General features: G+C 72.7%; 8 protein-coding genes (2 of these 8 running past the window's edge). 5 read left to right on the plus strand and 3 right to left on the minus strand.

What is annotated here, in order from left to right; all coding sequences use genetic code 11:
• The 3 genes from AB0P41_RS29120 to AB0P41_RS29130 all read right to left on the minus strand — a co-directional run.
• Window positions 1-496: the 5' portion of a 4'-phosphopantetheinyl transferase superfamily protein gene (locus AB0P41_RS29120; protein ID WP_365935024.1), read on the minus strand. Its footprint begins 176 nt before the window's first position; only the first 496 of its 672 coding nucleotides appear in the window; its start codon is at window positions 494-496; its stop codon lies beyond the left edge, outside the window.
• A 31-nt stretch (window positions 497-527) separates the two neighbouring features.
• Complete coding sequence (locus AB0P41_RS29125; RefSeq protein ID WP_356714728.1) at window positions 528-1,220, minus strand: SUMF1/EgtB/PvdO family nonheme iron enzyme; 693 nt, start codon at window positions 1,218-1,220, stop codon at window positions 528-530.
• A 247-nt stretch (window positions 1,221-1,467) separates the two neighbouring features.
• On the minus strand, window positions 1,468-2,697 hold the full coding sequence (locus AB0P41_RS29130) for a cytochrome P450 (RefSeq protein ID WP_356714727.1): 1,230 nt from the start codon (window positions 2,695-2,697) through the stop codon (window positions 1,468-1,470).
• Between the two features lie 587 nt (window positions 2,698-3,284).
• Here AB0P41_RS29130 and AB0P41_RS29135 point away from each other — a divergent pair.
• The 5 genes from AB0P41_RS29135 to AB0P41_RS29155 all read left to right on the plus strand — a co-directional run.
• Window positions 3,285-3,692 carry a DUF4180 domain-containing protein gene (locus AB0P41_RS29135; protein WP_356714726.1) on the plus strand — a complete coding sequence of 136 codons (408 nt, stop codon included), beginning with the start codon at window positions 3,285-3,287 and terminating at the stop codon, window positions 3,690-3,692.
• Between the two features lie 287 nt (window positions 3,693-3,979).
• Window positions 3,980-27,409 carry an SDR family NAD(P)-dependent oxidoreductase gene (locus tag AB0P41_RS29140; RefSeq protein WP_365935027.1) on the plus strand — a complete coding sequence of 7,810 codons (23,430 nt, stop codon included), beginning with the start codon at window positions 3,980-3,982 and terminating at the stop codon, window positions 27,407-27,409.
• A gap of 2 nt (window positions 27,410-27,411) precedes the next feature.
• Window positions 27,412-41,064 (plus strand): SDR family NAD(P)-dependent oxidoreductase, encoded by a 13,653-nt coding sequence (locus tag AB0P41_RS29145; RefSeq protein ID WP_365935029.1) that lies wholly within the window; start codon window positions 27,412-27,414, stop codon window positions 41,062-41,064.
• A complete protein-coding gene (locus tag AB0P41_RS29150; protein WP_365935030.1) occupies window positions 41,061-49,589 on the plus strand; it encodes an SDR family NAD(P)-dependent oxidoreductase in 8,529 nt (2,842 codons plus the stop codon). The genes AB0P41_RS29145 and AB0P41_RS29150 overlap by 4 nt, the downstream gene beginning before the upstream one ends.
• A protein-coding gene (locus tag AB0P41_RS29155) for an SDR family NAD(P)-dependent oxidoreductase (RefSeq protein WP_365935033.1) crosses the window boundary here: on the plus strand, window positions 49,582-57,671 show its 5' portion. It continues 838 nt past the right edge of the window; only the first 8,090 of its 8,928 coding nucleotides appear in the window; it begins with the start codon at window positions 49,582-49,584; the stop codon falls past the right edge of the window. Before AB0P41_RS29150 ends, AB0P41_RS29155 begins: the two co-directional genes overlap by 8 nt.

Below are 57,671 nucleotides of genomic sequence, written 5' to 3' on the forward strand. Positions count from 1 at the left end.
CGAGCGGGCGCCCGGTGAGCGGGAACCAGACCTTGAACACCGCTTCCTTGGCGCTGAACAGCAACCGGTCCCAGCAGACGCCGGGAGCGGCACGCGTGAACGCGTGCACCTGCTCGCGCTCCTGCGGCAACGCGATGAAGTCCAGCAGGTCCTGCGGCAGGGGAAGGTCCGGTTCGGCGTCGATGCCCAGCCCCGCGAAGGCGGCGGAGCGGCCGATGGCGGCGGCCCGGAATCCGGGGCAGTGGGTCATGCTTCCGACGAGGCCCGCGGGCCACAGCGGCTCACCGCGCTCGCCCGACACAACGGGCGCAGGCGGCACCCCCAGTTCGTGCATGGCGCGGCGTGCGCACAGACGGGCGTTCGCGTACTCCCGGCGGCGCTTGGGTCGGGCGTTCGCGATGGCGGCGGCCTCCTGCGGGTACAGAGCCGTCAGCGCCGCGTCGTAGTCGACGAACGTGCTGCCCGTGCCGACCTGAGAGGGCAGCAATCGGTCCATCACGGCAGTGCTCCGGACCCACGGGCCCCGCTCACAGTGATCGGGCGAGTCTGAACCCGAGGTCTTCGATGGTGAGCGTCGGGTGGCTCTTGCGGCGGCACGAAGCCCGGCACCCGCGGGGCTCGTCGAAGAAGCCGCCGCCGCGGAAGACGCGGTAGGGGCCGTAGACCCGGGGGTCGTAGACGTCCCAGCACCACTCCCAGACGTTGCCGATCATGTCGTGAAGGCCCCAGGCGTTCGGCTCCCGCGTCGCGACGTCGTGCACGTGGCCCCCGGAGTTACCGCGGTACCACGCGATCTCGTCCAGGTCTCCGTAGCGGGCGGCGGAACTCCCGGCCCGGCAGGCGTACTCCCATTCCGCCTCGGACGGCAGGCGGTAGCCGTCGGCCGTCCAGTCGCAGACCACGTCGTCGGCGTCGGGGCTGTCACCCATCGAGTAGCAGGGATCGCACCCGGTCGCCCGCGACAGCAGGTTGCAGAATCGGACGGCGCCCTTCCAGGAGACCTCGGTGACCGGTGTGCGAGGGCCCGCGGAGCTCACCGGAGCCTCGCCCAGCACAGCGGCGTACTGCTCGCGGGTGACCGGAACCGGTGCCAGCCGGAAGGCGGCGACCTCGGCCTTCCAGTCCGTCATCGTGCCCTCGTCCCGCAGCCGGATCTCTCCGGCGGGCAAGTCGACCATGGGAGCCGCGGCCACCCGGTGCAGTGCTGATTCATGGCTCATCGCAGCCCCGTTCCTATACGTTCGGTTCGAGCGCCCGGCGTGTGAATTCCGCGCGGTGCCCTGTCGTGTCGTTCCGCGCTGGCCAGTAACGTTTCCCGGCCGCCGACCACTCCCGTGAAGTCTGCGGCACCGGGGGCACCCGGAAGCTCCCGAAGGGTCCTTCCGAGCCGAGTCGTGCGGGCCGGCAGGTGAGTGCCGGCCCGCGTCCTGCGGTCCGGTTCCGCAGGGCGGCCCCGTACCGAAAGGGTCAGCCTCGGGGGGCGCCGAGCGACACCGGCAGTGACTGCAGTCCGCGCAGCGCGGTCCCCGGCTGCCAGCGCAGGCCGTCCGGGTCGGCCGCCAGCCGGATGTCCGGGAACCGCTCGATGAGCCGGTCGAAGGCTATCTGCGCCTCCAGCCGGGCCAGCTGGGCGCCGACGCAGTAGTGGATGCCGTGCCCGAAGGACAGGTTGGCGTTCGCCTGGCGATGGATGTCGAGGCTACCCGCGTCCTCGAACTGGGACTCGTCCCGGTTGGCGGACGTGAGAGCGACTACCACCAGTTCGCCCTCCGGGATCACCACGCCGCCCACGTCGATCGGCTCGGTCGTGAACCGCAGGGACGAGGTGTTGACGGGGCTCTCGTAGCGGAGGAGCTCGTCGACCGCTCCGGGCAGCAGGGACCGGTCGGCGCGCAGCGCGGCGAGCTGGTCGGGGTGGCGGAGCAGCGCGAACGCGCCGTTGCCGATGAGGTTGACCGTCGTCTCGTTGCCGGCGACCAGTAGGAGGAACGCCATCGAGACCAGTTCCTGCGTGTTCAGCTTGCCGTCGTCGCTGGAGCGCACCAGCCCGGTGAGCAGGTCGTCGGCCGGCTCGGACCGCTTGTTCTCGATCAGCTCGTACAGGTACTCGAGCAGGGCCGTCGTGGCCTGCGCCAGGCTCTCCGCATCCCCGCCGGAGAGCTGGGTCGGGACCCAGCCCTTGAAGCGCTCCTGGTCGACGGCGGGCACGCCCAGCAGTTCGCAGATCACCGCCATGGGCAGCGGATAGGCGAAGGCGCGCATCAAATCCACCTGATCCTGGTCTTCCATGGCATCGAGCAGTTCCACGGTGATCTCTTCGATCCGGGGAGCCAGTTTCTCGACCGCCCGCTGCGTGAACACCTTGTTGACCTGCTTGCGCAGCCGGGTGTGGTCCGGTGGGTCCGTGTTCATCATGTGCGCCGCCAATTCACTGGCGAACACCATGCCCGCGTTGCCCTCGGTGTGCCGCTCGATGACCTTCTGCCCGACCTCGATGTTCTTGGACAGGCGGTTGTCGGTCAGCACGGACTTCGCGTCCTCGTAGCGAGTGACGAGCCAGACCTTGGTCCCGCCCGGGGCGATGATCTCGCGGACCGGTGCCTCGGAACGCAGGACGTCGTACAGCGCGTGCGGATTGTGCTCGAACTGCTTCTCGTCGATCTGGAGCGGGGCCGCGCCGCCTGGGCCGCTGGACATGTTTCCTCCCGTATGTCGACCAAGTGACAACAACGACTGGTGACTTTGGCGTGCAAATTGCGAACGAGTGGTAGAGGGAGCGGTGCCTGCAGTCGATCACGAAACTCCGCGTCCCGGCAAGGCTTTCCCGGTGAGCGCAACCGCTCGGGCAATGGCACGGAATGCCTCCCGCTGGAGGCCGCTCGGACCATGGGCCCGCCGGGATGGGCCGGATTGATTGTCGTTCGCCATGCCCATAAGCGTCAGAATGGCTGGACCGAGAGGCAGGACGGGCAGTTTCCGGCCGCCCCTGCTGGCTTGTCCTTTATCTCGGGCGGGCTGGGTCTCGCCCCTCGGCGCCGGACCGAACCCGCTCGCCCCTCTCGTGTCGGTAGGGCCCCACCCGCGCCACCGACTCGCTCATTGCCTATCTGAACTGCGAAGTCATGGTCCGTTCGGCTCGATGGGCGCAGAGCGGCCGATGGGCGATCGCCAGGCTCGGCAGGTTGCTAAACCCGCAGTGTAAAAACTGGCCGAAATACTTATCGGGGTGGAGGGTGTGTTGACCGGTGATCATGCGTGTGGTACTTTTCCGACGAAATTGAAAGATGATTGTTTTTTGTTGTGCTGACGGGGGAATCGTGGACTCGGTACAGGGACGGCACGGCGTTCAGGTCTTGATGTGTGATCCGGAAGGTCCCGCAGTGGTCACCGAACAGGATGCGCTGGACCTGATTGGCGCGGCAATGTTCGAGGCTGAGATCGTGGCCCTCCCCGTCAGTCGCCTGAATGACGAGTTCTTCTCTCTCGGCACGCGTATCGCCGGTGAAATCATGCAGAAGTTCGTCAACTACCGTATGCGGCTCGCCGTCATCGGCGACATCTCGCGCCACATGGAATCCAGCACGGCACTGCGTGCTCTCGTCCACGAATCCAATACGGCAAGCCACATTTGGTTTCTTCCCGATGTCGAGGCGCTCGACGCGCGTCTGAAGGGAACAGGCGTAAAGGCGTGACGCCTGCGTGACCGACGTGACGCACAGCACGTCGGAAATCGGTTCCGAGGGTTGAAGCGCACCCTTCAGGAAACCCGGTATCCCTGTCATCGCGCGGAGTTCCCGCTGTCTGATGGCAGCGCGCCCGGCGCGGAGGACGGCAGCCCGCTGCCGGTGGTCCAGACGATATTCACCGCGGAAGCGGCTCGCCAGGAAGAGGTCCCGCCTTTTCGGCGCGCCCGGGTTCGGTCACGGGCGGCCGTCGTGCTGCGCCGAAAACACCGCGAACAACAAGGGGGTCTCCAGCAGTGTCGCAGCATGTCCCCATCGCCGTCATTGGAATGGCGTGCAGGTTTCCCGGGGCGGACAACCACCGCCGGTTCTGGGACCTCCTCCAGAACGACCGGTCGCCGGTCTGTGAAGTACCACAGACTCGTTGGGACATGGGGAGGGCCGAGGCTGCGGGCGCCTCCGGTGGAGGGGCCGGGTGCCCGGGCGTCAGCAGGTGGGCCGGGCTGATCGACGACGTCGACGCCTTCGACGCGCAGTTCTTCCGCTTCTCCCCGCTGGAGGCCGAGAGCGCTGACCCGCAGCAGCGGATCATGCTGGAACTCGTGTGGTCCTGCATCGAGGACGCGGCCATCGCCCCCGGCCGGCTGTCCGGACGCGATGTCGGGGTGTTCCTGGGCTCGTTCGGCCTGGACTACAAGGAGCTTCAGGAGAGCCGCTCGAGCGAGGTCGCGGCGCACCACTCCACGGGGACGATCGGGGCGGTCATCGCGAACCGGGTCTCCCACTTCCTCGATCTGCGCGGCCCCAGTGTGGTCGTCGACACGGCGTCGTCGGCCTCCTTACAGGCCCTCCACCTCGCGGTCCAGTCCCTTCAGTACGGCGAGTGCGGACTCGCGCTCGCCGGCGGGATCAACCTCGTGCTGACGCCGGCCCGGCACACCTCCTTCGCCAAGACCGGCATGCTGTCGCCCACCGGCTCGTGCCGCCCCTTCGACGAACGGGCCGACGGCTACGTCCGGGGCGAGGGCGCGGGCGTTGTCCTGCTCAAGCCCCTCGCGGACGCCGTGCGCGACGGGGACAATGTCTACGGCGTCATCAAGGGCAGCGCCACGAACCACAACGGCCGGACACGCACACTGACCTACCCCAGCGACCAGGCGCAGGCGCAGGTCGTGGCGGACGCCATCCTCCGGGCGGGCGTCTCCTCCGACACCATCGGGTATGTCGAGGCGCACGGCACCGGGACACCGACCGGGGACCCGGTCGAATTCGAGGGCCTGGTGGAGGGCTTCCGCAGGGCGCGCGGCGAGGACGCGGACCCGCGACAGCAGAACTTCTGCGGCCTGGGGTCGGTCAAGGCCAATATCGGCCACCTCGAAGCCGCCGCCGGGATCGCCGGCCTGCTCAAGGTGCTCCTCGCGATGGAGCACAGGCAGTTGCCCCGCCTGCGGGGCTTCCAGCGGCTGAACCCGCGCATCGACCTGGACGGCACCCCCTTCCACATCGTGGACCGGCTGCGCGACTGGAAGCCCCTGCGGTCGCGGACCGGTGAAACCCTGCCCCGCCGGGCGAGCGTCAGCTCGTTCGGCATCGGCGGCACCAACGCACACGTGGTCCTCGAAGAGGCTCCCACCATGGCACCGGTCCTTCCGGAGGACCGCCACGCCTACCTCGTGTGCCTGTCCGCGCGAACCGGCACCGCGCTCCAGCGCCGGCTCCGCGACCTGCGGGACTGGCTCGACGGCGACGGCTCCGAGGCGAATCTGACCAGCCTCAGTGCCACCCTGCTGCTGGGGCGTGACCACTTCGGCCGCCGGACCGCGCTGGTCGTGCGCGACCGCGACGAGCTCCGGACGAAGCTGGCGCTCCTGTCGGAGACGGGCCGGGCCGACGGCTGCTTCCACGATCCGGAGGGCGCACCGTCGGACGGTGAGGAGGCCGGAGCGCCTCGGCCGGCCGTCGGACCCGTGTCCGGCATCGGGGCCGATCTCCCGGCTGCCGAGTACCGGAACCGGCTGCTGGAGCTGGCGGAGTCCTTTGCCGCAGGACGCGACCACGCGTGGACGGACCTGTTCGCGTCGGCGCCCCGGCGGCTCCGGCTGCCGACCTACGCGTTCGACCGCCACCGCTTCTGGATCACCCGGGACGCCGCCGACGGGACCGTACCCGTCGGGAGTCCGGCGGCCGCGCAGGACGAAGAGTTGGATCCCGCAACCAAGCAGGAAGGACTCGTGCCGAAGATGGTTGGGCAGACACCCAGGGAGTGGACGGGCACCGACACCCGGGAGGCCGTCGAAACGGACCTCCTGGGCCTCGTCGGCGAGGTGCTGCGACTCGAGGTCGACGAGATCCGTCCGCAGGCTCGGCTGTCCGACCTCGGCTGCGACTCGGTCGGCAACACCGAGCTCGCCCTGCGGCTGAACGAGCACTACGGCATCGACGTCGAGCCGGCGGTCTTCTACACGTACTTCACCGTGGGGATGCTCGCGGACCATCTGCTGGAAGGGCGGTACGCCGGAGCCGTGGCGGGGAAGTACACGGCGACCGGCGACCGGACCGACGCGGCGACCGTCGGCGGGACGACGGCCTCAGCCGAGGCGGAGGCCGCGACGGCTGCAGGGGAGGAGGCCGTCACAGGGGCGCGGCCCCAGGCGGACCACGGAGCCGACGACACCGACCACCGCATCGCTGTCATCGGGATGAGCGGCCGATTCCCGCAGGCCCGCACGGTCGAGGAGTTCTGGCAGCTGCTCGCCGAAGGCAGGGACGCGGTGACCCCGATCCCCGCGCACCGGCTGGGTAACTGGGCCGGTGTGGCGGGCGCCTCGGAGGTCCGGGGGGGATGGCTGCCCGGCGAAGCGGAGTTCGACCCGCTGTTCTTCGAGATCTCCCCCAAGGAGGCCGAGCACATGGACCCGCGGCAGCGTCTGCTGCTGCAGGAGTCGTGGCGGGCTCTGGAGGACGCCGGATACGGGGCGAAGCAGCTCGGCGACAACGTCATGGGCATGTTCGTCGGCGCCGAGCAGAGCGACTACCCGGGTCTGGACGGGGACGAGGAGACGCTGACCTCAGGCCATGACGGAATCCTGGCCGCCCGACTCAGCTACTTCCTCGATTTCTCCGGGCCGGTACTGACCGTCAACACGGCCTGCTCGGCCGGCCTGGCGGCCGTGCACCAGGCATGCCTGAGCCTGCGCAGCGGCGAGTGCGACACCGCGGTCGCCGCGGGCGTCAGCCTCATGGCCGGACCCAGGTTCCACGAGCACGCCACCCAGGCCGGGATGCTCTCACCCGACGGGGTCTGCTACGCGTTCGACAAGCGTGCCAACGGCATGGTCATGGGCGAGGCGATCGCCGCCGTCGTGCTGAAGCCGTTGGCCAAGGCGCTTGCCGACGGTGACCGGGTGCACGCCGTCATCACGGCGAGCGGCCTCAACCACGACGGCCGGACCAACGGCATCACGGCTCCCAGCCAGACCGCCCAGGTCGCCCTGCTCGACTCCGTGTACCGGCGGTTCGGCGTCGAGCCGGCCGGCATCGAGCATGTGATCGCCCACGGCACGGGCACCAGGCTCGGCGACCCCATCGAAGTGAACGCGCTGACCGAGGCGTTCGGCCGGCACACCGACGAGACCCAGTACTGCGCGCTGACCTCCGTCAAGACGAACGTCGGGCACACCCTGGCCGCCTCGGGCGTGGTCAGCCTGATCGCCCTGGTGCAGGCGCTGCGGCATCGGACGATCCCCGCGAGCCTGCACTCCGAGCAGGAGAGCGAGTACATCGACTGGACGCGCAGCCCGTTCCGCGTCAACAAGGAGGCCCGACCCTGGCCGGTCCGGCCGGGGCGGGAACGGACCGGTGCCGTCAGCTCCTTCGGCATCAGCGGGACGAACGTCCACGTCGTGGTGGAGAGCCACGGCGACGGATCGGCCGCGCTTCCGGCCGTCTCCCGGCCCTCGTACCTGCTCGCGCTGTCGGCGAAGACCGAAGAGGCGCTCCGGGAGCGGGTGGCGGACCTGCTCGGCTTCCTCCGGTCCGGAGGGTCGGAGGACGTAGGCCTCGGGAGGATCAGCAGCACCCTGCTCGCGGGTCGGCACCATTTCGCGCACCGCTGTGCGCTGGTCGCGGAGACCCCCGAGGATGCCGAGCGGCTGCTGCGGCAGGTCCTCGACGGCAAGAAGGACCCCCAGGTGTTCCGCGGGATGACCGGCCGGGACTTCCGTCCGCATATCGCGCTCGCCGAGTACGGGAACGAGCTGGTCGGACGCGTCCGCGCGGGGGAGCGGGACGGCCAGTACCCGGACGCGGTCCGGGCCCTGGCCGACCTCTACTGCCAGGGCTACGAGCTGGCCTGGGAGAACCTCTTCGGGGAGGAGCCGCTGCCGTGCGTCTCGCTGCCCGGCTACCCCTTCGCCCGTGAGACCTACTGGACCGGCCCGGCGGGGTCCCGCCGAGGGGCGGTGCCGCAGGCGCTTCCCGCGTCCGCCGCACTGCACCCGCTGCTGGACGGGAACGTCTCCACCCTCCGGTCGCAGCGCTACACCAAGTGCCTCTCGTCGAGCGAGTTCTTCCTGCGCGACCACATCGTGGGCGGGAGGATCCTGCTGCCCGGAGTCGCCCACATGGAGATGGCGTACGCCGCCTCCCGTCTGGCCACCGGCGCCGACTCGGTCACCCTGCGGGGCATCATCTGGGGCCGTCCGATCGTCATGGACAGCCCGTCCCGGACCGTGCACATCGAGCTGACCCCGCTCGAACAGGACTCGCTGGAGTTCGTCATCCACGACGAGACCGGCGGCGAGCGCACGGTCTTCTCCCAGGGCCGGGCCGAGTACTCCGCCGACGGGCCGACGCGTCCGCGCGGCGCGATCGACATCTCCGCGATCAAGGCGCGGTGCGGCGCCCGCCGTGAGAACGGTGAGATCTTCGCGAGCCTTCGAGAACTGGGGTTCGGCTACGGCGAGACCTTCCAGGCCATGCAGGAGCTGTACTGCGGCGAGGAGGAGGCCCTGGCCCGGATCGTGCTCGGCGACGGCCTCGACGAGGAGTACCCCCGCTTCACCCTGCACCCCTCGCTGTTCGACGCCGCGCTCAACGCGCTGCGCGGCATCGGGGAGCAGGACGGCGTCCTGCGGATCCCGTTCAGCCTCGAAGAGCTCGTGGTCTTCGCACCGATCCCCCGGCAGTCCTACACCCATGCGACCATCCACCGGATCGCCCGGGACGGCACGCTGAGCGTCGACCTCTCGCTCTGCGACGACAGCGGCACCGAGTGCGTCAGGCTCACCGGCCTGGTGTTCAAGGAGGTCGTGGCGGACAAGAGCGAGCAGCTGCACTACTACGTGCCGCGCTGGACCGACAGCGAAAGCGACGGCGTCACCGGCTCCGGCACTGCTCGCGAAGCGGAGTCCTCTCCGGCGGGACGCACGCTGCTGCTCCTCGACGACGAGGACACGCGCCGTGCTCCGCTGGGCGCGAGGTACGCCGGCCGCGTGGTGCGCGTGCGGAGCGGGAGCTCGTTCCGGGAGTCGGGACCGGACCTGTTCACCGTGGACCGCCGCAGCCCCGAGGACTTCGAACGGCTCCTGCGGACCCTGGAGGACAGGGACTCGGCGCCGTGGGCGATCGTGGACTGCTGGCCGCTCACCCCCGACCCGTCCGATCTCACCATCGGCTTGGAGGGCCTGCTGCACCTCTTCCGTGCCGTGCACCGCACCGGGAACGGGCAGGAGGTCCAGTACCTGTCCGTGCACTCGGACCGGACCGGCCCCCAGCAGTCCGCGGCTGAGGCGCTCACGGGCTTCGGCCGCGCCATGACGACGGTCGACCACTTGTTCCGGGTGGCAAGCCTCCAGGTCGCGGACGCGGCGGCGCCGGACGCCGTCGCGGACTGCGTTCTGCGCGAGCTCGACCGGCCGGAGGGGCTCGCGGCACGGGGCTGGCGCGAGATACGGCACATCGACGGGGTGCGTTCGGAACGCGTGCTGCAGCCGTGGACCGCCGAAGAGCGCGGCGGTGGCTCCGGGCTGCCCCTCAAGGAGCGCGGCGTCTACCTGCTCAGCGGGGGCGCCGGCGCCCTGGGGCTGCACTTGGCCGGGTACCTGGCCAGGGAATGCCGGGCGAGGCTGGTCCTGCTCGGCCGACGGGAGCCGGACGCCTCGCTGCGGGCGGAGTTCGCCGCCCTGGAGGATGCCGGGGCCGAGGTCTTCTACGTCCCCTGCGACGTGACTGACCGCGACGGCGTGAGCCGGGCGCTGGACGCGGCGAAGGAACGCTTCGGCAGTCTTGACGGAGTCTTCCACGGCGCGGGCGTCATGAGCGGTACGGGCGTCATGGATGCCGACTGGGCCGATTTCGAGGGGGTTCTGGCGCCGAAGATGCGGGGAACCGTCCATCTCGACGAGCTGACCGCCGGCGAACCGCTCGACTTCTTTGTCGTGTTCTCGTCCATCGCCGCCTACGTCGGAGATTTCGGACGGGGCAGCTACGCCGCCGCCAACCGGTTTCTCGACGGCTACGTCCGGCACCGGGAGGAACTGCGCACGCAGCGCCTGCGCCGCGGCCGGAGCATCTCGGTCAACTGGCCCTACTGGGCCGAGGGCGGCATGCTCGGCGAGCTCGCCGCGGACGGCCCCGCGAAGACGCTCTACCACGACCACTCGGGCATGCGGGGGCTGCGGACCGAGGAGGGCATCGGGGCGTTGCTGGCGATCCTGGAGTCCGACGAGAATCAGGTCGTCGTGACGAAGGGGGAACGCAAGAAGATCGAGCGGGTCCTGCGGGTCGCGGGAGCCGAGCGGGCCGGTGCGGAAACGGCCGGAGCCCGGACCGACACGGCCGGCCCCGCGCCGGTGACCATGGACGAGGCCGCCGTGGCCGCGGAGAGCACGGAACCGGCCCCCACCGTGGACCCGGGTGAGCTGTTCACCCGGACGGTCGGCTATCTGAAGGGCCGGCTGTCGCAGGTCTTCCGCATTCCGCAGGGGCGGATCGACGCCTCCGCGGAGCTGGGGGAGTACGGCATCGAGTCCATCCAGATCATGGAGCTGATGAGGCTCCTGACCAAGGACTTCGCACCGCTCCCGGGGACGCTGTTCTTCGAGTACCGCACGATCCAGGAACTGGCCGAGTACTTCACCGAGCACCAAGCCGCGCGGCTGACCGAGCTGCTGGGGCCGTCGCGGTCCGCCACCGCGTCGCCGGCGCCTGCGAAGAGTGCGCCCGCCGCCGCTGCGCCGGCCTCCCTGCCGGTCCCGGTGCCCCTGCGGTCCGCCGAGGTCCGGAGCGGCTCCGTGACCCCCCGGCGAGCACGGCCGGCTGTGCGGACGGACGGACAGCCCGCGGGACGCCCGCGTGACGTGGCGATCATCGGCATGAGCGGCAGGTATCCGAAGGCGTACGACCTCGACGAGTTCTGGAAGGTGCTGGAGCGCGGCCAGGACTGCATCGAGGAGATCCCGTCGCACCGATGGGACAAGGAGCTGTACTACGCCGCCGAGAAGACCCCCGGCAAGAGCTCCAGCAAGTGGGGGGGCTTCATCGACGGAGCCGAGGATTTCGACGCGCTGTTCTTCAACATGTCGGCGAACCAGGCCGCGCTGACCGACCCCCAGACCCGGCTGTTCCTGCAGGCCGCCTGGGAGGCGATGGAGGACGCGGGCCACACGCGCCGGTCCCTGAGCCCCGACAAGGCCCGCAAGGTCGGTGTCTACCTGGGCATGATGTGGAACGAGTACCAGCTGTACAGCGGCGAGGACGTCGTCCTGTCCGACCGCGCCGCCGCCTCCAACGCCGTCTCCTACTTCTTCGACCTGCACGGGCAGAGCCTCACCGTCGACACCGCCTGCTCCTCGTCGCTCTACGCGATCGCCATGGCGGTCGAGAGCATCCGGAACGGCTCCTCGTCGCTCGCGTTCGCCGGCGGGGCGAACCTGTCGCTGCACCCCAACAAGTACGTCTCGCTCAGCCAGATGAACTTCTTCTCCGAGACCGGACGCTGCCACTCCTTCGGTGAGGGCGGCACGGGCTACGTACCGGGCGAAGGCGTCGGCTGCGTCCTGCTCAAGTCATACGACCAGGCGGTCGAGGACGGCGACCACATCCACGGGGTGATCCGCGGCGTCGCCACGGTCCACGGCGGCAAGACCAACGGCATGACCGTCCCCAACCCGCTGGCGCAGGCGGACATGGTCTCCGCCGCGCTGGCGGACGCCGGGCTCTCGGCCGAGGACATCAGCTACGTCGAGGGTCACGGCACGGGCACCTCCCTCGGCGACCCCATCGAGATCACCGGTCTGACGCGGGCGTTCCGCAAGCACACCGACCGGAAGCAGTACTGCCCGATCGGATCGGTGAAGTCGAACATCGGCCACCTGGAGGGCGCGGCCGGTATCGTCGCCGTCACCAAGGTCCTGCTCCAGATGCGGCACGGCATGCTCGTGCCCTCCCTCCATTCCGAGCAGCTGAACCCGTACATCGACTTCCCGAACTCGCCCTTCCACGTGCAGCGCCGCCTGGAGCCCTGGGAGCGCCCCACCCGGACGGTCGACGGGGTGCAGCAGACCCTGCCCAGGATCGCCGGCGTCTCGTCGTTCGGCGCGCACGGCGCCATCGCGCACGTGATCATCGAGGAGTACCGGGCCGGGGCCGGGAGGCCGCCGCACCCGGCCCGGGACCCCCGGCCGGAACTGCTGGTGCTGTCGGCGAAGGACGACGAGCGGCTCCGGGCGAAGGCCCGGAACCTGCTCGCGTGGCTGGACGGAGCCGGCCGCGACGCCGACCCCGCGGACATCGCCTACACCCTCCAGGTCGGCCGCGAGGCCATGGAGGAACGCCTGGCCCTGGTCGCCGACGGGCGGGACGCGCTGCGCGAGCGGCTGCGCGCGTTCCTCGACGGCGAGCAGGAGGACGCGGATGTCTTCCGCGGCGGCGTGCGGCAGAACAAGGACTCTGTCGCCCTTCTCGAAGCCGACGAAGAGATGCGGGCCCTGGTCCGGCAGTGGCTCGCGCAGGGCCGGTACGACAAGCTGGCCAACGTCTGGGTCAAGGGCCTGGCCCTCGACTGGACGTCCCTGGCCCGCCACGTCGAGCCGCGCCGCATTCCCCTGCCGACGTACCCGTTCGTCCAGGAACGCCACTGGCTCGACGCCCCTCCCGCGCTCGCCCCCCAGCCGCCGCGTCCGGCGGCTCCGGCCGAGCCCGCGGCGGCCGGCCGGGTGCCCGCGGAAGAGTCCGTCGGCGAACGGACCCGGCCGCTGGCCTTCGTGGAGGCCTGGGAGCCGGCGCCGCTGGGCGCGGGCACCGACCCCGCGCCGCGCGGCATCGTGTTCCTGTGCACGGGCACCGAGCGCCAGGAGGCGGTCGCCCGGGCGGCCCGGGAGCTCGACCCCGGCCTCCGCACGGCCTTCGTCGGACGCGGGGACGGCTTCCGCACGACGGGTCCCGACCGCTACGAGGTCCGGCGCGGCTCGGCACAGGACTACCGGGACGCCTTCCGCGCCATCGCGGCCGGCCCCGCTCCCGTCGACGCGGTCGTCAGCATGGAGGCGCTCGAACCCGGAGCCGTCGACGGCGACTTCGGCGACGTCGTACTGACGCTCCAGGCCATCGCCGACGCCGGACTCGACGTACGGCGCCACCTGGTGGCCGGGCAGTACCGCGACGGCCGGGAGCGGGCGCTGCTGGAGGCACACCTCGGTTTCGAGCGCTCGCTGGGCCTGGTGATGCCGAAGCTGTCGGCGGTGGCCGTGCTCCAGGACGCCGACGATCCACAGCGGCCGGCGGACGCCGCGGCCTGGGTGACCAGGCTGGTCGCCGAGCTGCGCCAGGGGCCGGCGGTCAGCGCGTCGTACCGGTCGGGCGGGCGCTTCGTGAGCCGTGTCCGTGAAGCCGTGCTGGAGGAGGGCCGTTCCGGAGCGCTCCGGCACGGCGGCACCTATCTGATCACCGGCGGCTGTGGCGGGCTCGGGCTGATCACGGCCCGGCACTTCGTGCAGCACTACGCGGCCAACGTCGTCCTGACCGGCCGCTCCCCGCTGGACGAGACACGCCGGGAGACCCTGCGCGGGCTCGACGCCGGAGACCGGGTCCTGTACGTCCAGGCGGACAGCTGCGACGCGGACGCCATGACGCGGGCCGTGGCACGGGCGCGCGAGAGCTTCGGCGCCCTGCACGGCGTCATCCACGCCGCCGGGGTCCAGGGGCAGGGCAGCGTCCTGGAGAAGGACCTGCGCTCCTTCGAGGCGGTCCTCGACCCCAAGATCCGGGGGACGCTGGTACTGGACGAGGCGCTGGCCGGCGAAGAGCTGGACTTCGTCTGCTACTTCTCCTCCACCGCAGCCGTCATCGGTGACTTCGGCACCTGCGACTACGCGGTCGGCAACCGCTTCCAGATGTCCTACGCCCGGCACCGCGAGGAGCAGGTGCACGCGGGCCGCCTGACCGGACGGAGCCTGGTGGTCAACTGGCCGCTGTGGCGCGAGGGCGGCATGGGCTTCGACCACGACACCACCACGATGCTGCTGAAGTCCAGTGGCCAGGACTTCCTGGAGACGGCGGAGGGCATCGCCCTCCTCGAGCAGCTGCTGTCCCAGCAGGCCGCTCAGCACATGATCCTGGTCGGCAGTCCGAGCCGGGTCTCCCGGTTCCTGGGGCTGACGCCCCCCGCCGACGCCCCCGCGCGACCGGCGGCCGACGAAGCCGCAGCCCGGCCGGCCGTCCCGGCGTCCGGGAGCGCCCCGAACCCGGTGCAGGCCCCGGACGCGGAGGAACGCCTGGCAGACGATCTGCGCCGGATCGTCAGCGGCGCGGTGGGCCTGTCCCCGGACAGGCTCTACGAGGACGACAACCTCGCCGACTACGGCTTCGACTCGGTGAGCCTCGCCGGACTGGCCACCGGGCTGGGCGAGTACTGGGGCGTCGCGGTGACGCCGGCCCTCTTCTACAGCCGCTCCACGCTGCGCAAGCTGCGTGAGTACTTCGCCACGGAGCACCGGGAGGTCCTCGCGGCGTTCTATCTCGCCCAGGCCACCCGCGGCGCCGCTGCCGAGCCCGTCGGAGCGGAGTCCGCACCCCCGGAGGACGTGACGCCCCCCGTCGGCCGGCAGGCCCCGAGCGCCGAGTCCGCCCAGGGCGCCGGCGGGACCCCCGGCCCTGACTTCGCAGGCCGCGAGCCGCACCCGGCCGGCGGGGACGATGACGTCGCGGTCATCGGCATGAGCGGGCGGTTCCCCGGCGCCGACGACCCTTCCGAACTGTGGTCGGTCCTCGCGGAGGGCCGCGACACCGTCACCCCCGTCTCCCGCGAGCGCCTCGACCTGTGGGGCGAGCCGCACGACAGCCCCTTCGCGTCCTTCCGCGTCGGCCAGGTGCCCGACCCGGACGAGTTCGACCCGCTGTTCTTCGAGATCTCCCCGAACGAGGCACGGAGCCTGGATCCGCGCCAGCGCCTGCTGCTCCAGGAAGCGTGGCACGCCCTGGAGGACGCCGGCTGGACGCCCGCGTCGACCCGTCGGGTCGGAATGTTCGTGGGGGTCGAGCAGGGTGACTACGACATTCCGGACCCCGAAGCGGGCAGCATCACGGCCAACCACGACGGCATCCTCGCAGCACGCCTGTCATACCTGCTCGACCTGAGCGGCCCCGTGATGGCCATCAACACCGCCTGCTCCTCCGGACTGGTCGCCGCCCACCAGGCGTGCGCGAGTATCCGCGCCGGCGAGTCCGACGTCGCCCTGGCCGCGGGCGTCAGCCTGATAACCACCCCGCAGTTGCTGACCCGGACCAAGCAGGCGGGCATGCTGTCCGAAGACGGCGTCACCTACGCCTTCGACAGCCGTGCGAACGGGATGGTGCTCAGCGAGGCCGTCGCCGTCGTGGTGCTGAAGCGGCTCTCGGCGGCGGTGGCCGACGGCGACCGGATCCACGGTGTCATCCGCGCCAGCGGCATCAACTACGACGGCAGGTCCAACGGCATCACCGCCCCGAACGGCGACGCCCAGGCCGCGCTGCTGCGCGACACCTACCGGCGGCACGGCATCGACCCGGCGGACATCGAGTACGTGGTCGCCCACGGCACCGGCACGCGGCTCGGCGACCCCGTCGAGGTCAACGCCCTCAACGACGTCTTCCGGAGCTTCACCGGCAAGCGGGGCTACTGCGCCCTGACGTCCGTGAAGCCGAACGTCGGGCACACGCTCGCGGCCTCGGGTCTCGTCAGCCTCATCGGCGTCCTGCAGGCCATGCGCCACGAAACGATCCCCGGATCCCTGCACTGCGCGCACGAGAACGAATACATCGACTGGAAGGACAGCCCGTTCTTCGTCAACAGGACGAACCGGGCATGGCCCCAGGTCCCCGGACACAGGAGGCTCGCCGCCATCAGCTCCTTCGGAATGAGCGGTACCAACGCCCACATGGTGGTGGAGGACCGTCCGGCGGGCAGGGAGGAAGAGGGCGTGGAGATGTCCGCCCATCTGCTGGCCCTGTCGGCCAAGTCCGAGGAGTCGCTGCGGCAGCGCGTCGCCGACCTCATCGACTTCCTGGAGGCCCCCCGGCAGTCCCACGGACTGCGGGACGTCAGCGCGACGCTGCTGGAGGGCCGGCCGCACTTCCGGCACCGCTGCGCGGTCGTGGCCCGGGACACCGCCGAGGCGGTCCGGCTGCTGCGCGGGTGGTCCGCGGCCGGGCACCACCCCGATGTCCTCACCGGCCTGGTGCCCAGGGACTTCACTCCGCATGACGCGGCCCGGCAGGCCGGGGACCGGCTGCTGGACGAGGCCGCCGGACGGCAGACCGACGGGGCCGTGCTCCGGGACGCCCTGCGCGCCGCGGGGAAGGCCTACTGCCGGGGGTACGACCTGGAGTGGCGCCAGCTGTTCGGCGGCCGGCGCACCGCGCCGGCCGCGCTGCCCGGCTATCCGTTCGCGAAGAAGCGCCTGTGGCGCCGGCCCGCGCAGCGGACGGCGCCGGGCGGGACCCTCACGGCCGGCTCCTTCCGTGCCGTCGGCACCGGACACCGGTTCGACACGACGCTCACCGGGTCGGAGTCCTTCCTGCGCGACCACCTCGTGGCCGGCGAGAAGGTCCTGCCGGGCGTCGCCCACCTGGAGCTGGTCCGGGCGGCCCACGCCGCGCAGCGGAACGCGCCGACGGCCGCAGTCACCTTCCGCGACGTCGTGTGGCTGAGGCCGCTGCGGGTCGACGACGCCCCGGTCGACCTCCGGGTCGAACTGGAGCCGGACGGAGCTGCGGGGAGCCGCTACCGGCTCCTGGCCCCCGGAGCCGACGGCCCCGTCGTGCACAGCCAGGGGCGCCTGGAGCAGGGGAACGAATCCGTGGCGCGGCCACGCCTCGACCTGGAGGCCCTGCGGACAGAGTGCGGACGCTACGAGACGGCAGCGGGCGAGATGTACCTTGCCTACCGGCGCCAGGGCATCGCCTACGGCCCCTCCTTCAGGGGAGTGAGACGACTCCTTGTGGGAGACGCGCAGGTGCTCGCCGAACTGGAGCTGCCCGAGGCGCCCGAGTACGGTCCGGGCGGCCCGGAACTGCCCCCGGGGCTCCTGGACTCGGCACTCCAGGCCTCCGCGGGCCTGCGGACCACCGGCGGACTCAGCCTTCCGTACGCCGTCGGAGCCGTGGACGTCCTGGGCCCCTGCGAGCCGGTCATGTGGGCATGGCTCAGGAGCACCACGGAGGGCGGTGCCGAGTTCGACGTCGACCTCTGCGCCAGGGACGGCGAGGTCCGCGTGCGGTTCGCGGCCTTCCGCACCCGGCCCCTGTCCGCCGGTGCGGAGGCACCGGCCGAGCCGAAGAAGCCCGCCGCCCGCGGCCCGGTGCTGCTCCAGCCGCGCTGGGAGCCCGCCGGGCCCGTCCCGCCGGCGGCTGACGCCGGCTCCCTGGGGCGGACTCTGCTGGCCGGCACCGACCCTGAGGAGCTGGGCTCCCTCCTCACCGGGAGCGGTGAGGACGTCGACGTCCTGCTGCTGCGGGCCGACGACACCGTCGACGGTCTGCGGGAGCGGCTCGGCCGCGGTGCGCCCTACGACGGCGTCGTCTGGGTCGTGGGCGGCGGAGCGGAAACTCTCCCGCAGAGCGAGGACCTGATCACCCGCCAGGAGGAGGGCCTCTACGCCGGCTTCCGCCTGGCCAAGGCGCTGCTGGCACTCGGCTACGACAAGCGCGACCTGGCGTGGACCGCCCTCACCGTCCGCAGCCTCGGCGTCGTCGACACCGACCGGGTCGACCCGACGCACGCGGGCGTGCACGGACTGCTGGGGTCGCTGTCCAAGGAAAACCCGCGCTGGCGGGTGCGCCTTGCCGATGTGGAGACGGTACGGGACGAGGTGCTGAGGGAGGCGCTGCGCCTGCCGGTGAAGCCGTCCGGCGACAGCTGGGCCCACCGGGGCGGGAGCTGGCTGCGGCAGACCCTGGAGCCGGTGGCCTCCGACGCGCTCCCCACCGGGGCGCTGCCGTACCGGAGCGACCGGGTCTACGTGGTCATCGGCGGTGCCGGAGGCCTCGGCGCGGTCTGGACAGAGCACGTGGTCCGCACCTACGGGGCGCAGGTGGTGTGGATCGGCCGCCGTGCCGAGGACGAGTTCGTCCGGGCCAGGATCGACGCGGTCTCCCAGCTGGGACCGGCACCGTGGTACGTCCAGGCCGATGCCACGGACCGGGACGACCTGACGGCCGCCCTCACGCGGATCAGGGCCCGCTTCCCCGAGATCCACGGCGTCGTGCACTCGGCGCTCGTCCTGCTCGACCAGAGCGTGGCCAGGATGCCGGAGGAGCGGTTCCGGGCCGCCGTGCGCGCGAAGGTGGACACCAGCGTCCGCATCGCACAGGTCTTCATGGACGAGCCGCTGGACTTCGTGCTGTTCTTCTCCTCGACCAACTCCTTCCAGCGTTCCGCGGGCCAGAGCAACTACGTATCCGGCTGCGTCTTCAAGGACGCGTTCGCCCGGCTGTGGCGGCAGAGCCGCCCCACCGCGGTGAAGGTGGTGAACTGGGGCTACTGGGGCAGCGTCGGCGTCGTCGCCTCGTCCGAGTACCAGCAGCGGATGGAGCGGAGCGGCATCGGCTCCATCGAGCCCGCCGAAGGCATGGCCGCCCTCGACCGCCTGCTCTCCGGTCCGTACCACCAGCTCGCCGTGGACAGGACCACCGTCCCGCGGCAGGCCGGCGACCACACGCCCGCCGGTTCCGCCGGCCCGGACGACCGGCTGCTCCAGCGCGTGCTCGCGGACTCCAGCGACGCCCGGGGCTTCGATGACGACCTGCTGTGCGAACTGCTCCTGCTGCAGCTGGGCACGCTGGGGATGGACCTCGCCGGCGGCGGCTCCGTCGCCGACCTGCGAGGAGCCCTGACACCGGAGGGCGGCTACGAGCGCTGGCTCGACGAGAGCCTGCGCGTCCTGGCCGAGCACGGCCATCTGGAGGTGGACGCCGAGCGCTACGCCCCCACGGGCAAGGCGCGCCCCGACGGTGCCGACGCGTGGCGGCGCTGGGACGCGGTGTGCCGCGAGGCCGACGGTGCCAACGCCCATGTCAACCTGCTCGCGCCGGCGATCCGCGCGCTGCCCGAGGTCCTCTCGGGGCGGCAGCGCGCGACCGACGTCATCTTCCCGGGGTCCTCGACGGGTCTGGTACGAGGCGTCTACCGCGACTGCGAGAGCGCCACGGCGCTGAACGAGCTCGTCGCGGAGTCGGTGGCGGCCCGCGTCGAGGCCCTGCTCGCCCGCGACCCGGCACACCGCGTCCGCATCTTCGAGATCGGATCCGGCACCGGGGGCACCACCGAGAAGGTGCTGCGCCGGCTGGCGCCGTACCGCGACAGCATGGCCGAGTACTGCTACACCGATGTCTCCCGCTACTTCCTGCGCAACGGACGGCAGGAGTTCGCCGCGGACCATCCGTATCTGAGGTTCGAGCTGTTCGACGCGGAGAGCTCTCCCGCCGAGCAGGGGCTGGAGGAGGGCGGCTACGACATCGTCCTCGCCACCAACGTCCTGCACGCCACCCGCGACGTCCGGGCGGCGGCACGGCACGTCCGCGCCCTGCTGGGCGCGGACGGCACCGTCGTCCTCAACGAGCTGGCGACCAGCACCGTCTTCCTGCACCTGACCTTCGGGCTGCTCGACGGCTGGTGGCGCTACGAGGACACCGACCTGCGCATACCGGGCTGTCCGGGACTGGCTCCCGAAACCTGGCAGCAGGTGCTCGGGGAGTCGGGATTCGCCTGCGCCTCCTTTCCCGCCGAAGCCGTGCACCACACCGGCCACCAGATCGTGGTCGCCCGGACGGGCGAGCCGGTCCCGGGCCCCACCTCCGAGCCGGCCCCCGGCCCCGCCTCCGCGGCGCGGGTCGCGGACGACGCGGAAGCCCGGGTGCGGTCCGTGATCGTCGAGCGGCTGCAGACGTCCCTGGGACTGGACCGCCGGGAGATATCCGAGGAGGAATCCTTCGCCGATTACGGGGTGGACTCCATCCTCGCCGTCGAGCTCACCCAGGAACTCGGCACCGACCTGGGCGTCTCGCTGTCGGTCACGGACCTCTTCGACCACAGTTCGGTGCGCGCCCTCGCCGGCTACGTGGTGGAGCACCTACTCGACGCGTCGTCACCGCTCCTGGCGGTCCCGGTGCCCGAAGCGGCCTCGACGGCCGTTCCCGAACCGCCCCGGGCTCCCGCCCCGGTGACCGTGCCCGTTGTGGCCGCCGCACCGAGGCCGGCCGTTCCGGCGTCCGCCCCCACCGGCGCCGATGCCGTTGCCGACGCCGAGTTCCCGGCCGGGTCCCCGGTCGGCGAGCCCGTCGCCGTCATCGGCATGAGCGGGCGGTTCGGCACGGCCGAGGACACCGAACAGCTCTGGGAGCACCTCGTCGACGGGCGCAGCCTTGTCGGGGAGATCTCCCGGTGGGACATGTCCGCCCTCGTGGCGCCCGGCGCGCCGCACCCCCGGTACGCCTCGATGATGGACGGCATCGACCGGTTCGACCCGCTGTTCTTCCAGATATCCGGCCTTGAGGCCGCCTACATGGACCCCCAGCAGCGGATCGTGCTGGAGGAGGCGTGGAAGGCGCTGGAGGACGCCGGCTACGCGGGCGACGCCCTGCGCGGCCGGTCCTGCGGCGTCTACATCGGCACCCAGGTCAGCGACTACCTGCCCGGCTCCCGCGAGGACGCCCCCGCCCAGGCCATGTGGGGCAACGCCGAGGCGATCATCCCGGCACGCCTCTCCTACCTCCTCGACCTGCGCGGCCCCGCCATCGCCGTCGAGACCGCGTGCTCCGGCTCCCTCGTCGCCCTCCACCTCGCCTGCCAGGCGCTGCGCGCGGGCGAGGTCGAGGCGGCCCTGGTCGGCGGCGTGTCCGTGCAGTGCGCACCCGACTACTACCTGAACGCCCACAAGGCCGGGATGCTCTCGGAGACCGGCCAGTGCCACGCCTTCGCCGAGCACGCGGACGGATTCGTCCCCGGGGAGGGCGCCGGCGTGGTCGTGCTCAAGCGGCTGAGCGACGCCCTCGCCGACGGCGACCACATCCACGGTGTGATCCGCGGTTCCGGCATCAACCAGGACGGGACCTCCAACGGCATCACGGCACCGAGCGCCAAGTCGCAGGAGCGGCTGGAGCGCCAGGTGTACGACACCTTCGGCATCGACCCGGCCGGCATCCAGCTCGTCGAGGCCCACGGCACCGGCACCCAGCTCGGGGACCCGATCGAGTTCCAGGCACTGACCCGTGCCTTCCGCCACTACACCGACAGGCGGCAGTACTGCGCCATCGGATCGGTCAAGACCAATGTCGGGCATGCCGCACCGGCCTCAGGCATGGCGGGGCTCATCAAGGTCCTGCTCGCTCTGCGCCACCGCGAGCTGCCGCGCAGCCTTCACTTCGACCGGGGGAACCCCCACATCGACTTCGAGGGCAGCCCGTTTTACGTCAACACGGTCCACCGCGCCTGGACGGCCGAGCCGGGCCGGCCGCGGCGCGCGGCGCTCAGCTCCTTCGGGTTCAGCGGCACCAACGCCCATGTGGTGGTCGAGGAGGCCCCCGAAACGGCGCGCCGTGGCGCCGCCCGCGTCGAGGACCACCTCGTGGTGCTGTCGGCCCTGTCCGCCGAGCAGCTGCGGACCCAGGCGGAACGGCTGGTGGAGCACCTGCGCCACCGCACGGACACCGACCTGGGCGACATCGGCCTGGCCCTGCTGCGGGGCCGCCGGCACTGCCCCGTCCGGCTGGCGTGCGTGGCCCGGGACACCGCCCACCTGGTGGCGCTCCTGGCGCAGTGGCTCGCGGACGGACGGGAAGCGGACGTGCGCACCGCAGACCTCACGGAGAACGCGGCGAGCCCCCAGCCCGCTCTGGAGCAGTACGGCGAGAGCTGCCTGCGCAACTGCGCCGAGGGCGCCACCGGGGCGGCCCGCCGGGAGCACCTGGAAGCCGTGTCCGCCCTCTACCTGCAGGGCTACCGGCTCCGCTACGAGCGGCTCTTCGAGAACGGTTCCCACCGGAGCGTCCCCCTGCCGACCTACCCGTTCCAGCGGCAGCGCCACTGGCTGCCCGCGGTGGACGGCCCCCGTTCCGCCGTCTCGGCGCCCTCCGCGGACCGCACTCCCGCACCGGGCCCGGGGACGGAGTCGGCCCATCTGGCGCTGGCGCCGACCTGGGTCGAGGACCAGGCTTCCGCGCCCCGGCCCGGGGGCCCCGTCCGGAGCGGTGTCGTCGTCGTGGGCGGAAGCCCCGAGGAGCGGGCCGCCCTGGCGGCCGAGTGCCCCGACGCCCGCTTCCTCGCCGACGGCTCGGCGGGCACGGCCTCGCTCGTCGAGCAGCTGCGGGGCGCGGGCCGGGTCCGCGACCTCGTGTGGATCTCCCCGGCGGACGGCAGCGCCACCCCGGATGAGCAGCTGCGGCGTACCTCCGTTGGAGTGGAGGCGTTCTTCCGCCTGGTCAAGGCGCTGTTCGAGCTGGGCTACGGCGCCGATGAGCTGACGTGGACGGTGCTGACGCGCCAGACCCAGGCCGTGCTGCCGGGCGAGGCGGTGCGGCCCGCAGACGCGGCCGTGCTCGGCCTGGCGGAGGTCATGGCGAAGGAACTGCCCCACTGGAGGGTGGCCTGCTTCGACCTCGGCGGGACCGACGGGCTCGCCGCCCGGCTCCTGTCCGCCGCCGACGGGACGACAGTGCGGGCGTTCCGGGACGGCCGGTGGTTCCGCCGGGGCCTGTCCCGCGTGGAGCTGCCGGCGCCGGCCCGCTCCCCGTACAAGGAGGGCGGGGTGTACGTCGTCCTGGGCGGGGCCGGCGGCCTCGGCCGGCTCTGGAGCGAGGACATGATCCGGCGCTACCGGGCGCAGATCGTATGGATCGGCCGCCGGGAGAAGGACAGCACCATCCAGGGCGAGATCGACCGGCTGGCCGCGTTCGGGCCGGCCCCGTGGTACATCCGGGCCGACGCCTCCGACGGGGACTCCCTGCGGAGCGCCCACGCCCGGATCCGGGAGCGCTTCGGCGCCGTCCACGGCGCGGTGCAGTCCGTCTTCGGCCTGGTGGACCAGAGCCTGCTCAACACGACCGAGGAGCGGTTCCGGGAGGGCCTGAGCGCCAAGATCGACGCCAGCGTGCGGATGGCCGAGGTCTTCGACGCCGAAGGGCTCGACTTCATGCTCTTCTTCTCCTCGATCGCCTCGGTCAACCCGTCCATGGGCTACTGCAGTTACGTGGCGGGCAACGCCTTCGAGGACGCCCTCGTCCGCTCCCTCTCCGGAACGCGCCCGTACGCCGTGAAGGTGGTCAACTGGGGCTACTGGGGGGCCGTCGGCAGCGGGCTCGACGTGCCGTCGCACGTCCGCGAGCGCATCTACCGGCACGAGGGGCTGGGCGACATCGACCCCGCCCTGGCGATGGACGCGGTCCAGCGACTGCTGGCCGCTCCGCTCGACCGGGTGGCCTACCTCAACACCAGCGCACCCGAGCGTTTCGAGGGCTACAGCGACCGCGAGGAGATCCGTGTGCTGGAGCCTGCCGAGCGCCGGAGCGAGCCGCTCGTCCCGCTGACGCCCGAGCGCCGGGAGCAGTTGCGCACCGTGGAGGAACGGGCCAAGTCGAAGCTGCGGGCGCTGGACGAGCTGCTCCTGCGGCTGCTGTGGGGCGCACTGCACGGGCGCGGCTGGATCGGGGCGGACACCTTCGACACGGACTCCTTCCGGCGGGCCGGCGGGATCCTGGAGAAGTACGGCCGCTGGACGTCGGAGACCCTCAAGCTGTTCGCGCGCCAGGGCTGGCTCGCGGAGACCGGGGCCGAGGGCTCCTATCGCGCCGTCCCCGGCGCCGTCGATCCGGAAGCCGCCGCCGAGTGGGAGCGCGGCCGGGGCGCCTGGCTCGCGGACCCCGAACTGCGCGCGTCCGTCGACCTGGTCGACGCGACCCTGCGCGTGCTTCCGGACGTCCTCACCGGCGCCGTCCCCGCGGTCGACGTGATCTTCCCCGGCTCCTCGCTGGAGCTGGTCGAGGGGATCTACAAGCGGAACATGATCGCCGACTACTTCAACGACGTCGTCGGGGACTGCGTCATCGCCTTCGTCGAGAGCAGGCTCGCGCGGGATCCCGGAGCCCGGATACGGATCCTGGAGATCGGCGCCGGAACGGGTGGCACCACCGCCACGGTCCTGTCCCGGCTCCGGTCGTACCAGCGGCACGTCGGTGAGTATTGCTACACCGACCTCTCCAAGGCGTTCCTCGTCCACGGCCGGCGGGAGTTCGGCGCGGACCGTCCGTTCCTGCGCTGCGAGATCTTCGACGCCGCCCGCCCGCCCGCCGAACAGGGGCTCGACGAAGGCGGGTACGACCTGGTCATCGCGACCAACGTGCTGCACGCCACAGAGGACGTCCGCACCTCCCTGCGTAACAGCAAGGCGCTGCTGCGGTCCGGAGGGGCTCTGGTCGTCAACGAGATCGCCGCCTACACCGTCTTCGGCATGCTGACGTTCGCGCTGCTGGACGGCTGGTGGCCGGCCGACACCGCGCTGCGCGAGCCCGGCGGGCCCGGCCTGCGGCCCGGGATGTGGCAGTCGGTGCTGGAGCAGGAGGGATTCGGCGGCATCGAGTTCCCCGCGCGGGACGCGCACCCGCTCGGCCAGCAGGTGGTGGTCGGTTTCAGCGACGGGGTCATCCGCCGGACCGGCGGCGAACCCCGCCGTCCCGAGGAGGCGCACCGGCCGGCCGCCTCCCTCCCCGCGGCGGAAACGGCCGGTGCACGGCCGGCGGGGGCGCCCCCCGAGTCCCCGGTGGACGAGACGGTGCTCGCGGACGCGGTGCGCGGCTACCTCAAGGAGCTCGTCGCCCGGACCCTCCTGGTCCCGGCCGAGTCCATCGACGCCCGTGAGCGGCTTTCCGCCTACGGCATCGACTCCATCCTCATCCTGCAGCTGCTGACCGTCCTCAAGAAGGACCTGGGGGAGACGAGCAGCACCCTGTTCTTCGAGTACCCCACCATCGAGGCGCTGACCGGCTACTTCGTCGCCGAGCGGGGCGAGGCAGCGGCCCGCACCCTCGGCGTGGCACCCGACCCCGCCGCCGGACGGGCGGCGGGGACCGCCGTTGCGGCCGGGCCCGTGCCGGCCGAGGCCGCTACGGCGCCCGGCCCCGGCAGGGCGCAGACCCGCCCGGCACCGGGGCCCGGCCGGACCGGGGACACCGGTCGCACCGGTGGCGTCGCGATCGTGGGCATGAGCGCGCGCTTCCCCCAGGCCGAGACGCTCGACGCCTTCTGGTCGGTGCTGCACGAGGGCCGGAACACCGTCACGGAGGTCCCGGCCGACCGTTGGCCGCTCGACGGCTTCTACGAGCCCGACAAGGAGGAGGCCCTCGCGAAGGGCCGGAGCTACAGCAAATGGGGGGCCTTTCTCGACGGATTCGCCGACTTCGACCCGCTGTTCTTCGAGATGACGCCGAACGACGCCCTGGAGATCGACCCGCAGGAGCGGCTGTTTCTCCAGGAAGCGTGGCGGGCGTTCGAGGACGCCGGCTACACACGGAGCCGCCTGGAGCAGGAACACGGTTCCCGCGTGGGCGTCTTCGTCGGCATCACCCGCGCCGGGCACAACCTCTACGGCCCCGAGCGCTGGCGCCGCGGCGACACCGCCCAGCCCTACACCTCCTTCGGGTCGGCGGCCAACCGCGTCTCGTTCAAGATGAACCTCAACGGTCCGAGCATGCCCGTAGACACGATGTGCTCCTCCTCGCTGACGGCGCTCCACGAGGCCTGCGAACACCTGCTCCACGGGGACTGCGAACTGGCGGTCGCGGGCGGCGTGAACCTGTATCTGCACCCGTCGAGCTACGTCAACCTGTGCAACCTCCAGATGCTCGCCGACAGGGACGAGTGCCGCAGCTTCGGCGCCGGCGGCAACGGCTTCGTCCCCGGTGAGGGCGTCGGCGCGCTCGTCCTGAAGCGGCTGGAGGACGCCGAGCGGGACGGTGACCACATCCATGCCGTCATCCTCGGCACCAGCATCAACCACGGCGGCACCACGAACGGATACACCGTGCCGAATCCGGTCGCCCAGGGGCGTGTCGTGCGGGACGCCCTCGACCGTGCCGGCGTCGACGCGCGCACCATCGGCTACGTGGAGGCGCACGGTACCGGGACCGCGCTCGGAGACCCCATCGAGATCAATGGCCTGACCCGGGCGTTCTCCCAGGACACCCAGGACCTGGGGTACTGTGCGATCGGCTCCGTCAAGAGCAACATCGGGCACGCGGAGGCCGCCGCCGGGATTGCCGGGGTGTTCAAGACCCTCCTGCAGATGCGCCACGGCGAGCTCGTCCCCAGCCTGCACGCCGACGAGCTCAACCCGCACATCGACTTCGACACGACCCCGTTCGTCGTCCAGCGGGCGGGCGCGGAATGGAAGCGGCAGGTCGTCGCCGTCGAGGGCGTCAGCACCGAGGTGCCGCGCCGGGCGGGGGTCTCCTCCTTCGGCGCGGGCGGCTCCAACGCCCACGTGGTGATCGAGGAGTACGTCCGCGACCGGACGGCCCCCGGGGCCGAGCGGACCGGCGAGCCGGTCGTGGTCGTCCTGTCCGCCAAGGACGAGGAGCGGCTGCGGGAGCGGGCGGGCGCTCTGCTGGACGCCCTTCCCGAAGCCGAGCGGACCGGGGCGACGCCGGCCGACGTCGCGTACACCCTGCAAGTGGGCCGCGAGGCCATGGCCGAACGGCTGGGCACGGTCGTCGGCTCGTTCGACGAGCTGAGGGACCGGCTGCGCGCCTTCCTGGAGCACTCCGGCGGCACCGTCGCCGGAGTGCACCGCGGTCGCGCGGCGCGCTCCGACCGGGCACTGACCGCACTGACCACCGATGCCGAGATGGGCGCGGTCGTCGGGACATGGCTGGCCAAGGGCTCGTACGCCAAGGTGCTCGACCTGTGGGTGAGCGGCTTCGAGCTGGACTGGGGCGCCCTGCACCCGGCGGGCGCGGCGCGTATCGTCCCGCTGCCCGCCTACCCCTTCGCCCGGGAGCGGTACTGGATCGCGGAGCGGTCGCTCGACCGCAGGCTTCCCGAAGCCTCCGGCGAAGAGCTGGGGGACGGCCCGCCGGACTCGCTGATCGACGACCTCCTCGACGAGGTGGTGCAGGGCTCTCTCGGCGTCGAAGCCGCCGCCGAACACATCCGACGGTCCGTCCTCGACGGCACCGGCGCGCACACTGACAACGAGGGGCGCTGATCATGGACAGCCGGCTGGAACGGCTCCTGCTGGATCTCAAGGCCGATCGCGTCTCCAAGGAGGACGTCAAGCGATACCTGAGGGGCCGTCAGGAACAGGCGGACTCAACCGCGGACACCCCGGACGCGGAGCAGCCGACCGACCTGCTGCGGTGCCACCCGGTCTGGCGGGCGGCCGACGGCGTCGCGACCGGGCGGACCCCGGGACACATGGTGCTCCTCGCCGGGACGCCGGACCTCGCGTCCGCGCTGCTCCGCCAGGAGGCCGGTACCGACGTGCGGCTGCTGCTGTCCGGGGCCGCCGGGCTCGCGGACCGCTACGCCGACCTCGCGGGCCAGGTGCTCACCGCACTCCGCCGGCCGGCCGGAGACCTGGACCTGCCTGCCACGCTGGTGCAGCTCGTCTGCCCCCTGAGCGGCGAGGAAGCCCTCCTGTCCGGGCTGATCGGCCTGATCAGGAGCGCCGGCCTGGAGAACCCCCGGATCGTGCCCCAGCTGGTCCTCGTCGACCCGGCCGCCGAGCCGGATGCCACCGCGCTCCGGATCCTGGCCTGCCGCGACCGCGGCAACGACCGCGCCGTGCGCTTCCGGGGCGGAGTCCGCGAGGTGCTGCACTGGGAGGAGCTGCCGAGCTCCGGGCCCACCGCCCTGCCCTGGCGGGAAGGCGGGACCTACGTCATCACCGGCGGTCTGGGCGGCCTCGGCCAGGTCTTCGCCCGGGACCTGCTGGGATCCGTACGGAACACGTCCGTCCTGCTCAGCGGTCGCTCCGCACTCGACGAGGGCCGGCGCCGCCTGCTGGAAAGCCTGAACCGCCCCGGCGCGCGGGTCGACTACGCCCGGCTCGACGTGGCCGACCCTGAGGGCGTGGAGGCCTATCTGGCCGCCGTGCGCCGTGAGCACGGTGCCGTCCACGGCATCATCCATGCGGCCGGCGTGCTCAGGGACGGCTTCGTGGTGCACAAGACCGCCGAGGAGCTGCGCGAGGTCCTCGCCCCCAAGACGGCCGGCGCCCTCAACCTGGACGCCGCCAGCAAGGACGACGCGCTCGACTTCTTCGCCCTGTTCTCCTCGACGGCGGGGGTCACGGGCAACGTCGGCCAGTCCGACTACGCCGCCGCCAACGCCTTCCTGGACGCGTTCGCGCACCACCGGGGCGAGCTGGTCGCCCGAGGGCTTCGATCGGGACGCAGCGTCTCGCTCGACTGGCCGCTGTGGGCCGAGGGCGGGATGCGGGTCGACGCGGAGACGGAGCGGGTCCTGCGGGAGCAGACGGGGATGCGCGCACTGCGCACCGAGGTCGGCGTCGGGGCCTTCCACGAGTCCCTCGGCTCCGACCACCGCCAGCTGATGGTCGTCGAGGGCGACGCCCCGCGCCTGCGGCGGACGCTGCTCCGGCAGCAGGCGACCGCCGCGGGCCCGGCGCCGGTCCCGGCAGCCGCCGCGGGCGAGGACCCGGCGGACGACGAGCTGCGCGGCAGGACCCTCCGCAGGCTCGGACAGACGCTCGGCGCCGTCATCGGCCTCCCGGCCGCGAAGATCGACCCGCAGACGGAGCTGGCGGCCTACGGCATCGACTCGATCGTCGTCACCCGGCTCAACCGCAAGCTGGCCGAGGTGTTCCCGGACCTGCCCAGCACGCTCCTGTACGAGTGCAACTCCCTGGACGCGCTGGCCCACCACCTCCTGCGGACGCGCCGACCGGAGTGCCTGGGCTGGACGGGGACGGGGAAGCCGCGGCAGGCCGCCGCCGCACCGCGTCCGACGGAGGCCGTCGCCACCCGGCGGCAGGCACCGGCCCCCGCCACCGGACGCACGGCGCCGGCCGCCCCCGGGGCACCCGAAGAGTCCGCGCCCGCCGCCGCGCCCACCGAGGACGCGATCGCCGTCATCGGCATGAGCGGACGGTTCCCGATGGCCCGCAACCTGCGGGAGTTCTGGGAGAACCTGGCCGCCGGACGGGACTGCGTAACGGAGATCCCGGAAGGCCGCTGGCCGTTGGACGGCTTCTACCACCCCCACCGCGAGGAGGCGGTTGCGGCCGGCCTCAGCTACGGCAAGTGGGGTGGATTCCTCGACGGGTTCGACGAGTTCGACCCCCTCTTCTTCGCCGTCTCCCCGCAGGAGGCGATGAACATGGACCCGCAGGAGCGCCTGTTCCTCCAGGAGGCCTGGAACGCGCTGGAGGATGCCGGCTACACCCGGCAGCGCCTGGCCGACGCGCACCACCGGAGGGTGGGCGTCTTCGCCGGCGTCTCGAAGACCGGCTTCGACCTGTACGGGCCCGAGCTACGGCGGCGCAACGAGAAGCTCCACCCCCTGACCTCGTTCGCCTCGGTGGCGAACCGGGTGTCGTACCTCCTCGACCTCACGGGACCCAGCCTGCCGGTCGACACCCTCTGCTCGTCCTCCCTGAGCGCCGTTCACGAGGCGATCCAGCACCTGCGCCGCGGCGAGTGCGACCTTGCCGTCACGGGTGGCGTCAACCTCTACCTGCATCCGTCGAACTACACCCTCATGTCCGGCAAGCGGATGCTGTCGGACGACGGCAGGTGCCGCAGTTTCGGCGCCGGCGGCAACGGGTTCGTGCCGGGGGAGGGCGTGGCCGTCGTCCTGCTCAAGCGGCTGGCGGACGCCGAGCGGGACCACGACAACATCCGCGCCGTCCTGCGGGGCAGCAGCATCAACCACGGCGGCCGGACCAACGGCTACACGGTCCCCAGCCCGGTCGCCCAGGCCGAGGTCGTGCGCGAGGCGCTCATCCGCGCGGGCGTATCCGCCGCCGAGGTGAGCTTCGTCGAAGCCCACGGCACCGGCACCGAACTCGGCGATCCGATCGAGATCGCCGGACTCACCCAGGCGTTCGCCCAGGACTCCGGTTCCGGGCAGCACTGCGCCATCGGCTCCCTGAAGAGCAACATCGGCCATCTGGAGGCCGCCGCCGGCATCGCCGGGCTGCTCAAGGTCGTCCTCCAGATGGAGCACGGGCGCCTCGCGGCAGGGCTGCACGCGGAGGAGCCCAACCCCAACATCGACTTCGCCCGGACCCCGTTCCGCCTCCAGCGGGAGACCACCGAGTGGGCGCGGCCCACGGTCGTGGGCGACGACGGCGAGACGACGGAGGGCGACCGGGTCGCCGGAGTCTCCTCCTTCGGCGCCGGCGGTTCCAACGCCCATGTCGTCGTGGCGGAGTACCGCCGGGCCGAGCCCGCCTCCACCCCCGCGCCCGAGTGCGCCCCATGGCTGATCGTCCTGTCGGCGAAGGACGGCGAGCGCCTGCGGGAGCGGGCCCGCGACCTGCTCGACTGGCTGCTCCGGCAGGAGCCGGACGCCGTCGACCTCGCGGCCGTCGCCCACACCCTCCAGTCCGGCCGCGAGGCGATGGAGGCGCGGCTCGCGCTTCCCGTCGGCTCGTACACCGAACTCACGCGCGCCCTGGCCGCGTTCGCCGTCGGCGAGGAAGACATCGCGGAGCTGCACCTCGGCAACGTCAAGGAGCACCGGGAGGCGCTCGCGGCCCTCGGCGACGACGGCGACATGGCCGCGACCGTCGACCTGTGGATCGAGAAGGGCAAGTTCAACCGGCTGCTCGGGCTCTGGGTCAAGGGCCTGAGCGTCGACTGGAGCAGGCTGCAGGGCCCCCGGCGCCCCCGGATGCTCGCGCTTCCCGGCTACCCCTTCGCCCGCGAGCGCTACTGGGTGGGCGACCTGACCGAGGGACCCGCGCCCGAGGGCACCGGCGCCGAGCGGATCCACCCGCTCGTCCACACCAACACCTCCACCCTCGAAACCCAGCGCTTCGGCTCGGTCTTCTCGGGCGAGGAGCCCTTCCTCACCGACCACGTCGTCGACGGCCGCAAGGTGCTGCCGGCCGCCGCGTACCTGGAGATGGCCCGGGCCGCGCTGGAGTCCTCGCGCGACGGGCAAACCGGCCGGACCGTGCTCCGCAACGTGGTCTGGGCCCGGCCCCTGACGGTCGCCGACTCGGCGGCACACGTGGTCACGACGCTGTACACCGCGGAGGACGGGTCGGCGCAGGACGTCGCCTTCGAGATCTCCGGCACTGCGCGGGGCGCATCCGGCGCGGACGCCGTCGTCCACAGCCAGGGGACGGTACAGGCCCTCGACGACGCCGGCGAGCAGGCGGCGGTCGACCTGGCCGCCCTACGCGCGGCGTGCGGTGCCGCGCGGCTGGACGCGGAGGAGTGCTACCGCCTCTACCGCGCCATGGGTCTCGACTACGGTCCCGCGCACCGCGGCATCGAGAGCGTGGCCACCGGCGACGGGCAGGCCCTGGCACGGCTGCGCCTGCCGTCCGGGGCGGCGGAGGCCGACGGGTACGTCCTGCACCCGAGCCTGCTGGACGCCGCCCTCCAGTCCACCGTCGGGCTGTTCGGCCAGGACGGCGGCGACACGGACGCCGCCCCCGCCACGCTCCACCTCCCCTTCGCGCTCGACGAGCTGGACGTGCTGGGGCCGTGCACCGCGCAGATGTGGGCCTGGGTGCGATACGGCGACGGCGACCGGCCCGACCTCGGCATCCGCAAGCTGGACATCGACCTCCTCGACGACGGCGGCGTGCCGCGCTGCCGCCTCCGCGGGCTCACCTCCCGGTCCTACGCCCCGAACGGGGCGGCCGAGCCGGCCGGCGGCGCCCTCCCGGCCGCCGAGGCGGGACGCCCGGCCGTCGCCGCCGCGGAAGACGGCGGCCCCGGCCCGGCGGGCACGCTGGAGGAGCGCACCCGCCGCCACCTGGCCGGCCTCCTCGCCTCCGAGCTGCGCGTGCCCGCCGAGCGCATCGACCCCGACGACGCCCTCGAGCGGTACGGCATCGACTCGATCATGGCGATGAACCTGACCAACCTGCTGGAGGGGGTCTTCGGCTCCCTGTCGAAGACGCTGTTCTACGAGTACCAGAGCATCAGCGCCCTGGCCGGTTACTTCCTCGGGGCCCATCGGCCGCGCCTGGCCGAACTGCTCGCGGCGGAGGCCGGGGAGCCGTCCGCCGCCCCGGCCCAGGCCGCCGCCACCCGCGGCCCGGCCGCAGCCGGGACCGTCCGCCGGACGGTCGCGCGGCGAGGCCGCAGGGAGCCGGCCCCCCGGGACACGGAGATCGCCGTCGTCGGACTGGCCGGGCGCTACCCCCAGGCGCGCAACGTCCGGGAGCTCTGGCGCAATCTGGCCGAGGGCCGCGACAGCGTCACCGAGATCCCCGCCGACCGCTGGGACCACAGCCCCTACTTCGACCCGGACCCGAACGCGCCGGGCAGGACGTACACCAAGTGGGGCGGCTTCCTGGACGGCGTCGACCGCTTCGACGCGCTCTTCTTCAACATCTCCCCGCGCGAGGCGGCGTTCATGGACCCGCAGGAGCGGCTGTTCCTGGAATGCGTGCACGAGACGCTGGAGGACGCCGGGTACACGCGCGGCATGCTGAGCCGCTGCGACGACCGCGGCCTGCCCGGCAACGTGGGCGTCTTCGTCGGCGTGATGTACGAGGAGTACCAGCTCTACGGCGCCCAGGAGCAGGCGCGGGGCCGCAACGTCACGCTGTCCGGCAGCGCGTCCACCATCGCCAACCGGGTGTCGTACGCCTTCGACCTGCACGGCCCGAGCATGGCCGTCGACACCATGTGCTCCTCCTCGCTCACCGCACTCCACCTGGCCTGCCAGAGCCTGCGGACCGGAGGCTGCGAACTGGCCGTGGCGGGCGGCGTGAACCTGTCGCTGCACCCCAACAAGTTCCTGATGCTCGGCAGCGGCAAGTACGCGTCGAGCAAGGGCCGGTGCGAGAGCTTCGGCGAGGGCGGTGACGGCTACGTCCCCGGCGAGGGCGTCGGCGCCGTCCTCCTCAAGCCGCTCGCCCGGGCCCGCGAGGACGGCGACATCATCCACGGAGTCATCCGCGCGACGTCGGTCAACCATGGGGGCAAGACCAACGGCTACGCCGTCCCCAACCCCCGGGCACAGCACAGCGTCATCGGCCACGCGCTCCGCGAGGCGGGAGTCGACGCGGGAACGATCGGCTACGTCGAGGCGCACGGAACCGGGACCTCCCTCGGAGACCCCATCGAGATCTCCGGGCTGACCAGCGCCTTCCGCGAGCACACCGACCGCAGGCAGTACTGCGCCATCGGCTCGGTGAAGAGCAACATCGGGCACGCCGAGAGCGCGGCCGGCATCGCGGCCCTGACGAAGGTGCTGCTGCAGATGAAGCACGGCCGGATCGCCCCCTCCCTCCACTCCGACGTGCTCAACCCCCACATCGACTTCGAGAACAGCCCCTTCTACGTGGCGCGGGAGCTCGCACCCTGGAGCCGCCTCACCGGCCCCGACGGCACCGAGATCCCCCGGACCGCCGGCGTCTCGTCCTTCGGGGCGGGGGGCTCCAACGCCCATGTCGTGGTCGAGGAGTACCGGCCGGCCGCCCGCCCCGCGGACGGCCCTCCGCCGAGCGGCGGCCCTGCCGCAGTCGTCCTCTCCGCGCGGACCGCCGCCGGCCTGCGCGCCCAGGCCGAACAGCTGCTGCGCTGGACGACCGAGGACGAGGGCGCCACGGCCGAGCTCGCGGACATCGCCCACACCCTCCAGTCGGGCCGGGAGGAGTACGAGGAGCGCCTCGGGCTCGTCGTGGCGACTCCCGCGGACCTCGCCGCCAAGCTGCGGGCGTTCCTGGACGGTGCGCCCAGGCCCGCCGACGTCCACCGGGGCCGGGCGGAGCGGCGGCAGGCCGCCCCTGCCGTCCCGGCCGTGGACGAGGACCGGACGCGGACGCTGGAGGCGGCGCTCGCCCGGCGGGCGCACGGCGATGTCGTGAGGCTCTGGACGACCGGCGCCGCGGTGGACTGGACGAAGCTCCGCGCGGAGTCCGAGCCGGCACCGTGCCGCATATCGATGCCGACCTACCCCTTCCAGGGCGAGCGCCACTGGCTGGCCGGCGCTCCGGGCGACCAGGACCGGACGGGGGCCCCGGGGCGGCTCCACCCGCTCCTGCACACGAACACCTCCACCCTCCAGGGGCAGCGGTTCACCTCGGTCTACAGCGGCGAGGAGTTCTTCCTGCGGGACCACCGGGTCGGGGGCAGCCCCGTCCTGTCCGGTGCCGCCTGTCTGGAGCTGGCGCGCGCCGCGGCGGCGGCCTCGCTCGACGGCCCCTTCCGCGTCACGCGGATCCACGACGTCGTCTGGACCCGGCCGCTCACCCTGCACGGCCCGGAGCTGACCGTCGAGGTCCGGCTGCGGCCCGAGGAGCTCGGCGAGGTGGGATTCGAGATCGTCGTCCCGGGAAACCCGGAGGCCGGGACCAACGACGTGGTGCACGGCCAGGGCGTGGTCGAGGTGACCCCGCGACCCGAGGCCGCCGACGGCGACGCCCGTATCGACCTGTCGCGCCTGCGCGACGAGTGCCGGGCCCCCGGGCCCGATGCCGACGTGCTGTACGCGACGGCCGCGGCGCGCGGCATCGACTACGGACCGGGCCACCAGGGCGTGCGGCAGTGGTGGACGGGCGTGGGACAGGTCCTGGCCCGGGTGGCGCTGCCTCAGGCGGTGCGGGACACCCTGGACGCCTACGGTCTCCACCCGACGACGGTGGACGCCGCCCTTCAGGCGTGCGCCGGACTGTCTCCCGTGACGGCCGGAAAGGAACCGCTGCTGCTGCCGTTCGCGGTGGACGAGGTCGAGATCCTCGGCCCCTGCCCGCCGGAGACGTGGGCCTGGCTGCGCGACGGGGCGGGGCGGCCGGGAGACGGATCGCGCCGCGTCGACATCGACGTCTGCGACGACGACGGGCGGGTCTGCCTGCGCCTCAAGGGCGTGGCCCTGCGCGCCCGGACGGCGGCGACGGGCCCCCGCGAGCTGTTCGCCGTACCTCACTGGGTGACCGCGGACCCGGCCGCGCCCGCCGCCGCGGCGGCGCCGGAGGGGCTGGTGCTGGTCGTGGACCTCCCCGATGTGGCCGAAGCCCTGGAAGCGCGGGACACCGCGCGCGTGGTCCGGCTGGAGTCGGGCGCCGCGGACCTCGGCCGCCGCTACACCGACCACGCGCTGAGGGTCTTCGCCGAGGTCAAAAAGCTGCTCGGCGAGCCCGCGCACCACCCCGTCAGGGTGCAGCTGGTCGCCGCCGCCACCGGCACACCGCTGTGGACGGGACTGGCCGCCGTGCTGCGGTCGGCCGGACTGGAGAACCCGAGACTGCTCGGGCAGATGGTGCTGGTGGACCCGCGGGAAGCGCCGGAGCGCGCGGCCTCCCGCGTGACGGCGGACCGCGGGGTCCTCCCGGACTCCGGGGTGCGCTATCTCGACGGCGTCCGCCAGGTCCTGAAGTGGCGTGCGGACGACACCTTCCACCGTGCGGCGGAGTCCCCCTGGAAGGACGGGGGTGTCTACCTGATCACCGGGGGCGCCGGCGGACTGGGCACGGTCTTCGCCCGGGACATCGCGGAGCGCGCCCACGGGGCCCGCATCGTGGTCGTCGGCCGCGCTCCCCACGACGCCCGGAAGGACCAGGTGCTCGAAGGGCTGCGCGAGCGCGGCGCGGAGGCGGTCTACCTCCAGGCCGACGTGGCCGTCCGGGAAGATGTCGACCGGCTCGTGCGGGAGACCCGGGCCCGGTACGGCCGGATCGACGGCATCTTGCACGCGGCCGGGCTCACCAGCGACTCCTTCGTCATCAAGAAGGACGCGGCCGAGTTCTCCCGGGTGCTGGCACCGAAGGTGGCCGGGCTGGTGCACCTGGACGAGGCCACCCGGAACGAGGACCTCGACTTCCTGGTCGCCTTCTCCTCGGTGGCCGGCGCCCTGGGCAATGTCGGGCAGGCCGACTACGCGACGGCGAACGCCTTCATGGACGCCTTCGCGGCGCACCGCAACGCGCTGGTGGCCCTGGGTGAGCGGCAGGGGAGGAGCGTGTCGGTCGCCTGGCCCCTGTGGAGCGGTGGCGGCATGGGCGTCGACGAGCCGACCGAGCGGTCGCTGCGCGAGCGCTTCGGGCTCGTGCCCCTGCCGGACAAGGACGGGGTGCGTGCTCTGTACCGGTCCCTGGCCTCGCCGTCCGACCACGTGATGGTCCTCTCCGGCGACCCCCGCCGGATCGCCACGACCCTCCTCGCCGGACTCCTCGTGGACGGTCCCGCACCCCTGCCCCTGACCTCGCCGCACCCCGCGCCCGCGCAGGGCCCCCGGGACGGCACGCAAACCCCCGACGGGGACGCGCGGACCCCGGCCGGGCCCGCCGCGGGCTCGCCCGCCGACTGCCTGGACGAGGCCGCCGAGCAGCGGGCGGTGGGCTACTTCAAGCGGCTCCTGTCCTCGGTCATCGACCTGCCCGCCGACCGGATCGACGCCGAGGCACCGCTGGAGGAGTACGGCGTCGACTCCGTCATGACCATGGAGATGACCCGCACCCTCGAAGAGGTCTTCGGCTCGCTCCCGAAGACCCTGTTCTTCGAGTACCGGACCATCACCGCCCTCACCCGCCACCTCCTCGCCACCCGTCCCCGCCAGGTCGCCGAACTCGTCCACCCGGGCGGTGGGGACCGGCGGGAGCCGGCCGCCCCTCCCGGCACCCCCGATCGGTCCGCCGCGGCGACCGGACGCACCTGGCCGGTGCCCGCCGCCGCCCCGGCCGGGCGCCCGCTCGATCCCGGCCCGCGCAAGGCCGCCGGCGACATCGCGATCATCGGACTGGCGGGCCGCTACCCCCGGGCGCGCGACGTCCGGGAGTTCTGGCAGAACCTCGCCGCCGGCGAGGACTGCGTCACCGAGATCCCGCGTGACCGCTGGGACCACGGCCGCTTCTTCGACCCCCGCGTGGGAGAGCCTGGCAAGTCCTACAGCAAGTGGGGCGGATTCCTCGACGGCGCCTACGACTTCGACCCGCAGTTCTTCAACATCTCCCCCCGCGAGGCGGAGGTCATGGACCCGCAGGAACGGCTGTTCCTCCAGTGCGTCCACGACACGCTGGAGGACGCCGGATACGTCCGGGACGTCGGCAAGGACCGCACCGGCAACCTGCTCGGCGGCCGCGTGGGCGTCTTCGCCGGAGTCATGTACCAGGAGTACCAGCTCCACGGCGGGCAGGCGGTCGACGGCGAAGCGGCTCCCGTGGTACCGGGCAGCTCCGCCTCCGTCGCCAACCGCGTCTCCCACGTGTTCAACTTCGGCGGCCCCAGCATGAGCGTCGACACGATGTGCTCGTCGTCGTTGATGGCGCTGCACCTGGCTTGCCGGAGCCTGGAGGCGGGCGACTGCGACACGGCGGTCGCCGGCGGGGTCAACCTTTCGCTGCACCCGAACAAGTACCTGCTCCTCAGCCAGGGCCGGCTCGCGTCGAGCGACGGCCGCTGCGCCAGCTTCGGTGCCGGAGGCGACGGCTACGCTCCGGGAGAGGGCGTGGGCGCGGTCCTGCTCAAACCTCTGGAGCGCGCCGTCGCCGACGGCGACCGGATCTACGGGGTCATCAAGGGGACGGCCGCCAACCACCGCGGCAGGACCAGCGGTTACTCGGTACCGGACCCCGTGGGCCAGGCCGAGGTCATCGGCGAGGCCCTGAGGCGGGCCGGCGTGAACGCGCGGGACGTCAGCTACATCGACGCCAACAGCGTCGGTACCGCTCTGGGCGATCCGGTCGAGATCGCCGGCCTGTGCAAGGCGTTCGAGCCCTACACCGACGACCGGGGCTTCTGCGCGATCGGCTCGGTGAAGAGCAACATCGGGCATGCCGAGAGCGCGTCCGGCATCGCCGGAGTCACCAAGGTCCTGCTCCAGCTCCAGCACGGCCGCCTGGCCCCGTCCTTGCACGCCTCGCCGCTCAACCCGCACATCGACTTCGAGCAGACCCCGTTCGTGGTGCAGCGCTCGGCCGCGGAGTGGCCGGCCCGGGTGCCGGACGACGGCACACGCGCGGCGCTCCCGAGGATCGCGGGCGTGTCCGCGTTCGGAGCGGGCGGTTCGAACGTGCACGTCGTGCTGGCGGAGCACCTCCCCCAGGAGTCCCCGCGGCCCGCACCGGCCGACGGCGACCCGCGGGCCGTCATACCGCTGTCGGCCCGCACGGCCGACCAGCTGAGGGCGCGGGCCGAGCAGCTGACACAGTGGCTGGGCCGCCCCGAGCACGCGGACCTCGCGCTCGGGGACATCGCCCACACCCTGCAGGTCGGCCGCGAAGCGCGGGAGGAGCGCCTCGGCATCGTCGCCTCCTCCGTACCCGACCTGGTCCGCAAGCTCGACCACTTCCTGGCGGACGGCCCGGCGGACGGCGAGACCGTCCGCGGTTCGGTCGTCGGTGCAGCCCGGACGCTGAGCCTGTTCGCCTCGGACAGCGACCTCGACGTGATGATCGCGGCGTGGGCCGAGAAGGGGAAGTACGAGAAGCTGCTCGAACTGTGGGTCAGCGGCGTCCCGGTGCGCTGGGGCTCGCTCCCGGGCACCGCGCGGGCGCGCAGGGTCGCGTTGCCGGCCTACCCCTTCGCGTCCGAGCGGTACCACGCCTTCGACGGCCCCTCCGCCGCCGAACCGGCCGCCCTCGCCGGGCCGGCCCCGCTGCACCCGCTGGCGCAGGTCAACACGTCCGACTTCACGGAGCAGCGCTTCACCTCCCTGGTGACCGGAGTGGAGCCCTTCCTGGGCGAGCGCACCACCCGCGTCGTGCCGGGCACGGCCTTCCTGGAGATGGCCCTGGCTGCCGGCTGCCTGAGCAGCCACAGCGCCGTCACCCCCTCGGCACCCGCCGTGCTGCGCGACGTCGTGTTCGCGCAGCCGCTCGATCCGGCCGGCGGACCCCGCGAGGCGCACATCGGGCTGCGCCCGCAGGACGACGGCGACATCAGGTTCAAGATCACCGGCACCCGGCCGGGCGGGGACCGCGGCCTCGAAGCCGCCGAGCACGCCTCGGGAGTCCTCTTCTTCGCGGACGGGGCCGAAGAGACCGTGCTCGACCTGGCCGCCCTGCGCATGAGCTGCCGTCAGTCCGGGCACTCCCTCGTCCGGCTGGCGCTGACGGATCCGGCGCGGGAGGTGGACGACGCCCTCGTCCTCCACCCGGGCCTGCTCGACTCCGCCGTGCGGGCGTGCACCGACCTCCTCGGCGAACCGGCCGGGCGGGAGGGCGCGCCCGCCGACGGCGCATCCGCGGTGGTGGGCGCCATCGAGGAAGTCCTCGTCCTCGACGCCTGCACACCCTCGATGTGGGCCTGGATCCGGCCCTGCGTCCAGCACGACCACCACGGGCGGGTGCCCTGCTTCGACCTCGACCTGGCCGACGAGCAGGGCCGGGTGCGCATCCGGATCGGAGGGCTCTCCCTCGGTCCGGTGGCGCACGGCCACGACGGGCCCGCGGCCCTCGGAGCCGGTCCCGCCGAGGAGCTCCCCGCCCCGGCCGCCGCCGGGGACACGGCGGACAGCGCCGGGGGGAAAACCCTGCTGAGGCGGCAATGGCGACACCGGCCCGCCCCCGCCCGATCGTCGGGCCCGCCCGCCGCACGTCCGACCGTGCTGCTCGCGGGACTCCCGGAGCTGGAGCCCCTCCTGCGCGGCGACGACGCCGACGTCTTCCTCCTGAGCGGAGCGGGCGAAGACCCGTACGGCCGCTACACCGACTGCGCCCGGCAGGTCCTGGCGCACCTGCGCTCCCTGGTGCGCGGAGCCACCGGCCCGCACCACGTGCAGCTGGTGGTCCCCGGCACGCCGGACGCGGCGCTGCTCCCCGCGCTCGAAGCGGTCCTGCGGACGGCCGGTCCGGAGAACCCGGCCGTCACCGGCCAGGTCGTCGTACTGGACCGGACGGACACCCCCGAGCGTGCCGCGGCGCGCGTCAGGGAGAACCGGGGATGCCCCGAGGAGCCGCTGGTGCGGTACTCCGACGGCCGCCGCGAGGTGCCGGTCTGGGCCGAGGACGAGGCCCGCTCCGGTGCCGACGGGCTGCCGTGGAAGGAGGACGGGGTCTATCTCGTCGCGGGCGGTGTGGACGGACCCGCCCACGCGGTCGCGCGGGAAATCGCCGCACAGACGGGTAACGCGACCGTGGTCCTCGCCGGAAGCTCTGCTCCTGCCCCCGCCGCGTCGCCGACGCAGCCGGGGCAGGCGGACCGGGGAACGGTGCTCTTCGAGCGGGCCGACCTCTGCGACCCCTCCGAGGCGAGCGCGCTGGTCGCGCGGATCCTGGAGCGCCAGGGGGGCATCGACGGGGTCATCCATGTCGCCGGGACGGCCGGCGGTGCGCTCATCGCCGACACCCCGGACCACGCGTTCCTGGACGCCCTGGCCGCGGAGACCGCAGGCGCGGTGAACCTGGACGCCGCGACCGCGGCGGTCCCGCTGGACTTCTTCGTGACGCTCGCCGCCCCGCCCGGGGCGGACGGCGCCGCCGGCCGGGGCGCCGGCGCCGCGGCGAACGCCTTCCTGGCCGCCTACCCGCCGTACCGGCAGGGCCTCGTCGTCGCCGGCCTGCGCTCCGGGCACAGCCAGTCCGTCCTGCGGCCGTCGCACGAAGACGGTCTGCCGGAGGAGCCGGCCTTCGACGACCTCCACCGGGTCCTGCGTTCCGAGTACGGCGAGGTGAGGGTCGCGGCCCGGCCCGCCGACGGCACCCGGAGCGGTGCCTCCGGCTCGACGCAGTGGCAGTACACCGCCCTCTCCACCGATGGGACCGACGCGTGACGGACTACGACAGCGACCTGCTCGAGGACCTCGAGGAGAAGGCGAGCGGGTACCTCGCACGCCTTCTCTCCGAGGTCACCAAGCTCCCCCTCGCCAGCGTCGACGCCGGGTCGGCCTTCGAGGGCTTCGGCCTCGACTCGATCATGGCGGTGACCATGACGGAACGGATGGAAGCGGACCTCGGCCCGTTGCCCGCCACCTTGTTCTTCGAGTTCGGAACCCCCCGCGAGCTGGCCCGGCACCTGGCCGCCACCCGGCGGTCCGAGGTCGCAGCCCTCGCCGGGGAAGCCGCCGCGTCCCCGGCGGCCCCCGTACCCCCGGCGGCGGCCCCGACCGCCGCACGGCGCGCGGCCCCCCTGCGGCGCAAGCCCCTGACCTCGACGAGGTGGTCGGGACGCGGGACTGGGACGCCCCCCGAGGCCGTCACCCGGCCCCTTCCCGCCCCCTCCGAGAGGCAGGGCCTGGACATCGCGGTCATCGGACTGGCCGGGCGCTACCCGGAGGCCCGCACACTGGACGAGTTCTGGGCCAACCTGGCCGCCGGCCGCGACTGCGTCACGGAGATACCGGCCGAGCGGTGGGACCACCGGCCGCACTTCGACCCGGATCCCGACGCGCCAGGCAAGACGTACAGCAAGTGGGGCGGATTCCTGGACGGGGTCGACGAGTTCGACCCCCTGTTCTTCAACATCTCACCCGTCGACGCCGAGCGGATGGACCCGCAGGAGCGCCTGTTCCTCCAGTGCGTCCACGAGACCGTGGAGGACGCCGGATACACCCCGGACCGGCTGAAGGAGCCGACGGACTCCGGCCGCCCGCCCGTCATCGGCGTCTACGCCGGTGTCATGTACTCGGAATACCAGTTGTACGGAGCCCAGGAGCAGGTCCTCGGCAACCCGGTGACCGTGCCCGGGAACATCTCGGGCGTCGCCAACCGGGTCTCGTACTTCTTCGACTTCCAGGGCCCCAGCCTGAGCGTCGACACCATGTGCTCCTCCTCGCTTACCGCCCTCCACCTGGCGTGCCAGGCCATCAGGTCCGGTGCCTGCGACATGGCCGTCGCCGGAGGGGTCAACGTGTCGGTGCACCCCAACAAGTACCTGCTCCTCGGCCAGAGCCGCTTCGCCTCCAGCACCGGCCGGTGCGAGAGCTTCGGCGAAGGCGGCGACGGATACGTCCCGGGCGAAGGCGTGGGCGCCGTCCTGCTCAAGCCCCTGGACCGGGCCGTGAAGGACGGCGACCACATCCACGGGGTCATCCGGGGCATCGCCGTCAACCACGGCGGGAGGACGAACGGCTACTCCGTCCCCAGCCCGGCCGTCCAGGCCCGGGTGGTCGCCGACGCCTGGCGGGAGGCCGGCATCGACCCGAACGCGGTCGGTTACATCGAGGCGCACGGCACCGGCACCGCGCTCGGGGACCCGATCGAGATCGCCGGACTCACCCGCGTCTTCCGCGCGCACGCCCGTGACGACCGGGGCTGCGCGATCGGTTCGGTCAAGAGCAACATCGGCCATGCCGAGAGCGCCGCCGGAATCTCCGGACTCACCAAGGTGCTGCTCCAGATGAGGCACGGCAAGATCGCCCCCTCGATCCACTCCGCAGAACCGAACCCGAACATCGACTTCGCCGGCACTCCCTTCACCGTCCAGCAGACCCTCGCCGACTGGAGGCGGCCGGTCGTCACCGTCGACGGCGAGGAGCGCGAGCTCCACCGGACCGCCGGCATCTCCTCGTTCGGCGCCGGCGGTACCAACGCCCACCTGGTCGTCGAGGAGTACCGGCCGTCCCCGGGCGGCGCACCGGACCGCGATGCGGCCCCCGGTGGCGTGCCGGTCGTCCTGTCGGCCCGTACCGCCGAGCGCCTGACCGAGAAGGCGGCGCAACTCGCCGACTGGATCGAGCGGAAGGACCTCTCGACCGGAGACCTGCCCGCACTCGCCCACACGCTCCAGGTGGGGCGCGAGGCCATGCGGGAGCGGCTCGGGCTCGTCGTGACCGCGATGCCGGACCTGGTCGTCCGCCTCCGCGACTTCGCCGAGGGACGCCAGGACGCCGAGGGCCTGTTCCGCGGCAGGGCCCGCACCTCGGCCGCCGGCCCGGGCGCCTCCGGCGCGCAGGCCGGCCCGGGCGCCTCCGGCGCGCAGGCCGGGCGGGGCCTCCCGGCGCTGCTGGCGCTCTGGGTCGACGGAGGCCCGGTCGACTGGCACGCCCTGCACGCGAACGGGTGCCCGCCCCGGGTCGCCCTGCCCTCCTACCCGTTCGCCAGGAACCGGTACTGGATCGACACCGCGCGCTCGGCCGCGGCCCTCGCCTCGGGCGGCACGGCGGTACCGTCCGTCCCCGCGGCGGCGGGCGGCGACCGGAATCCGGTCCCCCTCCTCTTCACGGAGACCTGGCAGCCGCAGGCGCTGCCCGACGCCCGCGTGGCCGCCGGTGCGCCGTGCACCGTGGTCTGTCTCAGCCCCGACCCGGCGTTCCGGCCCGGGCCGGCCCGCGCCTCCGGAGCCGGCGACCACTCCGGCGCCGAGGTCACCCTGCTGTTCGTCACGCCGGGGGAGGGGTTCGCCCGGACCTCGGGGGACTCCTACCAAGCCGCTCGCCGCAACCCGGACGACTACGCGCGGGTATTCGAGGACATCCGGGCGCGGTACGGCGCCGTCGACGCCGTCCTGAACCTGTGGCCCCTGGACGACGCAGCGGAACCAGGCTCCTACACCGACACCGTGCACCTCCTCAAGGCGATCGCCGGGTCGGGGCTGCCGGTGGGGAACGTGCTGCAGGCGGGAGAGTTCCGCGACGGCGTCGAGCGGGCGTACGCGGAGTCATGGCTCGGCTTCGACCGCTCCCTCGGGCGGGCGCTGCCCGGCGTGCGGTTCGCCGCGATCCTGGAGGACGCCCGGGACACGCCCGACAGGACGCCCCGCGACCTCTGGTTCGCCCGCCTGTGGGACGAGTGGGCGGCAGGCACGTCCGGCAGCGCGCTCTACCGCGCCGGTGCCCGCCACGTCAGCCGGGTCCAGCCGAGTCCGGACCGGCCCGGCCGGCACCTCCTCAGGCCCCACGGCACGTACCTCATCACGGGGGGCACCGGCGGGCTCGGCCTCCTGGTCGCCGAGCACCTGGCCAGGAACTGGTCGGCCCGGCTGGTGCTGACCGGACGCTCCCCCCTCGACGCCCGCAAGCGGACCGAGCTCGCCCGGATCGAGTCGCTGGGCGGCGAGGTCCACTACCGACAGGCCGACGTCGCCGATCGGCAGGCCATGCGGGAGGCGGTGGCAGCGGCGCACGAGCGCTTCGGCCCGATCCACGGCGCCGTCCACGCCGCGGGAGTCCCCGAGGGCACTTCGCTGGCCACCGCCGACGCCCGGTCCTTCCAGCACGTGCTCTCCGCCAAGGTGGACGGCACGCGCGTGCTCGACGAGGTGCTGGCCGCGGAACCCCTCGACTTCCTCTGTTACTTCTCGTCGACCTCGGCGGTCCTCGGCGATTTCGGCGGCTGCGCCTACGCGGTGGCCAACCGCTTCCAGACGTCCTACGCGCGCCACCGCGACGAGCAGGTGCGCCGGGGAGCGTCGTCCGGAGCCACGGTCGCCGTCAACTGGCCGCTGTGGAACGGCGGCGGAATGGGATTCGACGACGCCGCCGGCATCGAGCTGTACCTGTCCTCCAGCGGACTGCGCCTGCTGGAGGCGGACGAGGGCCTCGTGCTCTTCGAACGCCTCCTTGGCCAGGACCAGACGCAGCAGATCGTCCTGGCCGGCGATCCGCCGCGGATACGGCGCATGCTCGCCACCGACCCCGCGCCGGCGGCCCCGCGAAGCGAGGACCGCCCGGCCGCAGCCCCACACCGCTCCGGCGCGCCCCGCGCGGCGCACATTTCGCACACCGCGGAAAGGCAGGACATGTCAGCCAGCGAGGACACCGGCAGCAGCAGTGCCGCGGACGTCGAGGCGCTGGTCCTCTCGGCCCTCAGGACGGCCATCGTCGAGGTCCTGAAGGTGTCCCGTGAGCAGATCCACGCCGACGAGAACCTCTCCGAGCTCGGGTTCGACTCGGTGAGCCTGGTCAAGCTGGCCAGGGTCCTGGGGGAGAGCCTCGCGATCGAGGTGCTGCCGTCTGTGTTCTTCTCCTACCCCACCCCCGAGAAACTGGTCGCCCATCTGAGCGCGGACCACGGAGCGGAACTGGGCCGACGGCTCCGCCCGGAGGCAGCGGTACCCCTTACCGCGCTCGGGGACCGCACCGCGCTCGGGGACCGCACCGCGCTCGGGGACCGCACCGCGCCGGACACCACTTCGCGGCGCCCGGCCGACACGGAACCGGAGCCCATCGCCGTCATCGGCATGAGCGGCCGGTTCCCCGCCGCCCGGACCGTCGAGGAGTTCTGGGAAAACCTCGCACAGGGCAGGGACGCGCTGACAACCGTCCCGGCGGACCGGCAGGCCGACTGGGAGGGACCCGAGGCCGGGCTGCCGGACCCCGTCCGCTGCGGCTTCGTACCGGGCGTCGCTGAGTTCGACGCCGCGTTCTTCGAGATATCGCCCCGCGAGGCGCGCACCATGGACCCCCGACAGCGGCTGCTGCTCCAGGAGGCCTGGCGCGCCCTGGAGGACGCGGGCTACGGCGAACGCCGGCTGCGTGCCGGAGCGATCGGCATGTTCGTCGGCGCCGAACAGGGCGACTACGCCCAGCTGACCGGGGGAGAGGGCGGCATCACCGCCCAGCACGAGGCGATCATGGCCGCACGGCTGGCCTACCTCCTCGACTTCTCCGGCCCGGTGCTGACGGTCAACACCGCCTGCTCCTCGGGTCTGACGGCCGCCCACCAGGCGTGCGCGAGCCTGCGCGCCGGCGAGTGCGACACCGCGGTGGTCGCCGCCGTCAACCTGGCGACCACCGCGCGCGGCCTGGCCGAGATGGGCAGGTCCGGGATGCTGTCGGAGAGCGGAGTCTGCCGCGCCTTCGACGAGCGGGCCGACGGCATGGTCCTCGGCGAGGCGGTCCCTGCCCTCGTCCTCAAGCGGCTGTCCCGGGCGGAAGCCGACGGCGACCGCGTCCTGGCGGTCATCCGCGGCAGCGGCATGAACTACGACGGCCGCACCAACGGCATCACCGCTCCGAACGGGGCGGCCCAGACGCGGCTCTACCGCCAGGTCTACGAGCGGCACGCCATCGACCCCGAGCGCATCGGACACCTGGTGGCCCACGGCACGGGGACCCGGCTCGGCGACCCGGTCGAGGTGAACGCCCTGAACGAGGCGTACCGGGAGCGGACGGACAAGACCGGTTTCTGCGCGCTGACCTCCACCAAATCCGGTGTCGGCCACAGCCTGGCCGCCTCCGGGCTGGTCAGCCTGATCGCACTGGTCCAGTCGGTCCGGCACGGCGTCGTCCCGGCGAGCCTGAACTGCGAGCAGGACAGCGACTACATCAGCTGGAAGGACAGCCCCTTCTACGTCAACAAGACGGCCAAGCCGTGGCCGGCCGACCCCACCACGGGGACGAGGCTCGGCGCGGTCAGCTCCTTCGGCATGAGCGGGACCAACGTCCACATGGTGGTGGAGAACGTCCCCGAGCCCGTCCGCCGGACCCCGGCCGCCGAGACTCCGGTCCTGCTCCTGCTGTCCGCCAAGACTCCGGAGGCACTGCGGCGCCGCGCCGAGGACCTCCGGGCGGCCCTCGCGCACGGCGAACTGGACCACCGGCGGCTGCGGGACACCGCCTACACCCTCATGGAGGGCAGGCAGCACTTCGCCCACCGCTGCTCCGTCGTCGTCAGCGGTCCCGACGACGTCCTCGCCGCGCTGTCCGCGGCCGGGAGCGGCCAGCAGCACCCCATGGTCGGGCGCGGTGAGGTCCCCCGCGAGCAGGAGCGTTCGCTGTCGGACGTCCAGGCACGGGCACTGCTGGACGTGCTCCGGGCGCCCGAGGTGACGGCGGAGCGGTACCGGGAGGTGTGCGCGGCCCTGGGCGAGCTCTACTGCCGGGGCGCCGTGCCGGACTGGCCGGCGCTGTTCACCCCCGACACTCCCGCCATTGTCTCCCTCCCCGGCTACCCCTTCGCGCGCCCGCCGCATTGGGTCACCGACGGGCGCGGCGCCCCGGCACGGCCGGCCGCGCCTACCTCCGCACCGGCTCCCGCTGCTCCCTCGACGCCCTCGCTCCCTTCGGTCCGCCCGGCACCCCCGGTCGTCGACGTGCGGGAACCCGCGGTGTCGGCCGCTTTGAGCAGCGTCACCGGAAAGCCCCGGATCCGTCTCGCGGACCCGGGCGCCCCGGCGCTCCGGACGACGGCTCCGGCGGGCAAGCCGCGCAACGTCGTGCTTACAGGCACCGGCGAGGCGGCCGGGCGGCCGGCTGCTGCGTCCTCTCCGCCGCCCGCTCCGACGGCGGTGCCGGCCCGGGGCGCCATGTCGGGCCGGTCTTCGCGCGTGCTGCGGGAGGAGTTGCGGGCGGGGCTGGCGGCGGTGCTGTTCCTGTCGGAGAGCGAGGTCGATCCGCGGCGCAATTTCGTGGAGTTGGGGCTTGACTCCATCATCGGGGTGGAGTGGGTGAAGGCGATCAACAAGGCGTACGGCACGTCGTTGACGGCGACGCGGCTGTACGACTACCCGTCGGTGGTGGAGCTGGCGGCCCATGTGGAGCAGCAGCTGCCGGCCGGCCACGCGGCTACCCCGGAGCCGGAGCCGGAGCCGGAGCCGGAGCCGGAGCCGGTGCCTGCTGTCGTGCCGCAGGCGACAGCCGTTCCCCGGACCGAGGTTTCCTCCGCGGTACCTCCCGCCATGTCGGACCGGTCTTCGCGCGTGCTGCGGGAGGAGTTGCGGGCGGAGCTGGCGGCGGTGCTGTTCCTGTCGGAGAGCGAGGTCGATCCGCGGCGCAATTTCGTGGAGTTGGGGCTTGACTCCATCATCGGGGTGGAGTGGGTGAAGGCGATCAACAAGGCGTACGGCACGTCGTTGACGGCGACGCGGCTGTACGACTACCCGTCGGTGGTGGAGCTGGCGGCCCATGTGGAGCAGCAGCTGCCGGCCGGCCACGCGGCTACCCCCGAGCGGGAGCGGGAGCCGGAGCCCGAACCGGACCCTGAACCAGAGCCCCAGCCGGAATCCGAACCCGAGCCGGAGCCCGAACCCGAGCCCGAGCCGGCACGCGAATCGGCCGTCGTGACCGGGCCGGAGCCCGAGCGCGCTCCGCCGGTGTCCGTGGACGCCCCGTCCGCCTCCCCCCGCTCGGACCGCGTGGCGGTGGTCGGGATGTCCGGGCGCTACCCGGACGCGGAGAACCTCCGCGAGTACTGGGCCAACCTCCGCGACGGCCGTGACTCCGTGCGCGAAGTGCCCGCGGAGCGCTGGGACATGTCCCGCTACTACGACCCCCGCCCCGGCCAGAAGGGCAAGACCTACTGCAACGCGATGGGCCACCTGCAGGACGCGGACTGCTTCGATCCGCTGTTCTTCAACATATCGCCGGCCGAAGCGGAAGGGATCGACCCGCAGCACCGCCTGTTCCTGCAGGAGGCGTACCGGGCGTTCGAGGACGCCGGCTACGACCCCGGATCGCTGGGCCGGATGAAGTGCGGTGTCTACCTGGGGATCAGCGGCAACGAGTACAGCTTCCTGGTGTCCGGGAACGACAGCGGCGAGGACACCGTCGCGACGAGCAGCAGCAATGCCATCGCCGCCGCGCGCATCGCCTACTTCCTCAACCTCAAGGGCCCGGCGATCGCCCTCGACACCGCCTGCTCGTCCTCGCTCGTCGCCCTGCACCTCGCCCAGCAGGCACTGGCCAGCGGTGAGATCGACATCGCACTCGTCGGAGGCGTCTCGCTGTACCTGCTTCCGGGCACCTATGTGAGGATGTCGGGAGCGCGGATGCTCTCGGCCACGGGCCGGTGCCGGTCGTTCGACCGGGGAGCCGACGGGTTCGTGCCGGGCGAGGGCGTCGGTGCCCTCGTGCTGAAGCGGCTGAGCGACGCCGAGGCCGATCACGACCACATCCGCGGAGTGGTCGTGGCCTCGGGTACGAACCAGGACGGCAAGACCAACGGCATCACCGCTCCCAGTGCCAACAGCCAAATGGAATTGTTCCGTTCGGTCTACGACAGGTACGGGGTCGATGCCGCGTCCATCGGCTACGTCGAGACGCACGGTACGGGCACAACCCTCGGGGACGCGATCGAGCTCGACGCCCTGAGCACGGTCTACCGTGAGCGTGGCGTCGCCCCCGGGTCGTGCGCGATCGGCTCGGTGAAGAGCAACATCGGCCACACCTCCGCTGCCGCCGGCATCGCCGGTGTGCACAAGGTGCTGCTGGGCCTGGGCCACGGCCTGCTCGTCCCGTCCCTCCACGTGGAGACGCCCAACGAGCTCCTCGAATCCGACGACTGCCCGCTGACCATCAGCCGGGACCTCCAGTTCTGGGAAGCGGGGAACGGCCACGAGCTGAGGCGGGCAGCGGTCAGCTCCTTCGGATTCAGCGGAACGAACGCCCACGTGGTGCTGGAGGAATATCGCCATGCGTGACACGACCGAACACGCCGGATCATCGGCAGTCCTGATCGTCCTGTCCGCCGCGTCGGAAGGGCAGTTGGACACCCGGGCACGTGATCTGCTCGCCTTCGTCGAGGAGCAGCCGCGCCTCGGTCTGTCCGACCTGTCCTTCTCGCTCCAGGTGGGGCGAGCGGCGCTGGAGTGCCGGCTGGCCTTTACGGCCGACTCCCTCGACGCGGTGGCCCGGGGTCTGAGGACCCATCTCGGAGACGACGGCACCGTCGAGGTCTTCCGTGGCCGGGTCGCGGAGCCGTCGAGCTGGGACGAGCAGAGCGAGGAGGACCGCGACCTCGTCCGGTCCCTGATCTCCGTCCGTGCCTGGCAGGGCGTGGCGGAGGCATGGGCCGGCGGCCGTGCCGTGGACTGGGCCCTGGTCCACGCCCCGCGCAAGCCCTTCCGCATTCCGCTTCCCACCTATCCCTTCGCCAAGGAGCGCTACTGGGTGGCGGCGAGCCCCGAGCCCACGCCCGCTCCCGTACCCCCTCCGGCCGGCGGGTTCCTCCCGCCGGCGGACCCGGACGCGGCGGAGTCGGTGGGCAGCCGCCACGGCTCGACCTTCACCGGTGACGAGCTGGTCCTGCGGGACCACTTGGTGCACGGCGTGCGGACGCTGCCGGGCGCCGCGTACCTGGAGATGGCCCTGGCGGCAGTCGCCTCGGGGGGCGGGCCGCTGGGGCACCGCACCGGTGTGGCCCTCGCGGACGTCGTCTGGATGCGGCCGTTCCAGGTCCACGACCGGCCGCGCGAGCTGGAGGTGACGCTCCGACAGGACTCCGCGGACGCGGTCGGCTTCCGGGTGTCCGTCGTCGGCGAGGACGCCGGGCCCGCCGACCTGTGCACGGGCTCGGTGGTGCCGTGCGAGGCGGCACCGGCATCCGTCGACCTCGCGCGGATGCGGGCCGCCTGGGGTGGACGGCGGCGGGACCCGGCCGAGATCTACCCCGCGTTCCGGGCCGCCGGCCTCGAGTACGGCGTGACGTTCCGCGCCATCGACCACCTGCTCCTCGGGGATGCGGAGGCGCTCGGCCGGCTGGTGCTGCCCGAGGCGGCGCGCGCCGGCGCGGAGGGCCTCCGGCTGCCCCCGAGCCTGATGGACGCGGCCTTCCAGACCTGCGCGGGCGTGCTGGCCGGGGAGTCCGACGCCGGGCGGACGGCGTTCGTGCCGTTCGGGGTGGACCGGGTCGAGGTGCTGGCCGCACCGGGCGATGCCCTCTGGGTCTGGGGGCGGCGCGCCGCCCGGGACACGGTGGGCGGGACCACCCGCACCTTCGACCTCGATCTGTGCGACGACACCGGCCGCGTCCTGGTCCGGGTCCGGGGCCTGGCGGTCCGGGCCCAGCCGGGAACGTCGGCCGGGGCGGCCGGCGCTCCCTCCGACGGCGAGGTGTTCGCCACCCCGCGGTGGCGGCCCAGCCCGCTGCCCGACGCGTCCGCCCCCGCCGGTACGAGGGCCGTGGTGTTCGCCGAGCGCGGCGCTCTCGGCGACGGTGCCGCCCCGGGTCCGGACTGCGAGGTGGTGACGTTCGATTCGGAGGCATCCACCCTCGACACGCGGTACACGCACTGCGCCCTCCAGGTGCTGGAAAGGACGCAGCGGCTGCTGCGGGACGGCACGCAGACGAAGTACGTCCTCCAGGTGCTGCTGTCCGGCGGGCCGGAGTCGGGCGTGCTGACCGGCCTGGGAGCGCTGCTTCGGACGGCGGCCCTGGAGAACCCGCGGATCACCGGCCAGGTCGTCGTCGTGGACACCGGGACACCGGTCGCGACACGGCTCGCCCTTCTCGAACGGGAACGGCGCGGCCCCGTCGACGCCGCCGTGCGGTACCGCGGGGGCAGCCGCGAGGTGCTTACCTGGGCCGAGGAGTTCCCGGCCGGGTCGCCCGGCGTGCCGTGGCGGTCCGGGGGCGTCTATCTCGTCACCGGCGGCCTGGGCGGCCTCGGGTGCGTCTTCGCCATGGAGATCGCCCGGCAGGTGAAGGACGCCAGGCTCGTCCTCGTCGGACGCTCCCCGGTGACACGGCAGTCCCGCGGTTTCCTCGGCCGGCTCCGCGCCGCGGGCGCGGAGGTGTCGTACGAGACGGTGGACATCGCCGACCCGGCCGCGGTCAAGGCGCTGGTCGACGGGATCCGCCGCACGGCGGGTGCGCTCCACGGGGTCCTCCACAGTGCCGGCGTGATCGAGGACGACTTCATCCTGAGAAAGTCCGCACAGGAGTTCCGCGGGGTCCTCTCGCCCAAGGTGAGCGGCCTGGTGAACCTCGACGAGGCGATCGGGGACCAGGACCTGGACTTCCTCGTGGCCTTCTCCTCCGGAGCTGCCGTCACCGGGAACGTCGGCCAAGCCGACTACGCGGCGGCGAACGCGTTCATGGACGCGTACGCGGAGTACCGCGCGGGCCTCGTAGCCTCCGGCCGGCGGTCCGGCCGAACGCTCTCGATCAACTGGCCCCTGTGGGCCGAGGGCGGCATGGGCACCGACGCCGACACCAAGACGGTGCTGCGCGACCGCTTCGGGATCTCCCCGCTGGAGCGCGGCGCCGGGATCGAGGCGTTCACCCGCTGCCTCCACACCCACCACCACCAGGTACTCGTCGCCGCTGGGCACACGGACCGGATCAGGAAGACGCTGACGATGCAGCAGGCCAGAGCGCATGCAGAACCCGCGAACGGGACCCCCGCCGTGCCGGCGGAGGCGGGCCGGGACGACGGTCTGCGGGAGTGGACCGTCGAGCACATCACCTCGCTCCTGGCGGAGGTGCTGAAGGTGCCCGCGAGGCGCCTCGATCCGAGCAGCCGCCTGGAGCGCTACGGCATCGACTCGATCCAGGCCGTCAACCTCACCGCCCGGCTGGAGACTTCGTTCGGCAACCTGCCGAAGACGCTGTTCTTCGAGCACCGCGACATCACCGAGCTGAGCAGCTACTTCATCGAGGCCCACGCGGGCCGGCTGCGGGAGCTGAGAGGTGCCGTCCCGGCCGCCGCGGTACCCTCGCCCCCGGTACCGGAGGCGGCGAAACGGTTCGCCGCGCCCGCCGCCCCCCTGCCGGCCCGCAGTCCTGAGGGACCCCCGTCCGCGCCGCGCGTCACGGAGATCGCCGTCATCGGGATGGGCGGACGCTACCCGCAGGCACCCGACCTGCGGACCTTCTGGCGCAACCTCGCCGAGGGCCGGGACTCCGTCACCGAGGTCCCCCGGGATCGCTGGGACGCCGATGCCCACTACCACGAGGACCGCTCCCGACCCGGTACGACGAATTCCCGGTGGGGAGGCTTCCTCGACGACGTCGACCGGTTCGACCCGCTGTTCTTCAACATGTCGCCGCGAGAAGCCGAGTTCACCGATCCGCAGGAGCGCCTGTTCCTGGAGTGCGTCTACGAGACGCTCCAGGACGCCGGGTACACGCGCCAGGACCTGGCCGGACCCTCTCCGGCCGGAGCAGGCGGCAACGTCGGGGTTTTCGTGGGCTCGATGTACGACGAGTACCAGCTCTACGGTGCCACCGAGCAGGCGCTGGCGGCCGGCCGGGCGATTCCCGGCAACGCCGCGAACATCGCCAACCGGGTCTCCTACTTCTGCGACTGGCAGGGACCGAGCCTCACCGTCAAGACGATGTGCTCCTCGTCCCTGACAGCGCTCCACCTCGCATGCCTGAGCCTGCAGGCGGGCGACTGCGAGGTCGCGGTCGCCGGCGGGGTCAACCTCTCCCTGCACCCCGCGAAGTACCTCCTGCTGGGCCAGGCCGGCTTCGCGTCGAGCAAGGGCCGCTGCGAGAGCTTCGGCGAGGGCGGCGACGGCTACGTCCCAGCCGAAGGGGTGGGCGCGGTCATGCTCAAGCCCCTGGACCGGGCCGTCGCCGACAACGACCGCATCTACGGGATCATCAAGGCGACGGCGGTGAACCACGGCGGTCGTACGAACGGCTACACCGTCCCCAACGTGAACGCCCAGGCCGACGTGATCACCCGCGCCCTCGACCGGGCAGGGGTCGACGCGCGCACCATCAGCTATGTGGAGGCGCACGGCACGGGCACCTCGCTCGGGGACCCGATCGAGATCGCCGGCCTGGCCAAGGCGTTCTCCCGTCACACCGGAGACCGCCAGTACTGCGCGATCGGATCGGTCAAGAGCAACATCGGGCACGCCGAGAGCGCCGCGGGCATATCGGCCTTCACCAAGGTGCTGCTGCAGCTCGCGCACGGCCGACTGGTCCCTTCGCTCCACTCCGAGACGCTGAACCCCCACATCGACTTCGCCGACACCCCCTTCCGGGTGCAGCGGGAGGCGGCGGAGTGGCGGCGGCCGGTGATCGACACGCCCGAGGGCCCGCGGGAGTACGCGCGCCTTGCCGGCATCTCGTCCTTCGGCGCGGGCGGGTCGAACGCCCACGTCGTCGTGGGCGAGTACGTTCCGGACGGGGCGGCGGCGTCCGGCGGTCCGACGCAATGGCCGCTGGGTGCGCTCATCGTGCTCTCGGCGCGGACCGGGGACCAGCTGCGCGAGCAGGCCCGGCGCCTGCTGGACTGGGTCCGCGAGGAGCGGATCGGGGACGCCGACGTGCCCGCCGTCGCGGCCACGCTCCAGGTGGGCCGGGAGCACATGGCCGAGCGGCTGGCGTTCCCGGCCGGCTCGGTGGCCGAGCTGACGGCCCACCTGGAGGCCCATGTCGCGGGCGAGGACGACACCGAGGCCTACCGGGGGCGCGGCAGGCGCTCCCAGGACCTCGTCTCCGTCCTGGTCGAGGACGAGGACATGGAACGCACCATCGCGGCCTGGGTGGAGAAGCGGAAGTTCGGCAAGCTGCTCGAACTGTGGACCAACGGGCTGGACCTGCCGTGGCGCCGCTACTACCCGGACGGCTTGCCGCGCCGGATCTCGCTGCCGACCTACCCGTTCGCCCGCAAGCGGTTCTGGGCGGCCGAGGACACCCGGCCCGTGACCGGGCAGGTCACCCGCGAGGCGGCCACCCCGGACACCCCGGCCGAACCGGTGGGCACGCCAGCCCCCGCGCCGCTCACCTTGCCCAAGGCGGCCCCGGCCCCCGCGCCCGCCGTGCCCGAGAAGTCCCCCGCCCAGGCGCCGGCAGCCCGGCGCACCGCCAAGCCGCGCGGCATCGGTCTGGCCCCCCTGGACGGTGCCTGGCCCCGCGCCGGCGGCGGCCCGGTTCCCGCCCGACCCGCCCGTCAGGAATCCACCGCCTCGAGCGCCCCGCTCCCGGCCCCGGTGGAAACGCCGCCACCGGCACCCGCCGCCCCTGACCGGGAGGTCCTGGTGGCCGAGTTGTCGGAAAGCCTCGGCGAGGCCCTGTACCTGCACGACGAGGAGACGGACCCGGACACGAAGTTCATCGACCTCGGCCTGGACTCCATCGTCGGCGTCGAGTGGATCAACGCGATCAACAAGCGGTACGGACTGGATCTGCCGGTGACCCGGCTCTACGACCACCCCACCGTCATGGAGCTGTCGGGGTACATCGTCCGGGAGCTGGCCGAAGGAGGCGCCCCTCAAGGGCGACCCTTTCGTGAAGTGACCGAGCCCGAGGCCGAGCAGGCTCCCCAGCCGGAGCCGGAGCCGGAGCCGGAGCCGGAGCCGGAGCCGGAGCCGGAGGCCGAGCCCAAGGCCGTGTCGGCGGCAGCCGCCCCGGCGCCGGCCCCGTCCGTGGTCGAGCCGCCGGCCGGGTCCCCGATGTCCGGAGCGATCGCCGTGGTGGGCATGTCCGGCAGGTACCCCGGTTCCACGACCCTGGACGAGTACTGGGACAACCTGGCGAACGGCCGTGACTGCGTCGGTGAGGTACCCGCTTCCCGGTGGAGCGTCGCCGACCACTACGACCCGCGTCCCCACCAGGACGGCAAGGTCGACTGCAAGTGGATGGGGCACCTCGACGACATCGAGAGCTTCGACCCGCTGTTCTTCAACATCCCGCCCGCGGAAGCGGAGTCGATGGACCCGCAGCAGCGGCTGTTCCTCCAGGAGGCGTACCACGCCTTCGAGAACGCGGGCTACGACCCGCGTTCGCTGGGAGGCCGCAAGTGCGGGGTCTACCTCGGGATCATGAGCAGCGAGTACGGCATGCTCGCGCAGCGCCAGGGACAGGGGACGAGCGCGGCGGCCACGAGCGGCAGCAATGCCATCACCGCCGCGCGCATCGCCTACTTCCTGGACCTGAAGGGCCCCGCCATCGCCCTGGACACGGCCTGCTCCTCCTCCCTGGTGGCCACCCACCTGGCGACGCAGGCCCTGCGCGGCGGCGAGATCGACATGGCCCTTGTCGGAGGTGTCACCCTCTACCTGAGCTTCGACGCGTACCTCGGCATGTCCAGCGCGGGAATGCTGTCCCCGGACGGGCGCTGCAAGGCCTTCGACAACAGCGCGAACGGGTTCGTGCCGGCCGAGGGCGTGGGCGCGCTCGTCCTCAAGCGCCTCGACGACGCCGTCCGCGACGGCGACCACATCAACGGCGTGGTCATCGGATCGGGCATCAACCAGGACGGCAGGACCAACGGCATCACCGCGCCGAGCGGTGCGAGCCAGCGGGAACTGGAACGCGACGTGTACGAGCGGTACGGCATCGACCCGGCCGCGATCGGCTACGCCGAACTGCACGGCACGGGAACCAAACTGGGCGACCCTATCGAGCTGGACGCCTTGGCCTCGGTCCACCGGGAGTACACGGACCGGACCGGCTACTGCGCCATCGGCTCGGTCAAGAGCAACCTCGGCCACACCTCCGCCGCCGCGGGCATCGCCTCCATCCAGAAGGTGCTGCTGTCCATGCGCAACGAACAGCTGGTGCCGACCCTGCACTTCGACCGTCCCAACGAGCACTTCGACTTCGAGAGCTCCCCGTTCCGCGTCAACACCGAGCTTTCCCCGTGGAAGGCCGAGGCGGACCACCCGCGGCGTGCGGCCGTCAGCGGCTTCGGGTTCAGCGGCACCAACGCCCACCTGGTTGTGGAGGAGTTCACCGGGGACGACGCCGAGCGGCCGGCCGGCGGGCCGCACGTCATCGTGCTGTCGGCCAGGAGCGAGGCGCAGCTGAGGACCTCGGCCGCCCGTCTCGCCGAGCACCTGCGCGCCCATCCGTCGGTGGCTCTGGCGGATGTCGCCCACACCCTGCAGCAGGGCAGGGAAGCCATGGCGCGACGGCTGGCCGTGGTGGCCGCCACACCGGCGGAGCTCCGCGAGAAGCTGACCCGCTACGCCGAGGACGGCGCGGCGGAGGGCGTCCTCACCGGGCTGGCAGGCAAGGGCCGCACCGGTCGCGGCGAGCCGGCCGGACCCGATGCCGCGGACGGACCGCCGACCGCCGCGGAGGCCGAGCGGCTCGCCGCGGCCTGGGTCGGCGGAACGCCTGTCGACTGGGCGCGGCTGACCGGGTGGACACGGCCCCGCCGGGTCCCCCTGCCCACCTACCCCTTCGCGCGGGAGCGCTGCTGGTTCGACGACGGCCCGGGGGACGGGCTGCCCGTGGCGGACCTCCCGGCCCCCGCCGTCGAGGGTGAGCACCCGTCGGCCGCGCCCGAGGGTGCGGACCAGGGCGGTGCGAGCATCCTGCTGGCACCGGTCTGGGACGCCGTCCCCGCGCGGCTGCCGCAGGACCCCGCCCTGCCGCACGGCCGGGTCGTCGTGATCGGCGGCACCGCGGAACAGCACGAACGGATCCGCGCCGTCCACGGCCGCGCCGAACACCTGCTGCTGGAACCGGCGGACACGGCCGAGAGCATCGCCGCGAAGCTGGACGGCGCCGGTGAGGTCCTCGGGCACCTGGTCTGGATCGCCCCGCGGGAGACGGCCGCCGACGACGAGGCGCTGGTGGACGCCCAGGAGAAGGGCCTATACGCCTGCTTCCGCCTGCTCAAGGCGCTGCTGGAGCTGGGGTACGACCGTCGCCCGCTCGACATCACCCTCGTCACCGAGCGAGCTCTGCGGGTCCGGCGTACCGACGTGGTCCACCCGGCCCACGCCGGACTGCACGGACTGCTCGGGTCGGTGGCGAAGGAGTACCCGGGCTGGACGGTGCGCCTCGCCGACCTGGACCCGGACCGCGCATGGCC

The organism is Streptomyces sp. NPDC079167 (assembly GCF_040686735.1).
Lineage (GTDB): Bacteria > Actinomycetota > Actinomycetes > Streptomycetales > Streptomycetaceae > Streptomyces.

Coding starts and splice junctions, on each gene's coding strand:
- AB0P41_RS29125 (WP_356714728.1), bottom strand. CDS start 1,220: ATGAGCCATGAATCAGCACTGCACCGGGTGGCCGCGGCTCCCATGGTC.
- AB0P41_RS29145 (WP_365935029.1), top strand. CDS start 27,412: ATGGACAGCCGGCTGGAACGGCTCCTGCTGGATCTCAAGGCCGATCGC.
- AB0P41_RS29130 (WP_356714727.1), bottom strand. CDS start 2,697: ATGTCCAGCGGCCCAGGCGGCGCGGCCCCGCTCCAGATCGACGAGAAG.
- AB0P41_RS29135 (WP_356714726.1), top strand. CDS start 3,285: ATGATTGTTTTTTGTTGTGCTGACGGGGGAATCGTGGACTCGGTACAG.